Origin of the sequence: Mesorhizobium sp. J18 (assembly GCF_007829525.1) — a bacterium.
Lineage (GTDB): Bacteria > Pseudomonadota > Alphaproteobacteria > Rhizobiales > Rhizobiaceae > VLJP01.
On sequence record NZ_VLJP01000089.1, the window covers coordinates 68,324 to 117,105 of the forward strand.

The following is a 48,782-nucleotide window of genomic DNA, read 5'->3' on the forward strand; positions in this document are numbered from 1 at the left end:
GGTTTCGCGTGGTTATCCTCGGAGCTCCCAATGCCGGAAAGTCCAGCCTTCTGAATGCCCTCGCCCGGCGGGAGATCGCAATCGTGACCGAGGAGCCGGGCACCACCCGTGATGTGCTGGAAGTCGCCCTGGATGTTGCCGGGCAAAAGATCGTGCTTTTCGACACCGCGGGCATTCGGGATCGGCCGGGGCGGGTAGAGGCCATAGGCATCGAAAGAGCCAAGGCCTCAGCCAGCCAGGCCAACCTTATCATAGTGCTGGAAGATATGTCGGGCTCGGCATCTCCGATTGATCTGCCGGAGGGAGTGAAGGCGCTCCGCATCGGGAGCAAGTCGGATCTTGCGGCATCCAGACAACCGGACGGCGCCTATGACCATGTCGTCTCGGCCAGAACGGGCGAGGGGCTCGATGGTCTACTGAACATGCTCGAGGCAGAAGCGAAGGCAAGCATCGCCCATCGCGGCGAAGTCATGCCCTTCCGATTACGACACATCTCTCTGCTCCGCGAAGCCGGAAAGCATCTTGAGAAAGCGGTGCAGATCGAAAATCCCCTTTTGGAGCTCCGTGCGGAGGAACTCAGGCTTGCAGCAACCGCTCTGGGCCGGATTAGCGGGAAAATCGATGCGGAAGATCTTCTGGACACGATCTTTTCCCAATTCTGCATCGGGAAGTGATTCACGTGAAACACACAGACTCCAGTAGTGACCGTGATTCACGTGAAACACCGACAGGTTCGGCAAACATCTTTCTGGCAGGGATTGTTTCACGTGAAACAGCATAAGCCGCGCCTTGACGGCTTGAAGATTTGCGCCCATGGGTGACGGGCTCAGGAGAAGCAGGACATGAAGCAGTTCTACGATGTTGTTGTTGTCGGCGGCGGCCATGCCGGCTGCGAGGCTGCTGCTGCCGCTGCGCGAGCCGGCGCACATACGGCGCTGGTGACTTTACGATTCGATACGATTGGCGCGATGTCCTGCAATCCGGCGATTGGAGGACTGGGCAAGGGTCATCTTGTCCGTGAAATCGATGCTCTAGACGGCCTTATGGGACGTGTTGCGGATGCGGCGGGCATTCAGTTCCGTCTCCTCAACAGGAAGAAGGGCCCGGCCGTGCGAGGCCCCCGCACCCAGGCGGACCGCAAGCTCTACCGGCAGGCCATGCAGGCCGCAATCCGCGAGCAGACCGGTCTGGACGTTGTTGAGGGAGAAGCCTTGGAGCTGGGTGTCAACAATGGGCGGATTACTCATGTCGTCGTCTCCGGCGAGCGTCGATTGGATTGCGGTGCGGTCGTCCTGACCACGGGGACTTTCTTGCGAGGCCTTATTCATATCGGCGAAAAGAAGATTTCTGCCGGACGAATGAACGAGCAGGCCCCGACACGGCTTTCGGAATCGCTGATGCAGGCGGGCTTTGATCTCGGCCGGCTCAAGACAGGTACGCCACCACGCCTCGACGGCCGGACCATCGACTGGGGGGCGCTGGAAATGCAGAAGGCGGATGAGGATCCTGTTCCCTTCTCGCTGTTGACCGACCGAATCACCAATCCGCAGATCGAATGCGGCATAACGCGGACGACCGCTGCAACGCATGAGATCATTCGGCAAAATCTGCATCGGTCTGCGATGTATTCCGGTGCCATCGAAGGGATCGGACCACGCTATTGTCCTTCAATCGAGGATAAGATCGTCAAATTCGGTGACCGTGAAGGCCACCAGATTTTTCTTGAGCCGGAGGGTCTGGACGATAGTACCGTCTATCCAAACGGCATCTCGACATCCCTCCCCGAGGACGCGCAGCATGCTCTTGTGGCCACCATACCGGGCTTGGAAAAGGCAAGATTTTTGCAGCCTGGCTATGCCATCGAATATGATCATATCGATCCTCGCGAACTCGAAACCACGTTGGAGACGCGAAAGGTCAAAGGGCTTTTACTGGCTGGCCAGATCAATGGCACGACCGGCTATGAGGAAGCGGCCGCGCAAGGAATCCTTGCCGGCATTAATGCCGCACGCATCGCTTCGGGCCGGGATGGCGTGACGCTGGGGAGGGCTGATGCCTATATCGGCGTCATGGTGGATGACCTTATCACCCGTGGAGTGAGCGAACCCTATCGCATGTTCACGTCGCGGGCCGAATTCCGCCTTTCCTTGAGGGCGGACAATGCAGACGCACGGCTCACCCCCCTTGCTAAGGATCTGGGTATAACTTCCGCAGAGCGACGACGTCGTTTTGACCAAAGCGAAACAGATCTGTCCCAAGCGCGCGAATTGGCGCGGAGCCTGTCCCTGACACCCAAGGAGGCGGCACGCCATGGCCTGGCTCTCAATCAGGACGGTATCCGCAGGACGGCTTATGATCTGCTGGCCTATCCGGAGGCCGGTATTGAACGCCTATCAGCCATCTGGCCCCAGCTTTCATCTATCAGCCCCAAAACCGCTGAGCGGCTTGAAACCGAGGCGCGATATGCGGTTTATCTGGATCGGCAGAGGCATGACGCCGAAGTGCTGCGGCGGGAGGAGAGCCGAAGCATTCCGCATGGTTTGGATTTTTCCAGCCTGCCCGGACTGTCCAATGAGTTGAAGCAGAAGATAGCCCAGCAGCGGCCGCGGACGATCGCAGAGGCGCAGCGGATCGATGGCATGACGCCGGCCGCGATCGCGCTTATTCTGGCCGCAGTGCGATATTCCGAAACAGGGCGCGAAGTGGCGTGAAAGAAAGCCGCTATCAGGAATTATGCGCGCTGGCCGGGCCTGTTTCACGTGAAACATTTGCAAAACTGCTGGAATTCGAGCAGATATTCCTGAAATGGGCGCAGAAGATCAATCTTGTCGCGCCTTCCACGATCAGCACGCTTTGGGCGCGTCACATTCTGGACAGCGCTCAGCTGATGCGTCTCGCTCCTAATGCCTTGAAATGGCTCGATCTCGGTTCCGGTGGCGGTTTCCCCGGTGCGGTGGTCGCGATTCTTTTGCTGGACAGGCCCGGTGCGCGAATTCGCCTTGTCGAAAGCAATAGCAAGAAAGCCGGTTTTCTGCGCGCGGTTCTGGGTGAATTGCAGGTGCCTGCCGAGGTTGTAAACGCACGTATCGAGGCGATCGTCGGGCAATTTGAAGATACGGAAGTCGTCACGGCCCGCGCCCTGGCTCCGCTGTCAGTTCTGCTACAACTGGCTCTCCCATGGCTCTCCGGTACAGCCGCCGCGCTCTTTCACAAAGGGCGGGATTACCGTGTGGAGGTCGAAGAAAGCCGTGACGTCTGGCGATTCGATCTGGTAGAACACACCGATAAGGTTGATCCGGATGGAGTGATTCTCGGCATAAGCAAATTGCAACGCCGGAATTGATATACCATCACTGAACTGAGCGGCAGCAGGGGCTGGAGATGAACAGCCGGACACGTATCATAACGGTGGCGAACCAGAAAGGCGGCGTCGGCAAGACCACCACCGCCATCAATTTGGCCACGGCGCTGGCCGCAATTGGCGAGCGCGTATCGATCATGGATCTCGACCCGCAGGGCAATGCAAGCACGGGATTGGGGGTCGAGCGGCAGGAGCGGCTGGTTTCATCCTATGATGTCCTGACCGGAAGAGCCAATGTAGCGCAGGCTTCAATGCAAACGGCCGTTCCGGGCCTTTCAATCGTGCCTTCCACGCTCGATCTTCTCGGCATCGAGATGGAGATATCCGGGGCGCCCGATCGTGTGCTGAAATTGCGCAAGGCCTTGCGTGACGATGAAAGCAGCAATGGTCTCTACTCCTATGTACTGATCGACTGCCCCCCTTCCCTCAATCTGCTGACGCTGAACGCAATGGCGGCGGCAGATTCCGTTCTGGTGCCTCTTCAATGCGAGTTCTTTGCACTCGAGGGATTGAGCCAGCTTCTGGAGACGGTGGAGCAGATCAGGGGATCGATCAATCCGTCACTGGAGATCCAGGGCATCGTTCTCACCATGTTCGATCGCCGCAACAATCTGGCGAATCAGGTGGTTGCCGATGTGCGCAGCTACATGGGCGATACGGTCTATGAGACGATCATTCCCCGCAATGTGCGGGTTTCCGAGGCTCCGTCCTATGGCAAGCCGGCAATCCTGTATGATCTGAAGTGTTCCGGCAGTCAGGCCTATCTGCAGCTCGCCTCCGAGGTCATTCGACGGGAACGGCGCTTGCGGGCTGCTTGAATGGTCCGGCGAATAAGATGATGGGTATGAAATGAACGAAGATCCTTCCCGGAAACGCCTTGGACGAGGGCTGGCGGCTTTGATCGGCGAAATCGACAAAGCGCCGCCATCTGCCAACATGCCTGTTTCGGCGGACCGACGTGTCCCGATCGAACTGGTTTCGCCCAATCCGCGCAATCCCAGGCGCAATTTCGCCGAGGAAGATCTGGCGGACCTGGCGCAATCCGTTCGCGAACATGGCATTGTACAGCCTGTCATCGTTCGTCCGGCGCCGAAGCCGGGACATTATGAGATCATCGCCGGCGAGCGCCGTTGGCGTGCTGCACAGCGCGCCGGGCTAACGGAGTTGCCCGTCATCATCCGCGAGGTCGACGACCGCGCGGCGCTTGAGCTTGCGATCATCGAGAATGTGCAGCGCGCCGATCTCAATCCGGTGGAGGAGGCGAACGGTTATCAGCTGCTGATGGACGAGCACAATTATACTCAGGCCGATCTGGCCCAGGTAATCGGCAAGAGCCGAAGCCATGTGGCCAATACTCTGCGTCTCCTTAAGCTGCCGCGGCTTGTCCATGAGCTGATCGAGAACGGATCGCTGACAGCTGGCCATGCTCGTACGCTCGTCAATGCCGAAGATCCGATGGGACTGGCGGCCCAGATCATGGAAAAGGGACTTTCGGTGCGGCAGGCGGAGGCGCTGGCAAGCCAGCCGGCACGGCAATCACGGCAAGCCAGACCCAAGCCGGAAAAGGATGCCGATACTCAAGCCCTGGAGAAGCTGCTTGGCGATACGCTCGGGCTCAATGTGACAATCAACCACAAGGAAAAGGGCGGCGAAGTACGTATCGCCTACCAAACCCTTGAGCAGCTTGATGAACTTTGCCGGCGTCTAAAATCATAATAGCCGACAAAATAATATTATCCAGCGCGCGCTCTTTCAAGTGTCAGTCCAAGCAGGACCTGCCGAGCAAGCGAGCCCGCAACTTCCGGTCTCTGGCGGGTCCGTAGCACCGCCCTTTGCAGCCGCTCCAGAGCACCTGCCAGTGCATCGCTCGACCAGCGCTGCAGGGCTGTTTCCACGAACCTTTTTCGGGCAAAGAAGATCGGTGGCCGTGCGCCGTTGACAGCGGCTGAGGCCGACAGGCCTTTCTTCTCCATGCTTTGGCGCATGAGCTGAATTGCCTGGAACTGGCGCATTGCAGCGGAAAGGATCAGAAAGGGCTGGCTGCCGCCGGCCAAAAGCCGCGCATAAATCCGGTCAAACTCGGCTGGTTTGCCTGTCAATATGGCATCCACGGCCTCGTCGGCGCCAAGCCCGGAAACATCGCCGGTCAGCGTCTGCACATCTTCGACCTCGACCGAATTCTTGCCCATGCAATAAAGCGCGAGCTTCTCCAGCTCACCCCTGGTGGCAAGCCGGTCTCCACCGAGGCTGGTTTTGAGCATCTGGCGGGCTTCGAGAGTGATGCCAAGACCTGCCTTGCCCAATTCGTCATCTATGACGGCGTCTATGTCGCGTCCGTCATCGGCATAGCAGGGCAGGGCGATTGCTGCCCCGGCCTTCTCCACGGCGGAACGCAATGCCGAACCCTTGCGCAGGTCTCCGGCCTCGACAAGAATCAGTGCGTCGGCCGGGGGCTCGGCGGCAAGTATCGCAATTTCCGAGGCCACGGCCTTCTGGTTCGCCGCGCCGCGGACCCAGACGAGGCGGCGATCGGAAAACATCGGCACGGTCAGGGCTTCGTCCAGCAATCGCCCTGGCTGCTGCTCGCATTCGGAAGCGTCCAGACGCACGGTGCTGAAAGGGTCATCAAGGGAAACCCCCGCTTTTTCGGCAAAGCGGCGCGCGCGCTCACTGACGAGACCGCGGTCCGGTCCGTAGACGAGGACCACCCGCATGCGATCATCCGGCCTTTTCAACCAGGCTTCGACTTCGTGTGCTTTCTTCTGGGCCATAGGCAATCAGTCCCGCTATAACGGAGCGCCATCAGGTTCCATGGCTGAATATCACCGTCAATGAAATCGCCGCCATGGCTCCCACGGCCAGCTTCCAGAAATCGCTACGCTTCCGCAATCCGGGCAGGCCCAGCGGCTTGATGAGATGCAGGATCATCGCGGCAATGATGATAAGGGAAAGCGCCTTGGTCATTGAAGCCTGGAAGCTGCCATCCGGCAGTGAAGATTGCTTTCCTTTTGAAGGCTCGATCCCGTCTTGTCAAAGTCGCTGATCGCAGCCCCACTACCGCATGGACGCGGGGCGCCGGCATTGGCTAAGCTCGCCTGCAGGCAGCAAGGGAGGTGTTTGATGTCATCGCGCTATTCCGAAGTCTATGAAAGCTGGAAGAAGGATCCGGAGAGATTCTGGTCGGAAGCCGCGGCTGACATAGACTGGTTTTCATCCTGGACACAAATATTCGACAAGGATCGCGGCGTTTACGGGCGATGGTTCGTCGGCGCTACCTGCAATACCTGCTACAATTGCTTGGATCGCCATATCGAGAAAGGCAGGGCCGATCAGACGGCGCTGATCTATGACAGCCCGATCACTGGCCGCAAGAAGAGCTTCACCTATGCGGAACTGAAGGCCGAGGTCGTTGCGCTTGCGGCTGTAATGCAGGATCACGGGATAGGTAAGGGCGACCGCGTCATCATCTATATGCCGATGGTGCCGGAGGCGGTCTTTTCGATGCTCGCCTGTGCCCGCATAGGCGCGATCCATTCGGTGGTGTTCGGCGGCTTTGCGGCAAAGGAACTGGCGACCCGCATCGATGACTGCAAGCCGAAGCTGGTCCTCGCCGCTTCCTGCGGCATCGAGCCGGGCCGAATTGTCGGCTACAAGCCGCTGCTCGACCAGGCAATCGAGCTTTCTGCCGCAAAGCCGGAAAGCTGCATCATCCTCCAGCGGGAGGAACAGCCTTGCGAACTGGTCCCGCGCCGCGATTTCGACTACCGCGAAGCCGTCGGAGCGGCCATGTCGGCAGGGCGCGACGTTGCCTGTATCCCGGTCGCGGCGACCGATCCGCTCTATGTCCTCTATACCTCCGGAACCACCGGAAGGCCGAAAGGCGTGGTGCGCGACAATGGCGGCCACATGGTCATGCTCAAATGGACGATGTGGAACGAGTTTGGGGTGAAGCCGGGCGAAGCGTTCTGGGCCGCTTCGGATGTCGGGTGGGTCGTCGGGCATTCCTATATTGTCTTTGCGCCGCTTCTGCATGGCTGCACGAGCATATTGTTTGAAGGCAAGCCGGTCGGAACGCCGGATGCCAGCGTGTTCTGGCGCATCATAGCGGAGTATGGCGTGGTCGCGCTCTTCACCGCGCCAACGGCCTTCCGCGCCATCAAGAGGGATGATCCAGGCGGAGAGCAGATCCGGAATCACGACCTGTCGCGCTTCCGTACGCTGTTCCTTGCCGGCGAACGTGCCGATCCGGAGACGGTGAAATGGGCGGAGGAGAAGCTCGGCGTTCCGGTCATAGACCATTGGTGGCAGACCGAGACGGGCGCACCGATCAGCCAGAACCCCGTCGGTCTCGGGCAACTCCCCGTCAAATACGGCTCTCCCGGCGTGCCGATGCCAGGCTATGACGTGCGCATTGTCGATGACGCCGGACACGAAATCGAGAAAGGCACGTTTGGCAATGTGGTGATCAAGCTGCCCCTGCCTCCCGGCGCCCTGCCGACCCTCTGGCAGGCCGATCAGCGTTTCCGGGAAGCCTATCTCGAGGAGTTTCCGGGCTATTACAAGACCGCCGATGCGGGCTTCATCGACGAGGATGGCTATCTGTTCATCATGGCGCGGACCGATGACATCATCAATGTGGCCGGCCATCGCCTTTCGACGGGTGCCATGGAGGAGGTGATAGCGGAACATCCCGATGTCGCTGAATGCGCCGTGGTCGGCATAGCGGATGCGATGAAGGGCCAGGCTCCGTGCGGCTTTGTCGTGCTCAATGCCGGCGTGAAGCGGGACATGGCCGAAATCGAGCGTGAAGTGGTGGCAATGGTGCGTGAGAGGATCGGCCCCGTGGCCGCTTTCAGGCTGGTCGTGCCCGTCAAGCGCCTGCCCAAGACGCGGTCGGGGAAGATCCTGCGCGCCACCATGCAGAAGATCGCCGACAAGGAAGCATGGACCATGCCGGCAACCATCGACGATCCAGCCATTCTGAACGAAATTACCGTAGCGCTTAACGAGCGTGGTCTTGGGATTTGACAGTTTCAACAAGGAGACAGCGATGGCACTCGACGGAAAAACGGCGATCGTGACCGGCGGTGCCGGCGGTATCGGCTATGCAATTGCCGAGCGCTTCCTGCGCGAAGGCGCAAAGGTCGTGATCGCGGATATGGATGTCGAGAAGGGTGCGCGTGCGCTGGATGACCTGGAAAAGCTTGGCGATGCGCGCTTTGTGAAAACCGATGTCGGCAGGCGCCTCGACATACACAATCTCGTTGCGGCGACCCTCGATGCCTTCGGCGACATCGATATTCTTGTCTCGAATGCTGGCATCGTCCATGGGGCCGGTTTTCTCGACCTGAAGGAGGAAGATTTCGACCGTGTGCTGCGCGTGAACCTCAAGGGCGTCTTTCTGGCGGGCCAGGCGGTCGCCAAATTCATGGTCGAGAAAGTGGAGAAGGGCGGGCCGCCCGGCACCATCATCAATATGTCATCGATCAATGCCGTTCTGGCGATTCCCGACCAGGTTCCGTACACCATTTCCAAGGGCGGCGTGAACCAGCTTACCAAGGTGATGGCGCTTGCGCTTGCGCCCTATGGCATCCGGGTGAACGCGATCGGACCCGGCTCGATCATGACCGACATATTGAAGAGCGTGAACAATGACGAGGACGCGCGCGAACGCATTCTTTCGCGTACGCCGCTGGGTCGTATCGGCGATCCCGGCGAGATTGCCTCCATCGCGGCCTTTCTTGCATCCGCCGATGCCAGCTATGTGACGGGCCAGACCATCTATGCCGATGGCGGCCGGCTGCCGCTGAACTATACGGTGGCTGTGAAGCCCGAAGACTAAGCGGCAGGCGTTAACCTGACAAGATGCTGTCAGGAGGCCTGTGCGAGACTGTTCATGCATTCGAAATCGAGGAGTTTCGACCATGAACGGGATTCATCTGGGCCTCCGTGAAGCCGTCCTGCGTCTTGCAGTGCATTATCGCGATCATCGGCGGCGGGTTCGCACGGAGCGTATTCTCAATGATCTGCCCGTTTCGATCCGCAAGGATATAGGCTGGCCGAATCTTGCGGCCTGAAATGGAGGGCGCGGCGCTGTCGTGTGGAGCCGCCACACGTCGACTCCTGTCAAACATCCTGACAGAATGCTGTCAGGAGCCTTTTGGCATTGTAGCCGGGCATCGAGGGACGCGACATGAACAGCTTCATTCCTGCCAAGGCCGGCGAGACCAAGGCGTTGATGATGACGTCTCGGACCGGATGGAGCGGCACGGGGTTAGCCTTCGCCATCCTTTCGGCCACTTCCATGTGAGCTTGTTTCCGCATGCGCCGCGCCGACCGTCTTTTCCAGATCGTTCAGCATTTGCGTGGGGGCAGGCTCGTCACCGCCCGGATGCTCGGCGAGCGGCTCGAGGTTTCCGAGCGCACGATCTATCGCGATATCGCCGACCTGCAATCGACCGGCGTGCCGATCGACGGGGAGGCCGGTGTCGGCTACATCATGCGGGAGGGCTTCGAACTGCCGCCGCTGATGTTCACGCGTGACGAAATTGTGGCGCTCGTTGCCGGGGCGCGGATGGTGCGTGCATTCGGGGGCGCCGCCATGGCGCGGGCCGCTGAGGAGGCCCTGGTCAAGATCGGCACCGTCCTGCCGGAAAGCGAACGCGCCCGCATCTCCAGGACCGAAATCCATATGCCGGACTGGGTGGTGAGCGACTCGGATCGGATCACCATCGACGCCCTTGAGCGGGCGGTGGAAAACCGCGATGTCCTGAGGCTGGATTACCATGACGAAACCGGCCGCGGCACGGAGCGCGACATACGGCCACTCGGGCTCTGGTTCTGGGGCAAGGTCTGGACGCTGATCGCATGGTGCGAATTGCGTGAGGATTTCCGTGCCTTCCGCATCGACCGGATCGCGGCCGTGACCCCCACCGGCCGGACCTTCAAGCCGGAACGCGGCAAGCAGCTTGCCGACTTCTACCGCACGCTCGAAGTGAGGGACGGCGCGACCGGCAACGGCCGCGCCCACTGACGAGGGCCGAAACTACTCCTCGTCCTCGTTCTTTGACTTGAGCGAGGATAGCTTGGCGAAAACAGCCTCCGCGTCGAGTTCCTTTTCCTCGTCGGGAACTGCCTTCTCATTTTCGACCGGAAGCTGTTCGGTCTCGGAGGCCGGCAGGAGCGTATCGCCTGCGGGTACCTGAGGCTGCGTACCACGCGAAGCACGCTGGACCTCCATGTCGAGGTCGATCTGCGAGCAGAGGCCGAGCGTCACCGGGTCCATCGGTACCAGATTGGCCGAATTCCAGTGGGTGCGGTTGCGGATCTGCTCGATGGTCGATTTGGTCGTGCCGACCAGGCGCGAAATCTGGGCATCCTTCAATTCAGGATGGTTGCGCACCAGCCACAAAATAGCATTTGGCCTGTCCTGCCGCTTGGAAAGGGGCGTATAGCGCGGCCCCTTGCGCTTGGTCTCGGGCACCCGCACCTTCGGCTCCGAGAGCTTGAGGCGGTAATTGCTGTCCGCCTCGCCCTTGGCAATCTCCTCGCGGGTGAGCTGCCCCGTCATGACAGGGTCCATGCCCTTGATGCCCTGGGCCGCTTCGCCGTCGGCGATCGCCTTCACCTCGAGCGGGTGGAGTTTGCAGAACTGGGCGATCTGGTCGAAGGAAAGCGCAGTATTGTCCACCAGCCAGACGGCCGTCGCCTTCGGCATGAGAAGCGTGTTTGCCATCGCTAAAATTCCTCTTCTTCGCCCGCGTCCCTGGCGCGGGCGGTGGTCATAACCACCAATTTTCGTGGGAAATCATCCCGCATATAGCTTCATTCGCGCCATACCGCAATGAATTCTGCTGGCAATTGTCTTTGGGCATGTCAGGCGACGTCCAGGACGATCTTGCCTATGTGATTGCTCTCCTCCATGCGCTCATGGGCGCGCCAGGCATCCTTCAGCGGGAAGATCATATCCATGACCGGGGCTATCTTGCGTGCCGCCAGGAGCGGCCAGACCTTGGCTTCCAGCTCGCTCGCTATCTGTCCCTTGAAGGCGATGGGGCGCGGCCGCAACGTCGATCCGGTATGCGTCAGACGCTTGACCATGAGCCTGGAGAAATCCGCCATGCCCTTGGCGTCGTTCAATGTGGCGATCTGGACGATGCGCCCATCCTGCGCCGCTGCCGCATAATTCCGATCGACATAATCGCCGCCTACCATGTCTAGTATGACATCCGCTCCGTGCCCGTCGGTGGCTTTCTTCACGGCCTGGACGAAATCTTGCGAGCGATAATTGACGGCAAGATCAGCGCCGAGCTTGCGGCAAGCCTCACATTTCTCCTCCGAACCGGCCGTCGTCAGCACCTTGGCGCCAAAGGCGGAGGCAAGCTGGATGGCCGTCGTACCGATGCCGGAAGATCCGCCATGGACAAGAAAGACCTCGCCGGCTTTCAGGCCTCCGCGCTGGAAGACATTGTGCCAGACGGTGAAGAAGGTTTCGGGTATGGCCGCGGCTTCGGTAAAGGTAAAGCCATGCGGGATCGGCAGAGCGTTGGATTCGTGCACCACGCAATATTCCGCATAGCCGCCGCCGGGCGTGAGCGCCGTAACCGTCTCGCCGATATTCCAGCGCCTTGCCCCTTCGCCAAGCGCAGCCACCTCGCCGGAAACCTCCAGCCCCGGCAGATCCGAGGCACCGGGCGGCGGCGGATAGGCACCTTTTCGCTGCAGTACATCCGGCCGGTTCACACCCGCTGCCCGGACACGGATGAGAATCTCCCCATTCCCCGGTTTCGGGACCTCCCTTTTCTCGGGCTTCAGGACCATCGGTCCGCCAGGCTCACTGATTGCTATGGCAGTCATGCGATCCGGGATGGTTGTCATATGAATATCGTTCCCTCTGCTCGATCTGGCTATCCTTGTGCGCCCGAAACGGGTCCGGCAAATTTGCCTCCGCCCGCGACGCCTATGTATTCTGTTTGGGCAAACTGGCAACGGGAGGATGCTGCATGAGCATTTTCGACGAGGAAGGCCGGAAAATCATCCGCAATCACGAGATCGGCCAGGACATCTCGATGCTCTCGGTAGAGGAGCTGAATGCGCGAATCGTGCAGTTGCGGCAGGAGATCGAGCGCATCGAGCGCGAGCTTGCCGCGAAAGGATCAACAAAGGCCGCAGCCGAAGCATTGTTTCAGCGGAAATAGCGGCAAATCCATTCTAACGCCACGATTGCGGCCAAGAGGAAGCTGGCGAGGTTCCTGATTCCTCCTTGATTTTCGAAAGTTCCCTGATGCTTTCCGCCTTCGGTTCGATCCTAGCGCTCCTTTGCGGCACCGCCTTTCTTCTGGCTGCATCCGGTCTGCATTCGCTTCTCCTGCCCATCCGGGGTCAGGCGGAAGGATTTTCCACCTCCGCTCTCGGCCTTCTGGGCACCGCCTGGGCCGCCGGATTCGTCGCCGGCTGCTTTTTCGCACCCCGCCTGGTGCGCAGGGTCGGGCATGTGCGCGCCTTCGGCGCCTTCGCCGCGTCGGGCGCCATTATCGCGCTGCTTACCGGAATGTGGATCGACATGACGGCCTGGATCGTATTGCGGGCCTTTACGGGCTTCACAATGGCCGGCGCCTTCATGGTCATCGAAAGCTGGCTCAACGAGCGCGCCACCAACGAGAACCGCGGCACGGTGTTCGGGCTCTATATGATGGTCACCTATGCCTCGCTGATGGCAGGCCAGATGATGGTCGCGGTCGGGGACGTACAGACCACGGTCCTGTTCATGGTGACCGGCATCCTGTTCTGCCTGTCGCTCATCCCTACCGCTGTCTCCACCGCCGTAACGCCGCAGCCGCTCGCGGAAGTTTCGCTCGATCTGAAGGCTCTCTATCGCAATTCTCCGGTCGCCCTTGTCGGCTGCCTGCTGATCGGTATCGCCAACGGCGCCTGGGGGACGCTGGGAGCGGTCTATGGCGCCCAGATCGGCATCACAACGGCGCAGATCGCGTTGATGATGAGTCTTGTGGTGGTGGCCGGCGCCGTGATGCAGATTCCCGCGGGCCGCATTTCCGACATGACGGACCGCCGCTATGTGCTGGCTGGCGCCGCCCTCGGCTCGGCGCTGGTCGGCCTGCTGATCTTCCTGGCGTCACCGCGCAGCGCGGTGTTCGTCCTGCCGATGACGGCATGTTACGGCGCGCTGGCCTACACGCTCTATTCGATCGCCGTGGCCCATGCCAACGACCATGCATCGCCGGAAGATTTCGTTAAGGTTTCGGGCGGGCTGCTGCTGCTCTACGGTTTCGGCACCATGGTCGGCCCGCTTCTCGGAGGCTTCTTCATGCAATGGCTGAAACCTGAAAGCCTGTTTCTCGCCACCGCGCTTCCTCATCTCGGCCTCGCCTGTTACGCCGCTCTCCGCATCAGCCGCCGGGCGCCCGTGCCGATCGACGAGCGCGAAGCCTTCAACGTGTTGCCGGCCGAACGGGCCGTGACGCCGCAGGCCGTCATGCTGGACCCCCGCAGTGAAACCGAGGAGGAAACGACCCCTGAACCTGCCTGAATACCTGCAGTGATGCTGCGGCAAAAGGAAAGCCCGCGACCGGGATAGCCGCGGGCCGATATACATATAGGACTGGCGGTCCGGCTCAGCCGGTTCAATGCCGTACTTGACTGGTCCTCAGCTTCTCCATCTCGTCCTTGATGGCCAGCTTGCGTCGCTTGAGACTGGCGATTTCCAGATCGTCAATCGACGGGTGCATCATAGCCTCGTCGAGTTCGCGCTCCAGATCTCCATGTCTGCGCTTCAGCTCTGCAAGATGGGATTCAAGAGACATGACAGGCTCTCCCTTCGCTGGTTCCTCGTCGCCGTCTCCGAAAAAGGGGCGTCTGCTGTCCCGATTTCGTGACGGCACGATGACAGTCTGCCACTATCGGAAGCAGTTGTCGAACGGCTGGTGGTAGCATTTCCTGAAAGATCGAAATGTGATATGAGAGACGGCCCGGCGACGTGTAGCTGGGACCCTCCCTTGAGGCGCCCGGCGCCGGAGAATCTGCTGACGGAACAAGATGTCGGAACAGGAACAGGCTGATTTGCGTCTCGAATTTGCACGTTTGAAGCAGGATCATGCGGACTTCGACGCAGCCATCAACGCCATGATCGCGACGGGATGCGATCCTCTGCAAATCCAGCGCATGAAAAAGAAGAAACTCGCCGTCAAGGATCGCCTGACGCGCCTTGAGGATCGCATCATCCCCGACATCATAGCCTGATCAGCCGTCCTTGCGATAAGCGCAATAGTTGGCTAGGTCGGACAACGGTTTCTTCCGTTTTGAGGATTCGTATGGCCAAGGCACGCGCGGATGTCTGCATCATCATGGGCAGTCAGTCCGATTGGGCGACAATGCGGCATGCAGCCGAGACGCTGCAGGCGCTTGAAATTTCCCACGAAGCAAGGATCATCTCCGCTCACCGGACTCCGGACCGGCTCTACGAATTCGCCAAAGGCGCGAAGAAGGCCGGATTCAAGGTCGTCATTGCCGGTGCTGGGGGAGCGGCGCATCTGCCGGGAATGACGGCGGCCATGACACCGCTGCCCGTGTTCGGCGTGCCGGTGGAATCGAAGGCGCTGTCGGGCCAGGACTCGCTCCTCTCCATCGTGCAGATGCCGGGCGGCATACCGGTCGGCACGCTGGCGATCGGAAAGCCCGGCGCCATCAACGCGGCACTGCTGGCTGCTGCGGTGCTTGCCTTGTCGGATAATGCGCTGGCCGGGCGTCTGGATGCCTGGCGTGCCCGGCAAACCGACGCGGTCGCTGAAAAACCTTCGGATGGGGTTTGATGGCGCTGCCCTCAGGCGCAACCATCGGGATCATTGGCGGCGGGCAGCTTGGCCGCATGCTGGCCATGGCGGCGGCCCGGCTCGGCTACCGCACAGCTATCCTGGAGCCGCAGGCGGATTGTCCGGCGGCGCAGGTGGCGAATATCCATGTCGCCGCTGCCTATGACGACGCCGATGCTCTGGACCGGCTTGCCGACATGGTAGACATCGTCACCTACGAATTCGAGAATGTTCCCGTCGCGGCAGCCAAGAGGCTGGCCGCCAAGGCTGGTATTTTTCCGCCGCCGCGGGCGCTGGAAGTCGCGCAGGACCGTCTTGTCGAAAAGACCTTCCTCAATTCGATCGGCATCGCCACCGCGCCTTTCCTGGCGGTCGACAGCGACGAGGATCTGGCCGAGGGTCTTTCCGCCTTCGGCGGCAGCGGTATCTTGAAGACGCGCAGGCTTGGCTATGACGGCAAAGGGCAGCGGCTGTTCCGCGACGCGTCGGCTGCGGAAGCGGAAGGCGTCTTCGCGGCAATGGGCAGCGTGCCGCTTATCCTCGAAGGCTTCGTGCCCTTCGAAAGGGAGATATCCATCATCGCGGCGCGTGCCCAGGACGGTTCGATCATGGCCTATGATCCTGCCGAGAACGTCCACAGAAACGGAATCCTTCACCGATCCACCGTGCCGGCCGCCATATCGGACGAAGTGGCGCAGAAAGCGATGGATGCCGCCTCGGCCATCCTCTCCGCGCTGGACTATGTCGGCGTCATCGGGGTCGAATTCTTCGTCTTGGGCGACGGCATCCTGCTCGCTAATGAAATCGCGCCGCGAGTTCACAATTCCGGACACTGGACGGAGGCAGCTTGCGTCATCTCGCAGTTCGAGCAGCATATCCGCGCCATAGCAGGCCTGCCGCTGGGGGTGACCGCGCGGCATTCAGACTGTGTGATGGAGAACCTTGTCGGTGATGATGTCTCCCGTGCCCAGGCGCTTCTTTCCGAACCCGATCTGGTCCTCCATCTTTACGGCAAGGCAGAACCGCGTCCGGGCCGCAAGATGGGCCATTTCACGAGGATAGGCCGGAAATAACCGTTGCCGAGCTGAACGGGAGGCCCGGCTTCCGTCTCCGGACCGGAGACAGATACCCGTCTCTGTCCCGGAAGTCTGCCGGGGAGGTTGACAGGACGGAGCTCTCTCGTCTATGAGCCAGCGTCGAATTACAGCGCGCACGAGGGCGCGCCTTTCATTTAAGGCTCCAACGGGGCCGCAATGACGGATAAGAACAATGAAGATCAAGAATTCGCTCAAGGCGCTGAAGAGCCGCCATCGCGAGAATCGCATGGTTCGCCGCAAGGGCCGCATCTACATCATCAATAAGTCCAATCCGCGGTTCAAGGCGCGCCAGGGCTGATCGGCCGGATCCCCTTCACGCGAATTTTAGTTTGATCTCCGCATGGACGCGATTAGATTCGTGTCCATGCGGTTTCTGTTTGCATTCTGTTTTCTTGCCCTTCTGAGCATGCCGCCTGTCGCACGGGCGGCCGAAGACAGTGCTCAATCTCCCGTCCCTGCTGCATATGACAATGCTTCGCGCCTGGATCAGCTCTTCGGGGAGCTCAAGCGGGAGCGCAATGAAAAGGCTGCCGAACGCATCGCCGGCCGTATCTGGCATGCCTGGTTGAACTCCGGCAGCGCGACCGCCGATCTCCTTGTGCAATGGGCCATCGAGGCGACGAAGGAAAAGAAGTTCAATGTCGCGCTCGATTTCCTCGATCAGGTGGTCACGAAATATCCGGATTATGCCGAGGGATGGAATCGCAGGGCGACGGTCCATTTCATGATGAACAATTATTCCGAATCCATGACCGATATAGCCCGCACCCTGGAGCTTGAGCCCCGCCACTTCGGAGCCTTGACCGGGATGGCGAACATATTGGAAGCGACCGGCCGCAAGGAAGGCGCCCTTCAGGCGTACCAACGCGTCCTGGAAATCTATCCGATGATGCGTAGCGCGCAGGGATCGGTAACGAAACTTTCCGACGATCTCGCGGGCGAAGGCATTTGAATTCGCCATGGCGGCGCGGGCGGCCGCATCACATACGGTCAGATGCCGCCCATGCCGTCGGCGGATATATAGGCGATGCGGAGCATGTTGGTCGCCCCTGGCGTCCTTAGCGGCACGCCGGCGGTGATGATGATCCTGTCGCCAGCCTTGGCGAACTGTTCCTGATAGGCGATGCGGCAGGCGCGATTGACCATGTCGTCGAGGTCGTTGGCATCGGGGGTCACGACGCAATGGGTGCCCCATACAAGCGAAAGCCGGCGCGCCGTCTCCACGACCGGGGAAAGTGCGATGATCGGTACGCTGGGTCGCTCACGGGCCGCGCGCAGGCCGGTCGTGCCGGACGAGGTATAGGTGACGATGGCGGAAAGGTTGAGCGTTTCGGCGATTTGCCGGGCGGCGAGCGAAATGGCGTCGGCGCCGGTCGCTTCCGGCTCCGAGCGCTGCGCATTGATGATGCCGCCATAGGTCGGATCCAATTCGACTTGGCGCGCGATGGAATCCATGGTCGCGACCGCTTCGAAGGGATACTGCCCGGCCGCCGATTCCGCCGATAGCATGACGGCGTCAGCGCCTTCGAAGACAGCCGTCGCGACGTCCGAGACCTCGGCGCGCGTTGGAACCGGCGCCGATATCATGGATTCCAGCATCTGCGTCGCAACCACCACCGGTTTGCCGGCACGCCGGCAGGCACGGGTGATCTGCTTTTGGATGCCAGGAACCGTTTCCAGAGGCATTTCGACGCCGAGATCGCCGCGGGCGACCATCAGCGCATCCGAGAGCTCGATGATCTCCGGCAGACGCTTGACGGCTTGCGGCTTCTCGATCTTGGCCATGAGAGCGGCGCGCCCGCGCGCCACCTTGCGCACTTCCGCCAGATCCTCCGGCCGCTGGATGAAGGAGAGCGCAATCCAGTCGACCCCGGTCGCCAGCACCGCATCCAGGTCCTTGCGGTCCTTTTCGGTCAGCGCTCCCATCGGAAGCTCGGTATCCGGAAGGCTCACCCCCTTGCGGTCGGAAATCTTCGTGCCGGCCACGACCGTGCAGGTGATCGATTTCCCGTCGGCCTTCTCCGCCCTCAGATGCAGTCGCCCGTCATCGATCAGGAGCCTGTGGCCGGGCTCGACCGATTTCAGGATCTCGGGATGCGGAAGGTGGACCCGCGTGGCGTCGCCCGGCTCGGGATTGTCGTCGAGCGTGAATTTCTGACCGATCCCAAGCTGGACGCTGCCTTCGGCAAACTTGCCGACGCGCAGCTTCGGTCCTTGCAGATCGGCGAGAATGCCGATCGGTCGGTCGAGCTCGGCCTCGACATTGCGAATGCGCTCGACGAGCGTGCGCATCAGACTATGGTCGGTGTGACTCATATTGATGCGGAACGCGTCGGCTCCGACCTGGAGCAGCCTGCGGATGGAACTCTGTTCGGAGGAGGCCGGTCCGAGCGTGGCGAGGATCTTGACCTTGCGGCTGCGTCTCATTGCTGCGGCGTTCCCGTGACCGAAGCCGTTCCGTCCATTGCGGCGCCGTCGGTCAACTGAACCATCCAGTTCTCCTGCTCGCCGGTATCATATTCCTGAAAACCGGCGCGCTGGAAACCGCGCGCGAAACAGTCGTTGACGCCGGCTATCTTGAACTCCTTGTCGGCAACGCACATGTTGATTTTGCCCTCCCAGCGCCCGCCGCGCTCGGCATCCTCGGCATAAAGATAGTAGTAGCGCGACTGCAGCGGCCCTTCGATCAGGGTTTTGCAGGAGGAGCCTTCTATATGCCACCAGCCCTCGCTCACCCATCCGGTCTGGGCGCGGTAGCCGATGGCGACGCCGACGAGATTCTGCGTCGCATTGCAGACGCGAAAATCTGCGCGTGCCGGTGCCGCCGTTGCAAGAACGGCCAGGCTTGTTCCCGCTGCAACGGCGCAGAAGAGGATCGCGCGACGAAACATGTCCGATCCCGCAGAAACCATATTGAGACCCCGGGCCCGTGAAATCAGCATCACCTGTCTCTTTTCGGCAAACTCCATCCGCCTGTCAACGCGACCGGCCATCCTTGCTGCGATTTCATTCGGATGGTTGCGCCGAAACCGCTCCACATACCGCACGGGACCGTTTCGGCAAAAGCATGTCCAGATCGCGGCATTGCGCGAGCCGCCGCTTCATGGAAAGACGAAAACCGATATCTGAGATTCTCCCGGCATGAAGCATATGACCCGCATTTCCCAGTTCTCTCCGTTCGAGGTGGTCGAGGGCGACCGCGGCAAGGGATTGGTTCTCCTTGCCGACCATGCTGGCCGCGAGCTTCCGGAAGAGTATGGCAGCCTGGGCCTTCCGTCTGCGGAATTCGAGCGCCACATCGCCTATGACATCGGAGTGGAACAGGTGACGCGGCGGCTTGCGGCCTTGACGGGTGCGCCGGCCGTGATGGCTCGTTTTTCGAGGCTTCTGATTGATCCGAATCGCGGCGAGGACGATCCGACGCTGATCCGCCAGCTCTACGACGGCACGGTGGTGCCCGGAAATTATCCCATGAAGCCGGAGGAGCGGGCGCGCCGTATCGAGCTCTTTCACCAGCCCTATCATGATGCGGTCTCGGCGGTTATCGCCTCGGTCGCCGAAAAAACGGGCGCGCCTCCCTTCGTCCTTTCGGTGCATTCCTTCACCCCCTCTATGCAGGGTAGAAGCCGGCCCTGGCATGTCGGCATATTGTGGGATTCCGATCCGCGTGCGGCCGCTCCCTTGATCGAGGCGCTAGCAGCCGACGAAAGCCTGATCGTGGGCGACAACGAGCCCTATGACGGCGCCTTGCGCGGGGACACGATGTTCCGGCATTGCATCGTCAACGGCATCGCTCATGCGCTGGTCGAAATCCGCCAGGATCTGATCGCCGATGCGGCTGGTGCCGAGGCCTGGGCCCGGCGTCTTGCGCCTATCCTTGAAGAGATCAATGCGATGCCCGATATCCATGAGGTGAGAATGTTCGGTTCGCGCACCGGGCCGATCGAGGAGAAAGCAGCATGGTGAACTTGACGCAGGACCAGCAGCGTGATTTCGAGGCGGCGGCCTTTCGAAGGCTCCTGCAGCATTTGCGCGAGCGCACGGATGTCCAGAATATCGACCTGATGAATCTTGCCGGCTTTTGCCGCAACTGCCTGTCCAACTGGTATCGTGACGCCGCCCAGGAGACCGGCATCGAGCTTTCCAAGGAAGAGGCCCGCGAGATCGTCTACGGCATGCCCTATGCCGAATGGCAGGCGAAGTACCAGGCGGAGGCCTCTCCGGAGCAGAAGGCGGCCTTTGAACGCTCCCGCCCGGCCGATCATTGATCCGGCCGCTCCACAGGAGTTCCGTAACCGTCTTCAACGGCCTTGACCGCCGCTGCCTCGTGAGGCATCGAACCGCCTGTCTTCCGCCGCCCCGAGTCGCGGGCGCTTTCCAAGCAAGAGGTTGAGATGGACGAAGTGGCAACGCAGGACACCGTAGCAGCAGCCGAGCTCAGGCAGTTGATCGAACGTATCGAACGCCTGGAGGAGGAAAAGGCCACCCTGCAGGAAGACATCAAGGAAGTGATGGCGGAAGCAAAGGGTCGCGGATACGACACCAAGGCGATCCGCACCATCATCCGCTTGCGCAAGAAGGACCCGAACGAGCGCCAGGAGGAAGAGGCGATCGTCGAGCTCTACAAGAATGCGCTGGGAATGGTGTGACAGCATCCCCCGCATTCGCCGTTCTTGGATGACACCACATAGGCGCCAGGCTTTCCTGGCCCGGCGTCTTCACGCCAGGTGACGCATATTCACGAAAAAGTGCAATAGCTGCGGTTTTGTGGAACGAATCTGCTAAAATGGCCATATTGTCGCCGAACTGGCCGGCAACGGGCATTGCAGCAGGAGAAGCCGCAGCATGAAGCGAACCGCATTGCGCATGAAGACGCGATCGACGGTCCTTGGCCCGCTGGTATTGTCGACATTGCGGCAGGAGCGGAAATCCTTTCACGCGGCCCCTTACGAAAGCGAGCGGGACCATGCGCTGTTCGCTTCTTACAATGTCCATAAATGCGTGGGTATGGACGGCCAGTTCGATCCGGATCGTATATTGGATGTCATCGAGGAGATCGGGGCCGATGTGGTCGCCCTTCAGGAGGCCGACATGCGGTTTGGCGACCGCGCGGGCCTGCTCGACCTCCACGCCCTGAAGGGCAGAAGCGGGCTCGTCCCGGTACCACTGACCGGTACGCGCAAGGCCCATGGCTGGCATGGCAATGTCGTGCTTTTCCGTGAGGGTGTCGTCACCGGCGCCCGCCAGCTTTCGCTGCCCGGGGTCGAGCCGCGCGGTGCGCTGGTGGTGGATCTTTCCATGTCGAAAGGGCCGTTGCGCATTATCGCGGCCCATCTGGGACTGCTGCGCCGCTGTCGCACCCGTCAGGTCGCCGCCATCCTGTCCGCCGCCAAGGCCGATGACGAACGGCCTGTCCTTCTGATGGGCGATCTCAATGAATGGCGGCTCGGAAAACGGTCGGCGCTGCAGGCGCTGGAGCCGACATTTGGCCCGCTTCAGGCGACCGTCGCCAGCTTTCCGTCGCGCTTTCCGGTGTGGTCCCTTGACCGCATCCTCGCCAATCCGCACAGCCTGGTCTCGCGGATCGAGGTCCATGACACGCCGCTGGCGCGGGTCGCGTCGGACCATCTGCCGATCAAGGCACTGATCCGGCTGAGCGACCGCGCCGATCAGGATCCGCAAGTCGACGAGCTTGCACCGGCGGCCTGAATAGCGCATCCATCTCTCGGTTTTGGAAGCCTCCTCTACCGCCGCCGCGGCTCCGGTCGGATATTCGGAACGGCCTGTTCCGTCGCGCCATAGCGCCGCATGGCAGGGTGCCGCATTTGTCCCTTCGCTCAAAGGTGTTAGGCTTCGCTTGAGATTCATGCGGCTATGGATCGGAGACTGCGATGTTCGAAGGTTTCGATGCTCTCCTGCTGGCCCGTATCCAGTTTGCCTTTACGGTCTCTTTTCACTTCATCTTTCCGGCCTTCACGATCGGTCTGGCAAGCTATCTTGCCGTGCTGGAGGGCTTGTGGCTGTGGACGGGACGCGCGGTCTATCTGAACCTCTTCCGCTACTGGATTAAGATATTCGCGCTCAGCTTCGGCATGGGTGTCGTTTCCGGCATCGTGCTTTCCTATCAGTTCGGCACGAACTGGTCGGTGTTCTCCGATCGGGCGGGGCCGGTCATCGGTCCGCTGATGGCCTATGAGGTCCTGACAGCGTTTTTTCTAGAAGCCGGCTTCCTCGGAGTGATGCTGTTCGGGATGAGCCGTGTCGGCAAGGGGCTTCATTTCATCGCCACTCTCGCCGTCGCTGTCGGGACGCTCTTTTCCGCTTTCTGGATCCTGTCGGCCAATTCCTGGATGCAGACGCCGGTCGGCTATTCGACCAACGAGGCGGGGCAGTTCGTTCCAGAGGACTGGTGGCAGATCATCTTCAACCCGTCCTTCCCCTACCGTCTCGTCCACACGGTGCTCGGCGCCTATCTCACCACGGCTCTCGTGGTTGGCGCCGTGGGGGCCTGGCATCTCCTGCGCGACCGGAGCAATGAGGGCGCGCGGGTGATGTTTTCCATGGCCATGGGAATGGTGATCGTCACCGCCCCCATACAGATCGTCGCCGGCGATCTGCATGGGCTCAACACGCTCGAACATCAGCCGACCAAGATCATGGCTGTCGAAGGCCATTTCGAAAGCCATCCGGAAGGCGCGCCGCTCTATCTCTTCGGATTGCCCGACCGGGAGGCGGCGACTGTTCACTATCCGATCGCCATACCGCATGCCGGTTCGCTTATCCTGCGCCACAGCCTCACCGCCCCGATGGAGGGGCTGGAGACGGTTCCCAGGGAAGACTGGCCGCCGGTGGCGGTCGTGTTCTGGTCTTTCCGGATCATGGTCGGCCTTGGCCTGTTGATGCTGGCCCTCGGAGGCGTTGCCCTTCTCGCCCGCTGGCGGGGCAGGCTCTATGACTGGACGAACCTGCATCGTTTCGCGCTTGTCATGGGTCCGGCTGGCTTCGTCGCGGTTGTCGCCGGCTGGGTGACGACGGAGGTCGGCCGGCAACCATACACCGTCTACGGCCTCTTGCGGACGACGCAGTCCGCTTCGCCGCTCGACGCGCCGGCGGTCGCAACATCGCTGGTGGCCTTCATCATCGTCTATTTCGCCGTCTTTTCGGTGGGCGCCTGGTACATATTGCGGCTGATGTCCCATGCGCCGGCGGSCGCCGAATCGGAGCTTGACGGAGAAGGCGCACCSATCCGCACGGCCGGAATCACGCCGGCATCGGCCGTCGATCCGGATCGGACGCTCGGCACAAGCGCGGAAGGGAATTAGCCATGGATTTCCTTGACCTGCCGACCCTGTGGGCCTTCATTCTTGCTTTCGCCGTGTTCGCCTATGTCGTTCTTGACGGATTCGATCTCGGCATCGGCATACTGTTCCCCATGTTCGAAAGAGGCCTCGAGCGCGACAATGCGATGAATTCCGTGGCCCCCGTCTGGGACGGCAACGAGACCTGGCTGGTACTCGGTGGCGGCGGGCTGATGGCCGCCTTTCCTCTGGCTTATGCGATCGTCATGCCGGCGCTCTACGCGCCCATCATCGCCATGCTGCTGGCGCTCGTCTTCCGTGGCGTCGCCTTCGAATTCCGCTGGCGCGATCCCGGCCATCAGAGGTTCTGGGATCTGTCCTTTGCCGGCGGCTCGATTGTGGCCGCCCTCGCGCAGGGCATAACGCTCGGTGCGCTGCTGCAGGGTATCACCGTGGAGGGAAGGGAATATGCCGGCGGCTGGTGGGAATGGCTGTCGCCCTTCAGCTTGCTCACTGGCGTAAGCTTGGTGATCGGCTATGCTCTGCTCGGCGCAACCTGGCTGATCATGAAGACGGAGGGCTCCTTGCAGGATCATGCCTTCCGCTTTGCGCGGCTTGCCGGCATCGGCACCATCGCCTGCGTGGCGCTGGTCAGCGCCGTGACGCCGTGGCTGGAGGAGGCCTATTACCAGCGCTGGTTTGCCTGGCCGAGCGTCCTGTTCACGGCACAGGTGCCGCTGCTGGTGGCAATAGCGTCGGCAGCCTTCTTCTTCAGCCTGCAACGCCGCTACGAAAGACTGCCTTTCCTGCTGGCCCTTGGCCTTTTCGCTCTCAGCATGGTTGGCCTCGGCATCAGCATCTTTCCGGATATCGTGCCAGGAGCGGTCACCATACACGACGCGGCTGCACCTGAAGCCAGCCTGATCTTCATGCTGGTCGGCGCCGGAGTCCTGGTCCCGATCATTCTTGCCTATACCAGCTATTCCTACTGGATCTTCCGCGGCAAGGTCGGTCACGAAGGATATCATTGATGCCCGACGCGCCGGGGCCTTTGTGGCTGCGGATCCTGTGGTTCGTGGCCCTTTGGGCGGCGGGCGTAGGTGCGGTTGCCCTGGTCGGACTCGTTATCCGCTGGTTCCTGCTGTGACAGAGAACGCCGCTCCGGTGCACGGGGCGGCAGTTCTCGCTATTCGGCAGGTTCCTGGACCACTGCCGCGGCCGGTTTCTCCGTCGTCGCCGCCTTGTCTTTGCCGAAGAGCCTCATGACGACGACGAAAAAGACCGGGACGAAGAAGATCGCCAGGACCGTCGCCGAGATCATGCCGCCGAGGACGCCGGTACCGATGGCATTCTGACTGGCCGCACTGGCGCCCGTGGCGATCGCCAGAGGGACGACACCGAGCGTGAAGGCCAGCGACGTCATGAGGATCGGCCGGAAGCGCAGTCTCGCCGCCTCTATCGTGGCTTCGAGCAGGGATTTGCCCTCCGCCCGCAGGTCTTTCGCGAATTCGATGATCAGGATCGCGTTCTTGGCCGAAAGTCCGATGATCGTGATGAGCCCCACCTTGAAATAGACATCGTTCGGCATGTCCCGCAGCATGACGGCAAGCACCGCGCCGATAACGCCGAGAGGGACCACCAGCATGACCGCAAGGGGAATGGACCAGCTTTCATAAAGTGCTGCCAGGAGCAGGAACACGAAGATGACGGTCAGGCCTATCAGGAAAGGCGCCTGAGAGCCGGACTGGATCTCCTGCAGGGATTGGCCGGTCCATTCATAACCGAAGCCGTCGGCGAGTTCCGAGGCCAGCCGCTGCATTTCCTGGATGGCTGCGCCGGATGAATAGCCGGGTGCCGCGTTGCCGCTTATGCGCAGCGACGGGTAGCCGTTATAGCCGACGACCTGCGCCGAACCCTTCGTCCATTCGACGCTCGCCAGGGCCGACAGCGGCACCATGCCGCCATTGCTGTTGCGCACATTGAGGCTCAGCAGATCCTCCGCCTGCATTCTGTGGCCCTGATCCGCCTGCACGGTGACGCGCTGCATGCGGCCAGCATTGGGGAAGTCGTTGATGTAGCTGGAGCCGAGATTGGCCGAGATCGTGGAATTGATCTCGGCGAAAGTGACTCCGAACGTGTTCGCCTTTTCGCGGTCGATCAGCAGATTGAGCTGCGCCGCTTCCGGCATGCCTTCGACGCGCAGGCCGGTGAGTACCGGGCTTTGTGCGGCGGCCGCGAGCAGCGCGGCCTGGCCAAGAGCCGCGCGGTCCTGGAGCCGGAAGGTGAAGCCATTGGTCGTGCCGAGGCCCTGGATCGGCGGCGGCGAAAGCGCGAAGGNCGACGCGCAGGCCGGTGAGTACCGGGCTTTGTGCGCCGGCTTCCTTCATCGCGGCCTGGCCAAGAGCCGCGCGGTCCTGGAGCCGGAAGGTGAAGCCATTGGTCGTGCCGAGGCCCTGGATCGGCGGCGGCGAAAGCGCGAAGGCAATCGCATCCCTGATCTGCGAAAGCGCTCCATTGGCACGCTGGGCGATAGCCTCGGCCGAATTTTCGGCATCGCGTTCGTCCCAGTCATCGAGGGTTATGAAGGCCAGACCGGCATTGTCGCCCGCTCCCGCGAAGCTGAAACCTCGGATCATGACCGTCTGGTCGACGGCCTCTTCACTGGAAAAGAAGGCCTCGGCCTGCTTGATGACCTCCAGGGTACGGTTGCTGCTGGCTTCGGACGGCGTCTGCATGTCGACGATGATGAAGCCTTGGTCCTCGTTTGGAAGGAACGATGTCGGCAACTGGAGAAATGCCCAGCCGAGGCCGACCAGCAAGGCAAGATAGATAACCATCCAGCGGCCGGTGCGCTTCAGGATCCAGTTCACGCCGGACGAATAGCTACGGGTGGTCTTGTCAAAATTCCGGTTGAACCAGCCGAAAAAGCCCTTTTTCTCGTGGTGCCCTTGCCTGACCGGCTTCAGGAAGGTTGCGCACAGGGCCGGTGTCAGCGAAAGCGCAAGCATGCCCGAAAAGAGGATCGAAACGACCATCGTCAGCGAGAACTGCTGGTAAATGACGCCGACCGCACCCGGGAAGAAGGCCATCGGCACGAACACCGCCGTCAGCACCAAGGTGATGCCGATGATGGCGCCGCTGATCTGCTTCATGGCCTTGCGTGTCGCCTCGGCCGGCGGCAGGCCTTCCTCGGCCATGATGCGCTCGACATTCTCCACCACCACGATCGCGTCATCGACGAGAATGCCGATGGCGAGGACCATGGCGAACATGGTGAGCACATTGATGGAAAAGCCCGTCGCCAGCATAACCGCGCAGGTCCCGAGCAGCGCCACCGGCACGACCAGAGTCGGTATGACCGTGTAGCGGAAGCTCTGCAGGAACAGGAACATGACAAGAAAGACGAGCACCATCGCCTCAAGCAGCGTATGGATCACCTTCTCGATGGAGACCGCCACGAAAGGAGAGGTGTCATAGGGGATGACATATTCCACCCCTTCGGGGAAGTACCGGGCAAGTTCCGCCACCTTGTCCCGCACGGCCTGCGATGTCGCCATGGCGTTGCCGGAGGAGGCAAGCTGGACGCCGATGGCCGCGCCGGGCTGGCCATTGATGCGGGTGGAGAAGTTGTAGCTTTCCGCACCAAGTTCCACGCGCGCCACGTCACGCAAGCGAACCGAGGAGCCATCCGGGTTGGCGCGAAGCACGATCGCTCCGAATTCTTCGGGCGTCGTCAATTGCCCCTTGACGAGCACCGTCGCTGAAATCTGCTGCGTTATCGGGTTGGGCTGCGCGCCGATGCGGCCCGCCGCCACCTGTGCGTTCTGCGAGCCGATGGCGGCAGTGATGTCGGCGGTTGTCAGATTGAACCCGACCATCTTGTCGGGATCGACCCAGACGCGCATGGCCCGCTGGCTGGCGAAGATCTGCGCCCGCCCGACGCCGTTGATGCGCCGGATCTCCCCGGCAATATTGCGGTTGATGTAATCGCCGAGCTCGACCACGCCCATTCTGCCGTCGGTCGAGATGAGGGCAACGACCATGAGGAAGCTGCTGCTTGAATCCTCGATCTGCAGGCCCTGCTGGGCCACCACCTGCGGCAGSCGTGCCTCGACGCGGCGGATTGCGTTCTGCACGTCGATTGCAGCCTGGCTCGAATCCGTGCCCGGCTCGAAGGTCGCGGTGATCGAAACCCGTCCCGAAGTATCCGAGGTTGATTCGAAATAGAGCAGGTTTTCGACGCTGTTCAGTTCGTCCTCGATGGGCCGCGTGACGCTGCGATAGATATCCTCGGGTGCGGCGCCCGGATAGTTGGTGGAGATCGAGATCTGCGGCGGCGCGACATTCGGATATTGCGACACGGGCAATTGCGGGATGGCGAGCAGGCCCGCAAGAACGATGAAGATGGCGACCACCCACGCAAAAACGGGGCGGCCAATGAAGAACTGGGCCATCGGGGCGCCTCTTATCTTACGGTTTCGGCCTTTGCGAGCTTCCGGTTTTCAGGCTCGTTGGTGCCAGCCGATGAAAGCTGCCGGTTCTGGGGCTTCCATTCTTCCGCGATCACCTGTGCTCCCGGCCGGATCTTCTGGAAACCTTCGACGACGATCTTCTGTCCAGGCTCCAGGCCGTTTTCGATCAGCCAACGGTCGCCTATCGCTCTGCCAACGGTTACCACGGTCATCTCGGCAATGCCCTCTCCATTGACCGTATAGACCTGCGCCTGTCCGGTGGCGTCACGCTGGATGGCCTGCTTGGGCACGGCAATGGCCTGCTGCTGCACGCCCTGCTCGATCAGGACACGCATATACATGCCCGGCAGGAGATCGCCGTCAGGATTGGGGAACTCAGCCCGCAAGGTCACCTGGCCTGTCGTGGCGTCAACGGCAGCTTCCTGGAAGAGCAGCTTGCCCGCATGTTCATATTCGCTGCCGTCGTCATATTTCAGACGTACGCGCGCGGCACCTTCGCCGGCCTGCGCAAGCTTTCCCGATTCCAGCGCCTTTTTCAGGCGCAGCATTTCATTCACCGGCTGGGTGAAGTCGACATAGATCGGGTCGAGCTGCTGGATGGTCGCCAGGCTCTCGGCATTGTTGGGATTGACCAGCGCTCCTTCGGTAATCAATGCGCGGCCGATTCTGCCGGAGATCGGCGCCTTTACATTCGCGTAGTCGAGATCGAGCCGCGCGGCGGCGAGACCGGCTTCGGCAATGGCCACATCGGCATTTGCCTGGGCGAGCGCAGCGATGGCGTCGTCCCTCTGCTGCTGGCTGACAATGTTGCGGTCGCTCAGCTTCTCCTGCCGTTCGGCAAGCTGCCGCGCCTGGAGCTGCGAAGCCTTGGCCCGCTCGAGGGTGGCCTCGGCGCTCTCCACCTGGACGCGGAAGGGCTGCGGATCGATGCGATAGAGCACATCGCCCTCTTCGACGAGGCTGCCTTGCTCGAAGACGCGCTCCACTACGATGCCGGAAATGCGCGGTCGCACCTCGGCGATGCGCGTGGGAGCGACGCGCCCGGGAAGCTCGTTGAGGATGGGTATGCGTTCCGCCTTCAGCTCTACGACGCTGACGGCCGGCGGGGGCATCTGGGCCGGTGCTTCGGCGGCGCTGTCGGCTTCGCTGCAGGCGGAGGCGATGGCCAGAAGGGCTATTGCGAAGGCAAATTTGATCGATGCAGATATCGGGCGCATGAGAAATCCGTGAAAATCAGGAAAGTATCGGGCTAAATTCCATCCGGTCGGTTAATATTGCAGCGCACAATAAGACTGCCAAGCCTCTATTGCACTGCAACAGTATGTGAACTCTGTCCCAAAGGCTGATTGCCGCCCGGGCGTCAGATGGGCGCGCCGTCCGGCCGATACAACTTCATGGGATGCTGTTTCTCTCCACGAAGGGTTCAAATCCCTGTGAAATCCGTTGCCCGGCTGGTCGTCATGCAGTCGGTCGGCCAGGTCGAAGCAGGGAAGCGCGGGACGAGATCATATGGAAGGCGGCGACTTGGTGGAGCTGAGGGGAATCGAACCCCTGACCTCATCATTGCGAACGATGCGCTCTCCCAACTGAGCTACAGCCCCGTTTCGCCGGATCGGGCCGCATTTAGGTCTCGGGTCCGCGGACTGTCAAGCCGCGAGTTGCATGCCGCGCCGCCAGTGGCTACATGTCGCGAAACCTATTTGGAGAACGGCATGCTAGCGCTTATCCAGACCATCGTCCTTGCGCTCGACATCTTCTGGTGGATCATCATCCTCTCGGCGATCTTTTCCTGGCTCTATGCCTTCAATGTCGTCAATCCGCGCAATCAGTTCGTAGGAATGATCGGAAACGCGCTGTTCCGCATAACCGAGCCAGCGTTGAGACCGATCCGCAACCTCCTTCCCGATCTTGGCGGCATCGACATCTCGCCCATCATCCTGCTTCTCATCATCTTCTTCATCCGGCAGTTCCTGATCACCACCGTGGCGCCTGCGATCCTTTGAAGGCAAAGCCGCCTGCCTATCTGCGTGTCGAGGGAGACGGCGTCGCCGTCTTCATTCGCCTGACGCCAAAATCCTCGAAGGATGCGTTGGACGGCGTTGGCGAAACCGGCGACGGTCGGCTGCATCTGAAGGCGCGGGTGCGTGCCATTCCCGAAGATGGCAAGGCCAATAAGGCGCTGACAAGTCTTCTTGCCGACAGGATCGGCGTGCCTGCCAGCAGCCTGTCGGTCGTTTCAGGCCATACGTCACGCCTCAAGACGGTCTTTGTCCAGGGAGATCCCGAGCAGCTCCTTCGCATGATGGCTGACTTAGCATCACGGTGATTCGGCTCACTGCCAAGCCGATAGGCCGGAAGACAAAAAGCCGCTATCCTCTTCTGATCGGGAGGAGATCATTCATGCGCACTGCTCTTGCCTTGCTTGCCTTTCTGCCGGCCGCGGCCGTGGCCGCGGATATCACCAGCGAATATACCGAGCTCGACACCGAGCGCGATTGTGCCGTCCTCGAAGCAGCACCCGAAGGCGAGGGAGACTGGCGGACGATGAGCTGCACCGGCTGGCGCGGCTATCCTATTGTTCTGCAATATAATGACGTGCGGGAATCGATCTTCTACGGTTTTCCGCCCGCCGGCGACGGCGCATTGGTATGGGAGAGCTTCGATGCGTTCAATCATGCCGGCACCCGCATAGAGTGGCGCATTCTTGCGGACGGGGTGGCTCGTCTGCCGCTCGCGACAATCCATCGCTGGCTCGTTTCCGATGCCGACGATCCGCAAAAGGAGACCGAGGTGCTCGTCGTGGAGAAGGTTGCGGGCATGGCAGAGCGGGACGGCTGCGCCATTGGCTATGTCGTGGCTACAGGAAACACGGATGCCAATGAAAAAGCGCGCAGGATCGCCGACGGGCAGACGGTGGATTTCGTCTGCGGCGCCGACCAGCCCGTCTTGGACAGCGGGGAGGTTCCCGTCCCCTCCTTCAACCGCGTCGAGAGCGAATAGACCTCAGGCTGCCTGTTTCCCGGCGCGGTCTATCGCATCCGAAATCATCTTGCGTGCCGCCGCGGCATCCATCCAGTCGCCGATCTTGACCCATTTTCCCGGCTCGAGATCCTTGTAGTGCTCGAAGAAATGCTGGATCTGCTGCAGCGTGATTTCGGGCAGGTCGGTGTAATTGTTCACCATCTCGTAGCGGCGCGTCAGATGCGGTGAGGGTACCGCGATGACCTTTTCATCCTGGCCGGAATTGTCTTCCATGATGAGCACCCCGATCGGCCGCACATTGATGACGCAGCCGGGGATAAGCTGGCGGGTATTGCACACCAACACGTCGATGGGGTCGCCGTCGTCCGACAGCGTGTGCGGGACGAAGCCGTAATTACCGGGATAGGTCATTGGTGTATAGAGAAACCGGTCGACGATCAGCGTGCCGGCCTGCTTGTCCATCTCGTATTTGATGGGCTGCCCGCCATAGGGTACTTCGATGATCACATTGACGTCTTCGGGCGGGTTCGTGCCAATGGAAATAGCGTCGATACGCATCAACAATCCGTTCCTTGTTTGGTTCGGCTCCCGATAACCGACAATTGTGCGCCGCACAAGGCGACCTTTTGGCTCGCTGGGGCAGCGCCGGTAAAAAAGCTTTGCAGAAGATTTCGGGCGCCTAATCCCAGGCGAAAGCGATCTTGCGCAGCGCCTTCTGATCGAAAACCTCGACGCCTTCCGCAATGTCGCGGCCACCGGCTCCGGCATAGAAGGAAAGCGCGCCGGCATTCTCTTCCAGCGCCCACACAATGAGCCCCTTGAAGCCATGCCCGGCGAGCATTTCCCTTGCGGCGGCGAAAAGGCGGCGGCCGAGGCCGATGCCCTGATATTCCGGGCTCAGATAAAGCTCGTAAATCTCGCCCTGCTGGGGAAGCTGTCGCGCACGATTGCGGCCGAGCGTAGCATAGCCCACAATCTCGCCGCTGATCTCCAGCACGAGCACGGTCGCCGAACGGCGTATGGCATGGGCCCACCATTTCGGCCCTCTGCGCCCGATCATGGCATTGAGTGCCCTGTGGGGGATCATTCCGGCATAGGCACCGCGCCAAGCACGATCATGGACATAGGCGATGGCATCTGCATCTTGCGGTTCGGCCTGGCGTATGTCGATCGAGAGCGTCTTCATGGCTCCTTAACCATAGACGTGGCGGGCCAGCGAGCGCAAGTGAAACAGATGTGATCCACCGACAAGTCGCGCGGGATCGGAGTTCAGATCTCTGCCAGATGGTCGTCGAGCTCGTTGGGGTTTTCGGCGCCGGGAGGAAAATGCTCGGCAAGGACGGTCCCCACCCTGCCGATTGCCTCGACAAAGCCGTCGGCTAGCCTCGCCGCCGCGGCGTGGCGGATAAGCGCCGCCACCGTATCGTTCCACGTCGATTGATCAACCAGGCTGTTGATGCCGGCGTCGGCAACCACTTCGGCATAGCGTTCCGCGAGAGATACGAAGATCAGGACGCCGGTGCGCGATTCGGTGACATGGATGTTGTGGGCGAGAAACTGGCGCAGGGCATTGCCGTGGGCGCGGCGATAGCGGATACGCCTTGGCACCAGCCTGACGCGCAGGCGAGGGAATGTCGCGATCACGAGGACGGCAGTCGCCAGCGCGGCGAGCTGCGCGGCGACGAAAACAATCGGCCTTATGTCGATCCACCAATAGTGGAAGACAGCCGCGACGATGGCGCTGAGCAGCAATATGGCGCTCGTGGCGATGAAGGCCGCCGGAAAGAAGTAGCTGTCGCTTGTGCCGGCAAGCGCGCAGAAGATTTCGCCAGAGGTGCGACTTTCAGCGTCCCGGATGGCGGCCGTGATGCGGGCATGCTCGTCGGGGGAAAGAATGTTTTCGGATATCTCGCCCATCACCAGCTTCCCGAAGCTCCGCCGCCGCCGGACGAACCTCCTCCGCCCGAGAAACCGCCGCCGCGGGAAAAGCCGCCCCCACCGGAAAAGCCGCCATGACGCGACCAGCCGGAGTTTCGACGGCGCGGCCGGCCTGATCCGCCAACGACGATGGTCATGCCAAGCCATTCGTAGCGTCCGGGCCCGATCTTCCGGCCGAAGATGGGAGCAAGCAGGCTCATTGCCATGCCTCCGAAGAAGAAGGTGCCCCACAGGATCAGGAACAGGATTACCGGCAGCGGCAGGGCGCTCTCGCTTTCCTGGTTGCGCTTGGCACGGGCCTCGAGTTCGGCCGCATTTCCTTCGAGGACCATGATGATATCGTCGACCGCTTCGCTGATGCCGCCCGCAAAATCGCCGGCGCGAAAGGCCGGCACCATGGTGTTTTCAATGATCAGCTTCGAATGCAGATCGGTCAAAGTGCCTTCCAGGCCGTAGCCCACCTCGATGCGCATCCGGCGATCCGCCACGGTCACCAGGAGCAGAATGCCATTGTCCTCGCCAGCCTGCCCCAACCCCCAGGCGCGGAAGAGGCGGTTGGCATAGGATTCGATCGCCTCGCCCTCCAGGCTGTCGATGGTGGCAATGACGATCTGATCCGACGACCTGGTTTCGAAAGCTTCGAGCTTTGCTGTCAGGGCGCGCTCGGTTTCGGTGTCGATGATGCCGGCATTATCGACCACCCTGCCGGTCAGGGCGGGCAGTTCGGCGGCAATGGAGTGCGCCGCCAGCAGGACCAGCATATGCAGGCAAAGCAGGAGGAGGATGCCTCCGGCGCGGCTGCCAAGCGCCTTCATGCGGTTGTGCGGCATAGAGCGTACGGCTCGATGGGGTTAGCCGAAGTCGACTTTTGGCGTGTCCATCTTCTCGGCAGGAATGGTGAAGGTCTCGAAAGGCTTCGCATCGGTGAACCAGAATTTCGCCCACAACATGGTCGGGAAGGTTCTCAGCGAGGTGTTATAGACCCGTACGGCCTCGATATAGTCGCGCCGTGCCACCGCGATGCGGTTTTCCGTGCCCTCGAGCTGCGCTTGCAGCGCCAGGAAGTTCTGGCTCGACTTCAGATCCGGATAGTTTTCCACCACCGCCAGCAGACGACCCAGGGCCCCCGACAATTCGGCCTGGCTTTCCTGGAAAGCACGGAATTTCTCCGGATCGGCTAGCGAGTCGACCGAAACCTGCACCTGGGTCGCCTTTGCGCGGGCTTCAACGACGGATTGCAGCACCTCGCGCTCCTGTTGGGCGTATCCTTTCACGGTCTCCACCAGGTTCGGGATCAGGTCGGCGCGGCGCTGATACTGGTTCAGGACCTCGCTCCAGGCGGCCTTCGCCTGTTCCTCCTGGGTAGGTATGGTGTTGAAGCCGCAGCCGGAAAGAAACGGCAGGACAAGGAGGAGAAACAGCAAGGCAGCCGGCGCGCGGGAATGGCGTGCCGGGGCGCGACAAAGGCTTTGCATGGAAATCCCTCGCGAATATTCGACCGCGCGGGAGAATAGTAGTATTCGGTAAGCAAGCAAACAATTATCCGAGTTGTTCGCGGATGCACGACGATCCGGGAATCGGGGCTGACGGATGAAGGAAGATGACGATCGGCGGCGTGCGGAAGCGAGGCGCATCCTCGAGGATGTGGCCGGCGAAGGCGATATCGGGTCCTCCTTTGCCGCCCGCTCGGCCGACCGGGCGCGCCGGCATTTCTCGGCGGAGGATGCCGATCAGGCCGATCGCATCGAGGTGTGGGGGATGCGCATCGGCCGCGGATTGGCCCTGATTGCCGCCATGATCCTCATCGTCTGGCTCGTCGGCTTCCTGATGCGATAGCAGCAGCATGCAGATGGATCGGAACGCATCGAAGGCAGTCATCGTCGTCTCGAGCCATGTCGCGCGTGGATCGGTAGGCAATCGCGCCGCGGTATTCGCGCTCGAGACCCTCGGCTTCCCGGTCTGGGCGGTGCCCACCGTGATCTTGCCCTGGCATCCCGGTCATGGGCGCGCCACCCGGATCGTTCCCGAGAGCGGACAGTTTGCCGATTTCCTCAGGGACCTCGAAAACGCTCCCTGGATCGGCGAGGTCGCCGCAGTGCTATCCGGCTATTTGGGCCACGCCGGTCAGGTGGACGCTGTCGCCTCTCTTGTCGGCAAGGTGAAAGCCCGCAACCCGCATGCGCTCTATCTTTGCGACCCGGTGATGGGCGACACCGGCGGCCTCTACATTCCCGAGGCAACGGCGATTGCGATCCGCGATCGTCTGATTCCCATCGCCGACATCGCCACGCCCAACCGCTACGAGCTGGAATGGCTCACCGGAAGAGCCGTTGCGGATATCGGGCAAGTGACCGAAGCGGCGCTCGCAGCCGGTCCGGCAACCGTGATCGTGACGTCTGCTCCCGTCGCGCATGCGGGCGGCACCGGCAATCTGCTCGTGACGGAAAGCGAGGTCCTTCTCGCCGAGCACCGGACGATCGAAAATCCGCCCAACGGCCTGGGGGACCTCACGGGGGCCCTTTTCCTGGCGCGCCGGCTGGGCGGTTCCGACATGGCGGAAGCCCTGCAATCGACGACGGCTGCCGTCTTCGAGATCCTCGCCCGCGCGGCCAAGCGAGGCGCTGACGAACTTATGCTCGAAACCGATGCGGCCGGCCTGTCCAATCCCATGGCGCTGGTGCATCTCAAACGGCTCGCCCATCCGGGGCGGAACCTGACTGCATGAGCGAACTTGCCGCTCCGGTGGCGATTGCGGGCGCCGACGGCTGCAAGGCCGGCTGGGTCGCCGTCATGGTCCGGCGTGGCTGCGGGCCGCAAGTGGCTGTATTCGACAATTCCCAGAACTGGTCGAATGTCTGCCTGAGGATGCCGTGCTGGCCGTAGACATGCCGATCGGCCTGCCGGAGCGCACCGGCAAGGGAGGCCGAGGGCCTGAAAACCTCGTGCGGCTTCATCTCGACGAGCGCCAGTCGAGCGTCTTCTCGATCCGTCGCGCAGCGCCGTCTATGCCATCTGGACATGATCCATCTGGACATGACATCGAAGAAGTTGCTCCCCGCTGCAATTGGAGTTAAGCGCAAGGCATGAGCCATCTGCCCGAACGTCTTCTCGCCGGTTATCGCAATTTCATGCAGGGCCGCTATGCGGCGGAGAGCGGCCGGTACCGCTCGCTCGCCAGGGAAGGCCAGTCGCCGGAAACCATGGTGATCGCCTGCTGCGATTCGAGAGCGGCGCCGGAAACCGTATTCGACGCCGGTCCGGGCGAGCTTTTCGTGGTGCGCAATGTCGCCAATATCGTGCCGCCCTACCAGCCGGACGAGCAATTCCACGGCACGTCCGCGGCGCTCGAATTTGCCGTGCAGAGCCTGAAGGTGAAGCATATCGTCGTCATGGGGCATGGTCGCTGCGGCGGTATCAATGCGGTGCTGAACCCCGCAGCCGAACCGCTTTCACCGGGTGATTTCATAGGCAAATGGATGGGGCTCGTCGCGCCCGCCGCCGAAACCGTCGCCGGCAGCACCATGATGACCGCGGCGGAACGCCAGACGGCGCTCGAACGCATCTCGATCCGCTTCCAGATCGCCAATCTGCGCACATTTCCCTGCGTCAGAATCCTGGAGGAAAAGGGCAGGCTCACCCTGCACGGTGCGTGGTTCGACATTTCCACCGGTGAATTATGGGTGATGAACCGCCAGACCGGCGACTTCGAACGGCCGGACTCCGACTGAAGGCTGCTGCTCAGGAAGGAGCAGCCGGGGTCGGCTGGATCGCCGTCGCAAGAGCCGGTTCGGGAAGCCGTCTCCAGATCAGCCAAGCGACGATGGCCGTGACGCCCATGGCGGGAATCACCGTTGACATGGCGAAGACCGGATCTCCGAGGGCGGCGCATATGGTTCCGCCCACGAGTCCGGCTCCCATTTGCAGGAAGCTCGACATTGATGAGGCAGACCCGGCGATGCGGGGAAACGGCGCCATTGATGCAGTCATCATGGCCGGCATGACGAAGGCAATACCGAAGGCATAGACCGCGATCGGACCCATCACCGACAGGAAGGATAGCGGAAGCAGATGAGGCAGTGTGGCGACCAGCATGCTGCCGAAGCCGACAAAGACGAGGCCGAGCGGAACCAGCCGATAGGCGCCGTAACGTCTCAGCAGCATGCGCACGGTGACCGAGCCGAGAAAAAAGAAGCCGGTCTGCATAAGCATGCCGAAACCGAACTGCGACGGCGAGAGGCCGACTCTTTCCATCAATATGAAGGGAAGGACGGTGGCCAGCGTATAAATCGCTCCCGTCGTGCCGGCGATGACAAGGCTCGACATCATGAAATAGCCGCTGGACAGCAGGGACCCGTAGGAGCGGATGAGCGCGGACGGGCGGATGCGCCTGAGATCGCGTGTCACGGTTTCACGGAGGGCGAAATGAACGACGAGGATCACGACTATGCCTGCCAGCAGCATCAGGCCGAAGATCGCATGCCAGCCGGCGATTTCCATGGTCAGACCGCCCAGGGTCGGCGCCACCGCCGGACCGACGGCAAGGATGATGCCGATTAGGTTCATGATGCGCGCGGAGCGTTCGTGGGTGAAGAGGTCGCGCACGATGGCCCGCGACATGCCAACGCCGACGGATGCACCCACTCCCTGCAGGAAGCGGGCGGCGATCAGTACTTCTATGGAGGGTGCGAACAGGGCCAGCAGGCTTGCCGCCAGATAGATAGTCATGAAGGAGAAGATGACGGGTTTGCGGCCGAAGCCGTCCGACAGGGGACCGCAAAAGAGCTGCGCCGAAGCAAAGCCGGCGAAATACAGTGACAATGTCATCTTGACGGCGCTTTCGGTGGTCCCGAAGGCGCGGACGATTTCCGGCATTGCCGGCGTGAAGAGCGCAAGCGAAATCGGGCCGATAGCGACGATCAGCGCGCCGATCAGGCTGACGCGCCGCTCGCTCATCAAGGGCTCTGCGGCGACTGCTTCGGCTTGAGGCTCGTTGCTTTCAGGCCGGATATTCATGCGACCGCTCCCTTCTCGGAAGCGGCGATCTCGCGGCCGGCGCTCAGATTGGAGCGGACCAGCTTCATCATATGAAGAAGCTTTTCCCATTCCGCACGGTTCAGGCCTGCGGCCGCCTGCTTGCGCACTTCGGCTGAAATCCGTGATGTGACGGCAAGCACTTCGTCCGCTTCCGTCGTCAGCGCCACCAATTTGGCCCGCCGATCTGAAGGGTCCGGAAGGCGCGAAACGAGGCCGCGCGCCTCGAGACGGTCGAGATAGGCGCTGACGGTCATGGCCTCAAGGCCCATGCGCTCGGCAAGGACATTCTGCCGTACCGTGCCGGCGCGGCCGGCGTGGGCAAGCGTCCGCGCTTCGCCGGCGGTAAGGCCGATGCCGGCTTCCGCTATGCGGCGGTCCACCTCGGCGCGAACCATGCGCGAGAGATCGCCGACGAGGAAACCAAAGGAATCCGGGTCGATGTGTCTGTGCATATTGTAAGTAAACCTTATTATCAGCACGACGTAGTATTGCGATGCCGCAGAGTCAAGATGCCGCCGAAACTGCGGTTGCGGGAAAGGCTGAGGCGGCCTACATCGGTCTGGCCGGTCCGGCATCCCGCCGCGCTCCAGGATCTCCGAGGCACCTCAATGCTGCAGACATCTTCGTCCGAAACACGTGATTCCAATCCTCTGACACATTGGAACGGTCCTCTCGGACTGCCGGATTTCGATAGAATAAAGGACGAGGATTTCGCAGCCGCATTCGACGCGGCATTCGCCTCACACAACAAGGAGATCGCCAGCATCGCCGGCAATCCGGAAGCGCCCACGGTGGAGAACACGCTGGCGGCACTGGAGCTTTCGGGCGATGCGCCGTCGCGCGTTTCAGCCATCTTCTGGTGCAAGGCCGGGGCGCATACGAATGATGCCATACAGGCGCTCGAGCGCGAGATCGCGCCGAAGATGGCGCGGCATTTTTCGGCGATACACATGAACGAGACGCTCTTCGCCCGCATAGATGCGCTCTATGGCAAAAGAGACGATCTCGGTCTGGACGGAGAGACGGGTCGGGTACTCGAAAAGACATGGAAGCGTTTTGTGCGCGCCGGCGCCAGGCTCGATCCTGAGAAGAAGCAGCGGCTGGCCGCGATCAACGAAGAACTCGCGACGCTTGGTGCTCGGTTTGGGCAGAATGTCCTCGCCGACGAGCGGGATTGGGTCCATTTTCTCGATGAAGGCGACGATCTTGCCGGCCTGCCGGATTTCCTGGTGAGCGCCATGGCCGAGGCGGCGGAATCGCGCGGGAAATCCGGCAAATATGCCATCACCCTGTCCCGGTCCATCATCGAGCCGTTCCTGGCCCTGTCGCACCGCCGCGACCTGCGCGAAATTGCGTTCAACGCATTTGTCAAGCGCGGCGAGAATGGCGGCGCCAGCGACAATGGCGAGATCGTCAAGAGAACGCTGGAACTGCGTGCCGAAAAGGCGAAGCTTCTCGGCTATCCGAACTTCGCCGCCTTCAAGCTGGACGATACCATGGCCAAGACGCCGGATGCGGTCATGGAATTGCTCGAGCCGGTCTGGGACAAGGCGCGGGAGAAGGTGGCTGAGGATGATCGCGAATTGCAGAGGTTGGCCGCCATCGACGGCCAGAACCAGCCGATCGCGCCCTGGGACTGGCGCTACTATGCCGAACGCCTGCGCGCCGAACGCTTCGCCTTCGATGAGGCGGAGTTGAAGCCATATCTCCAACTGGAGAAGGTCATAGCCGCCTGCTTCGACGTTGCCGGCAGGCTTTTCGGACTCACCTTCGAGGAGAAGGCAGGAGTCGCGGCCTGGCATCCCGACGTCCGGGTGTTCGAAGTCAGAGATGGGGATGGCAGCGAGCGTGCGGTTTTCCTTGCCGACTATTTTAACCGCCCCTCGAAGCGGTCCGGCGCCTGGATGAGCTCGCTGCAGTCCGGCTACAAGCTGGGCGGCGGGTCGAAACCGATCGTCTACAACATCATGAATTTCGCAAAGCCGCCGAAGGGACAGCCGGCGCTGCTCTCCATGGACGAAGCGAGGACGCTCTTCCACGAATTCGGCCATGCGCTGCACGGCATGCTGACCGATGTCACCTGGCCGTCGGTCTCAGGCACTTCCGTGTCGCGCGATTTCGTAGAATTGCCGTCGCAGCTTTATGAGCACTGGCTGACCGTGCCGGAAATCCTGAAGAAATATGCCGTGCATCACCGCACGGGCGAGCCGATGCCGGCCGATCTGCTGGAGAAGATGCTGGCCGCCCGGACCTTCGACGCCGGTTTTACCACCGTCGAATTCACCGCCTCGGCTCTTGTCGACATGGCCTATCATTCACAATCGGAAGCGCCGTCGGACCCGCTCCGCTTCGAGGCTGAAACGCTCGAAAGGCTGCAGATGCCGTCGGCAATCGCCATGCGGCACCGGACGCCGCATTTCCTGCACGTATTCTCGGGAGATGGATATTCAGCCGGCTACTATTCCTATATGTGGTCGGAAGTGCTGGACGCGGACGCCTTCAAGGCCTTCGAGGAAACCGGAAATCCCTTCGATCCCGAACTTGCTGCAAAGCTGCATCGGTATGTCTACGCAGCCGGCGGTTCGGCCGATCCGGAAAAGCTTTATACCGCCTTCAGCGGACGCATGCCGTCGCCCGAAGCGATGATGGAGAAGCGCGGACTGGTTTAGGTTTCTGTGGACGGAAACAATGTCCCGGCAAAGGTTCAAGCAAGTGTCACAAAGCCGATAAGCGGCTGAAACAAATTTCTCCGACAGTGCCGCCCTCTTCAACCGAGGGAGACTGTCATGAGAAAACTAGCAGTGAGTACCCGCCGCGGATTCCTGGCTTCGGCCGGCGCCATGACCCTGGTCGGCGCATCCGGTCTTGCGCGTCCCTACATTTCCCGCGCGGCTTCGCGTCCCGTCTTCAGTCATGGCGTGCAGTCGGGCGACGTGGACGCCACTTCCGGCATGATCTGGACCCGCACGGATCGCCCTGCTCGCGTCATGTTCGAGGTCTCCACGACGGAGAGTTTCGCCAATCCGATCAAGCTGCCGCCGCTCGATGCGCTGTCGGAGAGCGATTTCGCCGTGAAGCGTCTGCTGACCGGGCTTACCCCGGACCAGGACATCTTCTACCGCATGACGGCTATGGACCTTAATGACGTCAATGCCCTGTCCGAGCCCACTACTGGCCGGTTCCGCACAGCACCGATGTCCAATCGCAACATTCGCTTCGCATGGTCGGGGGACACTGCCGGTCAGGGCTGGGGGATCGACGAGACCGGCATGCTCACCTACGCGACCATGATGAAGCATGAACCCGATTTCTTTCTGCATTCGGGCGACACCATCTATGCCGACGGTCCCATTGAAGAAGAGGTCGAGCTTTCCGATGGCACCAAATGGGTCAACAAGGTCGTGATCGACGAGAAGCGCAAGGTTGCCGAGACGCTGGCGGAATATCGCGGCCAATGGAAATACAATCTGATGGACGAGCATGTCCGCGCCCTGAATGCGGTCTGCCCAACCTTCATGCAGTGGGACGACCACGAAGTGACCAATAATTGGTCCTCTTCAAAGGAGCTTGACGACCGCTATTCGGAAAAGTCCATCGCGCTCCTGCAGGCGCGCGCCACTCGCGCCTTCCATGAGATGACTCCGATCCGCTACACGCCGGAGGAGCCAAGTCGCGTCTACCGCAAGATCGCTTATGGCCCCTTGCTCGAAGTATTCTTTCTCGATCTGCGGTCCTATCGCGGGCCCAATGGCCCTTCCATGGAAACCGAGTTGACGGATGCTGCGCGCATCTTGGGTGCCGAGCAGGTTCGCTGGCTGAAGCGCGAACTGGCCATGTCGAAAGCCACCTGGAAGGTCATCGCGTCCGATATGCCGATCGGCGTCATTGTCTGGGACGACGGCGCCAACAAGACCGGCGCCGAGGCGATCGCCAATGGCGACAACGGCCCGGCCAAGGGCCGCGAGCTCGAACTGGCGGATCTTCTGCGCTACATCAAGAATGCCGGCATCGAGAACACGGTCTGGCTCACTGCGGACGTGCATTATACCGCCGCCCATTACTACAATCCGGACAAGGCGGCCTTCCAGGATTTCAACCCCTTCTGGGAATTCGTTTCCGGACCGCTGCATGCCGGCACCTTCGGCCCCAACGATCTCGACACGACTTTCGGGCCGGAGCTGAAATTCGTTAAAGCCCCAACGGCGGGGCAGGGCGCGAACCTGCCGCCCTCGGCCGGCCTCCAGTTCTTCGGTCTGGTGGACATCGACAGCGCCACGCGGCAGATGACGGTGCGGCTTATGGATCGCGACGACAACGAACTCTACAAGGTAGTGCTGGACCCCGTCCAGTCTGCCTGACCATACCACCATTGCATGATCCCCGGCGGCATTGTGCCGCCGGGTCCGTCGCATTGCGGTCCCTTACGATTGTACCTATGAAAGGGACAAGCACCGGAACGGGAACCGCAGATTGCAGCAGGTCAATGAAAAGCTCTGGATCGCTCCGCAATTGACGGGCGAGGACTTCGCGGATGCCGGGTCGAAGGGCATTGTCGGGATCGTCAACAACCGCCCCGACGACGAGGAGCCGGGTCAGCTCACCGCGGGAGAATCGGCCAGGATAGCAGCCGGGCTGGGCCTGAGTTACGTTCATATTCCCGTAGTGTCCGGTCAAATCACCGAAGAGCAGGTCCGCGCCTTCCGGAACGCTCTCGCCGGCGCGGACGGACCGGTGCTCGCCTACTGCAAGTCCGGTACCCGCTCGCTCTCGCTTTGGGCCATCGGCGAGGTTCTGGACGGACGGATGACCATCGACGAGCTGGATGAACTCGGGGCCTGTTTCGGCAAGGACCTTGCCGGCGCGAAGAAATGGCTGGCGGCGCGGTCCTGAGGCTTGTGAAGGAGAGGGATACAGCATGAGCGTTGTTGCGGCCAGGCCGGAGGTCACCGGCTTCTTCGACAAGCGCACATTTTCCATCCAGTATGTCGTGGCCGATCCCGCGACGCGGAAATGCGCCATCATCGATCCGGTGCTCGACTATGACGAGAAATCCGGATCGCTCGCGACCCGCAATGCCGACCGGATTCTCGATTTCATCGCCGAGCAAGATCTTTCCGTCGAGTGGGTCCTAGACACCCATCCCCATGCGGATCATTTTTCGGCCGCTCCCTATCTGAAGGAGAAGACGGGCGCTCCGACCGCGATCGGGGACAGGATCGTCGAGGTCCAGGAGCTCTGGAAGGAAATCTATAACTGGCCCGATTTCCTCGCCGACGGTTCGCAATGGGACAAGCTCTTCGCGGAAGGCGAGACTTTCGCGGTGGGAGAGCTGCCCGGCCGCATCCTGTTCTCGCCCGGCCACACACTGGCCTCCATCACCTATGTGATCGGCGATGCCGCTTTCGTGCATGATACGCTTTTCATGCCCGACAGCGGGACGGCGCGGGCCGATTTTCCCGGAGGCAGCGCAAGGCGACTCTGGGCCTCGATCCAGGAAATCCTTGCGCTTCCCGACGAAACGCGCGTCTTCACCGGCCACGACTATCAGCCTGCCGGACGCTGCCGATGCCGAAGCTGATCCTCCATGCGCTGCAAGTGAACATCAATGGCGGGCGGCTGCCGGAGGCCGAGCGCAACGGACGGCGCTATCTGAAGATCCCGATCGGCGTCTTCCCGACGGCCACCTGGGAATAAGGATCCACGCCGCGCAGCTTCCTGCCCTTTCGCATCTGCGAAAAAACCTGTATGAGCCGCGCAACCGAAGTGTGGCGCGGCATGGCTGCGCCCGGAATCATTCCCGAGAGACCATTTATGAAACTCCGCAATATCGCGATCATCGCGCATGTCGATCATGGCAAGACCACGCTTGTCGACGCGCTCCTTAAACAATCCGGCTCCGTGCGCGAGAACCAGCGCGTGGCCGAGCGCGCCATGGATTCGAACGACCTCGAAAAGGAGCGGGGCATCACCATCCTTGCCAAGGCCACCTCGGTCGAGTGGAAGGACACGCGCATCAATATCGTCGATACGCCCGGCCATGCCGATTTCGGCGGCGAAGTCGAGCGCATCCTTTCCATGGTTGATTCCGCCATTGTCCTGGTGGATGCCGCCGAGGGGCCGATGCCGCAGACCAAATTCGTCGTCGGCAAGGCGCTGAAGGTCGGCCTGCGGCCCATCGTGGTCATCAACAAGATCGATCGTCCCGATGCCCGCGCCAACGAGGTCATCAACGAAGTCTTCGACCTCTTTGCTGCCCTCGACGCCACCGACGAGCAGCTTGATTTTCCGATCCTCTACGGTTCCGGCCGCGACGGCTGGGTCGCCGAGGATCCGGAGGGTCCGAAGGATCAGGGTCTCGCCCCTCTGTTCGATCTGGTGCTCAAGCACGTGCCGGAGCCGGCCGTCGAGCCCGGCCCGTTCCGCATGATCGGCACGATCCTCGAAGCCAATCCGTTCCTCGGGCGCATCATCACCGGCCGCATCGCTTCCGGCACGCTGAAGCCGAACCAGGCCGTCAAGGTACTGCATCACGACGGCACGCTGCTCGAAAACGGCCGCGTGTCCAAGATACTCGCCTTCCGCGGATTGGAGCGCCAGCCGATCGAGGAAGCGCAGGCCGGCGACATCGTTGCCATAGCGGGCCTCTCCAAGGGCACCGTCGCCGACACCTTCTGCGACCCTTCGGTGAACGAGCCGATGGCCGCCCAGCCCATCGACCCGCCGACCGTCACCATGTCCTTCCTGGTCAACGATTCGCCGCTGGCCGGCACCGAGGGCGACAAGGTGACCAGCCGCGTCATCCGCGACCGTCTCCTGAAGGAGGCGGAGGGCAATGTGGCGCTGCGGATCGAGGAATCGGCCGACAAGGATTCCTTTTACGTTTCCGGCCGCGGCGAATTGCAGCTCGCCGTGCTCATCGAGACCATGCGCCGCGAAGGCTTCGAACTTGCCGTTTCGCGCCCCCGCGTCGTCATGCAGAGGGACGAGAGTGGGCAGCTTCTCGAACCGGTCGAGGAAGTGGTCATCGACGTTGACGAGGAGCATTCGGGCGTGGTCGTGCAGAAGATGTCGGAGCGCAAGGCCGAGATGGTCGAATTGCGTCCCTCCGGCGGCGACCGCCAGCGCCTCGTTTTCCACGCGCCGACGCGCGGCCTGATCGGTTATCAGTCCGAGCTTCTGACCGACACCCGCGGCACGGCGGTAATGAACCGGCTGTTCCATTCCTATCAGCCCTACAAGGGCGAAATCGGCGGCCGGATCAACGGCGTGCTCATCTCCAACGACAATGGAGAGGCTTCGGCCTATGCGCTGTTCAACCTGGAAGATCGCGGCCCGATGATCATCGATGCCGGCGTGAAGGTCTATCAGGGCATGATCATCGGCATTCACAGCCGTGACAACGATCTCGAGGTCAATGTCCTGAAGGGCAAGAAGCTGACCAATATACGCGCCGCCGGCAAGGACGAGGCCGTCAAGCTGACGCCTCCGATCCGCATGACGCTGGAGCGCGCTCTGGCCTGGATACAGGACGACGAACTGGTCGAGGTGACGCCGAAATCCATCCGCCTGCGCAAGCTTCATCTGGACCCGCATGAGCGCAAGCGTTTCGAGAAGCAGAAGGTGAGCGGCGCTGCCTGATCGGACGGGCCGGAACCTGACTGACTCGGCTCCGTTCTGTGCGAAAGGAGCAACGGCATATGGCAAGCGCGACTTACAGGCTGGTCGAGCGGGCGATGCGGGACAGGAAGCCAATCGCCTGCATGTATAGTGGTTATCCACGGGCGATCTGCCCGATCATCCTCGGCCGTTCGGATGGAGCCGAAAAGGCCCTGGTGTATCAGTTCGACGGCAGCAGTTCCGACGGACCGGTGCGCGGCGACTGGAAATGCTTCTACCTCTCCAAACTTCGCGGCGCCGAGATTGTAGATGGTCCCTGGCGTTCCGGAGACAGCCACAGGACTTCGCAGACCTGTGTCAAGGATGTCGATCTCGACGTAAATCCGAACAGCCCGTTCAATCCGAAACGCAAGCTTTAGCTGACGCTGTCGCAAACCGTTCACCGGGCCGTGCAATCGGATGACCGGCCGTGCCGTCATTGACAGATCGTTCCGCTTGCGCGCTTGATGGGCCGAGAGTCGTCGATGACGGGGACCCCGCATGGAAATCGTGATACCCGGTGCCGCCAATCTGGGGCTGTTCGCAAGCGCCGCACTGATGCTGCTGATCGTGCCCGGTCCTGCCGTGCTCTATATCTTCGCCCGTTCGGTCGAGCAGGGACGCGGCGCAGGTCTTGTCTCGATATTGGGCATTCACGCGGCCACACTCATCCATGTCGCCGCCGCAGCGCTCGGCCTGTCGGCGCTGCTTGCCACTTCCGCGCTCGCCTTCGGCATCGTCAAATATGCCGGGGCCGTCTATCTGATCTGGCTCGGCCTCAGAAAGATCTTCGGCCGCAGCGAAATTCCTGCTGCCGGCATCACCGTGCACAGGCATGGCTATATGCGTCTCTTCCGTGATGGTTTTGTCGTCAATCTACTCAATCCCAAGACAGCGCTGTTTTTCCTCGCCTTCCTGCCGCAATTCGTGGAGGTGAGCCTCGGTCATGTGGCGCTGCAGATCGCGTTTCTGGGCCTGCTTTTCACCCTGCTCGGTTTGGTGACGGACGGTTGCTACGCCCTGGCCGCCGGCAGCATGGGCAACCGGCTGAAGCAGAGCCGCAGCTATCTGAAGGTCGAGCGCTATGTCAGCGGCGGTCTGTTCATCGGGCTCGGGCTGATGGCGGCCTTCGCCGGTAATCAGAAGAAGTAGGTAAGCTCATGGATCCGGCATTTCTTCTCACCGCGCTCGTCGTTGTCCTCATCCCAGGAACCGGCGTCATCTACACGCTTGCGATTGCTCTCGGGCGCGGCGGGCCGGCCTCGGTATCGGCGGCCTTCGGCTGCACGCTCGGAATCCTGCCGCATATCGCCGCCGCCATTCTCGGCCTGGCGGCGCTCCTGCATGCCAGCGCCGTGCTGTTCCAGGCGGTGAAGTTCGCCGGCGTGCTCTATCTTTTATGGATGGCCTGCCAGGCCCTCGACGAAAAGGGACTGCTCAATGCGGAGCCGGAGCGTTCGCGGGTCTCGCATTGGGCCATCATCCGGCGAGGCTTCGTGATCAACATTCTGAATCCGAAGCTTTCGATCTTCTTTCTCGCCTTCCTGCCGCAATTCATACCGCTCGATGCGCCGTCGCCCGCCATCACCATGGCATGGCTCGGCTTGGTCTTCATGGTGATGACCTTCGTGATCTTCGTCATCTACGGACAGTTCGCGGCGCTGGTACGTGGCAGGGTCCTGAAGAGCCCGGCCGTGATGAAATGGCTTCGCCGGTCCTTTGCGGCGGCCTTTGCGCTTCTGGGCATAAGGCTCGCTTTCTCGGCAAGATAGAGCGGGAGCCGGCGGAACCTGCCAGGGAGGAGGAAAATGGATATCTCTTCGCTTCTCGTTTTCGGCAGCGTGCTTTTCATAGCCGCCGGCTCGCCCGGCCCGAGCATAGCCGCCCTCGTGGGGCGCGTTCTGGCAAAGGGCATGCGCGGGGTCTTCCCCTTCCTTGCCGCCATGTGGATCGGCGAGGCGATCTGGCTCGGCTGTGCCGTCTTCGGTCTTGCTTTCGTTGCCGAGACCTTCCACCTCGCCTTTCTTGTCATCAAATATGCCGGGGTCGTCTATCTTCTCTATCTCGCCTGGAAGATGTGGACCGCTCCGACGGATGCGCAGGAAAGCGAGCTGCCGAAGGCCGATTCGCCGCTCCGCCTGTTCCTGACCGGCCTCGCGGTCACGCTCGGCAATCCGAAGATCATGATGTTCTATCTGGCGCTTCTGCCGTCAATCATTGATCTCGCTTCGGTCACAATACTCGGCTGGGCGGAACTGACGCTTGCCATGGTCATCGTGCTGGTCATCGTCGATTTCGCCTGGATCGCGGCGGCTGCGCAGACGCGCAGGCTTCTGAAGAACAGCCGGGCCATGCGCATCGCCAACCGCGCTTCGGCCTCGATCATGGCAGGTGCGGCCGCCGCGATCGCCACGCGCTGATGATCCCGAAGTCTATCCAGCCAGCCATTCGATCGAGCGTCCGTGATAGTCGCAAAGGGCGAGATCACGGGTTGAGCCGCCTGGCCAGCAGGTGAGCCGCAGCGTTGCATAGGGATCTGTCGTCGCGATCGGCTCCATGCGCAGCCATGCGATGGGATCGGTACCTTCGACATTGCCGGCCGCATCGAGGCTGTCCTCGATGCGCAGTCGTGTGGCCTCCGGCATGTATTGCCACATGATCGAATGGAAAAGCACAAAGACCTGGCCGCGCTCGCGCGCGGCAAGCTCGCGATCGACGAAATCGGCGGCATCGCTTCTTTCAAGCATGAAAGGTTGCTGTTCGGCGATTGAGATGGCCGCTTCGAGCCTTTGCAGCCGCGCAGTCTGGTCCGGCCAGACATAGGATTTCAGGCGCAGCCGCTGCTGCGGGKCGGAAATTTCGACAGGCGCGATGTCGCATCCCTTGCGTGAGGCCACATCCAGGAAACCGCCAAGCGGAGGCGGTTCGCCCCGTAGCTCCGGCTTCAGGCGCACGGGCGATGCCTCGTCGCCCCAGCCGATTTCGCCGTAATCATAACGGAAGCGGTCGAAAAGCAGGTTGAGGCCGGCGCTGGAGCCGATCTCGCGTATGGCGAGCGGCAGGCCTGTTTCGCGGCCGATGGTGATGAAGCCCGGCAGGAGCATGCCGGCCCGCGCGAT

The 48,782-nt window shown here is 61.5% G+C and carries 55 protein-coding genes, 1 tRNA gene and 3 pseudogenes (1 of these 59 cut by a window edge); 40 read left to right on the forward strand and 19 right to left on the reverse strand.

Annotation, left to right across the window (positions count from 1 at the left end; translation table 11 throughout):
* The 5 genes from mnmE to L598_RS21010 all read left to right on the forward strand — a co-directional run.
* Positions 1–674: the 3' portion of a tRNA uridine-5-carboxymethylaminomethyl(34) synthesis GTPase MnmE gene (mnmE, locus tag L598_RS20990; RefSeq protein WP_144865958.1), read on the forward strand. 661 nt of this gene lie to the left of the window's left edge; the window shows 674 of its 1,335 coding nt (coding positions 662–1,335); its start codon lies off the left edge, out of view; the stop codon is at positions 672–674.
* Between the two features lie 168 nt (positions 675–842).
* Positions 843–2,711, forward strand: coding sequence for a tRNA uridine-5-carboxymethylaminomethyl(34) synthesis enzyme MnmG (gene mnmG, locus L598_RS20995; RefSeq protein WP_144865962.1), 1,869 nt, complete (start codon positions 843–845; stop codon positions 2,709–2,711).
* On the forward strand, positions 2,708–3,343 hold the full coding sequence (rsmG, locus tag L598_RS21000; RefSeq protein WP_144865965.1) for a 16S rRNA (guanine(527)-N(7))-methyltransferase RsmG: 636 nt from the start codon (positions 2,708–2,710) through the stop codon (positions 3,341–3,343). The genes mnmG and rsmG overlap by 4 nt, the downstream gene beginning before the upstream one ends.
* Positions 3,344–3,381: 38 nt before the next feature.
* Positions 3,382–4,179: a ParA family protein gene (locus tag L598_RS21005; RefSeq protein WP_144865968.1), complete on the forward strand. Its 798-nt coding sequence runs from the start codon at positions 3,382–3,384 to the stop codon at positions 4,177–4,179.
* A 31-nt stretch (positions 4,180–4,210) separates the two neighbouring features.
* A complete protein-coding gene (locus L598_RS21010; protein WP_144865971.1) occupies positions 4,211–5,077 on the forward strand; it encodes a ParB/RepB/Spo0J family partition protein in 867 nt (288 codons plus the stop codon).
* Between the two features lie 17 nt (positions 5,078–5,094).
* On the opposite strand, the gene holA is transcribed toward L598_RS21010, so the two are convergent.
* Both holA and L598_RS21565 read right to left on the reverse strand, forming a co-directional pair.
* On the reverse strand, positions 5,095–6,132 hold the full coding sequence (gene holA, locus L598_RS21015; RefSeq protein WP_144865973.1) for a DNA polymerase III subunit delta: 1,038 nt from the start codon (positions 6,130–6,132) through the stop codon (positions 5,095–5,097).
* 31 nt (positions 6,133–6,163) lie between these two features.
* Positions 6,164–6,325 carry a hypothetical protein gene (locus tag L598_RS21565; protein WP_186445137.1) on the reverse strand — a complete coding sequence of 54 codons (162 nt, stop codon included), beginning with the start codon at positions 6,323–6,325 and terminating at the stop codon, positions 6,164–6,166.
* A 156-nt stretch (positions 6,326–6,481) separates the two neighbouring features.
* Here L598_RS21565 and L598_RS21020 point away from each other — a divergent pair, with 156 nt between their 5' ends.
* The 4 genes from L598_RS21020 to L598_RS21030 all read left to right on the forward strand — a co-directional run bounded on the left by L598_RS21020 (position 6,482) and on the right by L598_RS21030 (position 10,394).
* Complete coding sequence (locus tag L598_RS21020) at positions 6,482–8,389, forward strand: propionyl-CoA synthetase (protein WP_144865976.1); 1,908 nt, start codon at positions 6,482–6,484, stop codon at positions 8,387–8,389.
* A 22-nt stretch (positions 8,390–8,411) separates the two neighbouring features.
* Positions 8,412–9,203: an SDR family oxidoreductase gene (locus L598_RS21025; RefSeq protein WP_144865979.1), complete on the forward strand. Its 792-nt coding sequence runs from the start codon at positions 8,412–8,414 to the stop codon at positions 9,201–9,203.
* 82 nt (positions 9,204–9,285) lie between these two features.
* On the forward strand, positions 9,286–9,438 hold the full coding sequence (locus tag L598_RS21570) for a hypothetical protein (RefSeq protein WP_186445138.1): 153 nt from the start codon (positions 9,286–9,288) through the stop codon (positions 9,436–9,438).
* Positions 9,439–9,683: 245 nt separating this feature from the next.
* Positions 9,684–10,394 (forward strand): YafY family protein, encoded by a 711-nt coding sequence (locus L598_RS21030; protein ID WP_144865982.1) that lies wholly within the window; start codon positions 9,684–9,686, stop codon positions 10,392–10,394.
* A 12-nt stretch (positions 10,395–10,406) separates the two neighbouring features.
* Here L598_RS21030 and L598_RS21035 read toward each other — a convergent pair whose 3' ends face one another.
* Both L598_RS21035 and L598_RS21040 read right to left on the reverse strand, forming a co-directional pair.
* Entirely contained in the window at positions 10,407–11,096 is a 690-nt protein-coding gene (locus L598_RS21035; protein WP_144865985.1) for a DUF1013 domain-containing protein, read from the reverse strand.
* Positions 11,097–11,236: 140 nt separating this feature from the next.
* Positions 11,237–12,238 (reverse strand): NAD(P)H-quinone oxidoreductase, encoded by a 1,002-nt coding sequence (locus L598_RS21040; RefSeq protein ID WP_144865988.1) that lies wholly within the window; start codon positions 12,236–12,238, stop codon positions 11,237–11,239.
* Between the two features lie 125 nt (positions 12,239–12,363).
* On the opposite strand from L598_RS21040, the gene L598_RS21045 reads away from it, so the two are divergent.
* Together L598_RS21045 and L598_RS21050 are read left to right on the forward strand one after the other, a co-directional pair.
* Positions 12,364–12,558, forward strand: a complete 195-nt coding sequence (locus L598_RS21045; protein ID WP_144865991.1) for a DUF1192 domain-containing protein — start codon at positions 12,364–12,366, stop codon at positions 12,556–12,558.
* Positions 12,559–12,644: 86 nt separating this feature from the next.
* A complete protein-coding gene (locus L598_RS21050) occupies positions 12,645–13,907 on the forward strand; it encodes an MFS transporter (protein WP_144865996.1) in 1,263 nt (420 codons plus the stop codon).
* A 94-nt stretch (positions 13,908–14,001) separates the two neighbouring features.
* Here the strand turns inward: L598_RS21050 and L598_RS21055 are convergent, their stop codons facing one another.
* Positions 14,002–14,181 (reverse strand): DUF465 domain-containing protein, encoded by a 180-nt coding sequence (locus L598_RS21055; RefSeq protein WP_144865999.1) that lies wholly within the window; start codon positions 14,179–14,181, stop codon positions 14,002–14,004.
* 232 nt (positions 14,182–14,413) lie between these two features.
* Here L598_RS21055 and L598_RS21060 point away from each other — a divergent pair, with 232 nt between their 5' ends.
* The 5 genes from L598_RS21060 to L598_RS21080 all read left to right on the forward strand — a co-directional run bounded on the left by L598_RS21060 (position 14,414) and on the right by L598_RS21080 (position 17,235).
* Entirely contained in the window at positions 14,414–14,617 is a 204-nt protein-coding gene (locus L598_RS21060; protein WP_144866002.1) for a YdcH family protein, read from the forward strand.
* 71 nt (positions 14,618–14,688) lie between these two features.
* Positions 14,689–15,186, forward strand: a complete 498-nt coding sequence (gene purE / locus L598_RS21065; protein WP_144866005.1) for a 5-(carboxyamino)imidazole ribonucleotide mutase — start codon at positions 14,689–14,691, stop codon at positions 15,184–15,186.
* On the forward strand, positions 15,186–16,259 hold the full coding sequence (locus L598_RS21070) for a 5-(carboxyamino)imidazole ribonucleotide synthase (protein WP_144866008.1): 1,074 nt from the start codon (positions 15,186–15,188) through the stop codon (positions 16,257–16,259). The genes purE and L598_RS21070 overlap by 1 nt, the downstream gene beginning before the upstream one ends.
* A gap of 196 nt (positions 16,260–16,455) precedes the next feature.
* Positions 16,456–16,581 (forward strand): type B 50S ribosomal protein L36, encoded by a 126-nt coding sequence (gene ykgO / locus L598_RS21075; RefSeq protein WP_008596917.1) that lies wholly within the window; start codon positions 16,456–16,458, stop codon positions 16,579–16,581.
* Positions 16,582–16,647: 66 nt separating this feature from the next.
* The gene (locus L598_RS21080; protein WP_144866011.1) at positions 16,648–17,235 is read left to right on the forward strand and encodes a tetratricopeptide repeat protein; all 588 of its coding nucleotides are present in this window, start codon (positions 16,648–16,650) and stop codon (positions 17,233–17,235) included.
* A 38-nt stretch (positions 17,236–17,273) separates the two neighbouring features.
* Here the strand turns inward: L598_RS21080 and pyk are convergent, their stop codons facing one another.
* Positions 17,274–18,710: a pyruvate kinase gene (gene pyk, locus L598_RS21085; RefSeq protein WP_144866014.1), complete on the reverse strand. Its 1,437-nt coding sequence runs from the start codon at positions 18,708–18,710 to the stop codon at positions 17,274–17,276.
* Positions 18,707–19,174: a DUF1036 domain-containing protein gene (locus L598_RS21090; protein ID WP_348642782.1), complete on the reverse strand. Its 468-nt coding sequence runs from the start codon at positions 19,172–19,174 to the stop codon at positions 18,707–18,709. The genes pyk and L598_RS21090 overlap by 4 nt, the downstream gene beginning before the upstream one ends.
* 259 nt (positions 19,175–19,433) lie before the next feature.
* Here L598_RS21090 and L598_RS21095 point away from each other — a divergent pair, with 259 nt between their 5' ends.
* From L598_RS21095 to L598_RS21675, 7 genes are all read left to right on the forward strand, one after another.
* Positions 19,434–20,249: an N-formylglutamate amidohydrolase gene (locus tag L598_RS21095; protein ID WP_144866131.1), complete on the forward strand. Its 816-nt coding sequence runs from the start codon at positions 19,434–19,436 to the stop codon at positions 20,247–20,249.
* Positions 20,243–20,551 (forward strand): DUF1244 domain-containing protein, encoded by a 309-nt coding sequence (locus L598_RS21100; RefSeq protein ID WP_144866017.1) that lies wholly within the window; start codon positions 20,243–20,245, stop codon positions 20,549–20,551. Before L598_RS21095 ends, L598_RS21100 begins: the two co-directional genes overlap by 7 nt.
* A 126-nt stretch (positions 20,552–20,677) precedes the next feature.
* Positions 20,678–20,932 carry a DUF2312 domain-containing protein gene (locus tag L598_RS21105; RefSeq protein ID WP_144866020.1) on the forward strand — a complete coding sequence of 85 codons (255 nt, stop codon included), beginning with the start codon at positions 20,678–20,680 and terminating at the stop codon, positions 20,930–20,932.
* Between the two features lie 196 nt (positions 20,933–21,128).
* The gene (locus tag L598_RS21110; RefSeq protein WP_246658870.1) at positions 21,129–21,992 is read left to right on the forward strand and encodes an endonuclease/exonuclease/phosphatase family protein; all 864 of its coding nucleotides are present in this window, start codon (positions 21,129–21,131) and stop codon (positions 21,990–21,992) included.
* Between the two features lie 182 nt (positions 21,993–22,174).
* A complete protein-coding gene (locus tag L598_RS21115; protein ID WP_144866023.1) occupies positions 22,175–23,605 on the forward strand; it encodes a cytochrome ubiquinol oxidase subunit I in 1,431 nt (476 codons plus the stop codon).
* 2 nt (positions 23,606–23,607) lie between these two features.
* Entirely contained in the window at positions 23,608–24,612 is a 1,005-nt protein-coding gene (cydB, locus tag L598_RS21120; RefSeq protein WP_144866026.1) for a cytochrome d ubiquinol oxidase subunit II, read from the forward strand.
* Positions 24,612–24,728, forward strand: coding sequence for a DUF2474 domain-containing protein (locus L598_RS21675; RefSeq protein ID WP_144866029.1), 117 nt, complete (start codon positions 24,612–24,614; stop codon positions 24,726–24,728). Before cydB ends, L598_RS21675 begins: the two co-directional genes overlap by 1 nt.
* 39 nt (positions 24,729–24,767) lie before the next feature.
* Here L598_RS21675 and L598_RS21130 read toward each other — a convergent pair.
* From L598_RS21130 to L598_RS21145, 4 genes and pseudogenes are all read right to left on the reverse strand, one after another.
* Positions 24,768–25,883, reverse strand: a pseudogene (locus L598_RS21130) (efflux RND transporter permease subunit); the annotation flags it as partial.
* A gap of 40 nt (positions 25,884–25,923) precedes the next feature.
* A pseudogene (locus L598_RS21135) lies at positions 25,924–28,035 on the reverse strand (efflux RND transporter permease subunit); the annotation flags it as partial.
* Positions 28,036–28,046: 11 nt separating this feature from the next.
* Positions 28,047–29,165: an efflux RND transporter periplasmic adaptor subunit gene (locus L598_RS21140; RefSeq protein WP_246658875.1), complete on the reverse strand. Its 1,119-nt coding sequence runs from the start codon at positions 29,163–29,165 to the stop codon at positions 28,047–28,049.
* A gap of 413 nt (positions 29,166–29,578) precedes the next feature.
* Positions 29,579–29,654 (reverse strand) — tRNA-Ala (locus L598_RS21145).
* 111 nt (positions 29,655–29,765) lie between these two features.
* On the opposite strand from L598_RS21145, the gene L598_RS21150 reads away from it, so the two are divergent.
* From L598_RS21150 to L598_RS21160, 3 genes are all read left to right on the forward strand, one after another.
* Positions 29,766–30,056, forward strand: a complete 291-nt coding sequence (locus tag L598_RS21150) for a YggT family protein (RefSeq protein WP_144866035.1) — start codon at positions 29,766–29,768, stop codon at positions 30,054–30,056.
* Positions 30,053–30,379: a DUF167 family protein gene (locus tag L598_RS21155; protein WP_144866038.1), complete on the forward strand. Its 327-nt coding sequence runs from the start codon at positions 30,053–30,055 to the stop codon at positions 30,377–30,379. Before L598_RS21150 ends, L598_RS21155 begins: the two co-directional genes overlap by 4 nt.
* A 74-nt stretch (positions 30,380–30,453) precedes the next feature.
* A complete protein-coding gene (locus L598_RS21160; protein ID WP_144866042.1) occupies positions 30,454–31,053 on the forward strand; it encodes a hypothetical protein in 600 nt (199 codons plus the stop codon).
* A 3-nt stretch (positions 31,054–31,056) separates the two neighbouring features.
* On the opposite strand, the gene ppa is transcribed toward L598_RS21160, so the two are convergent.
* The 5 genes from ppa to L598_RS21185 form a co-directional block, all read right to left on the reverse strand.
* On the reverse strand, positions 31,057–31,593 hold the full coding sequence (gene ppa / locus L598_RS21165; protein WP_186445139.1) for an inorganic diphosphatase: 537 nt from the start codon (positions 31,591–31,593) through the stop codon (positions 31,057–31,059).
* 121 nt (positions 31,594–31,714) lie between these two features.
* Positions 31,715–32,221: a GNAT family N-acetyltransferase gene (locus L598_RS21170; protein ID WP_144866048.1), complete on the reverse strand. Its 507-nt coding sequence runs from the start codon at positions 32,219–32,221 to the stop codon at positions 31,715–31,717.
* An 83-nt stretch (positions 32,222–32,304) separates the two neighbouring features.
* Entirely contained in the window at positions 32,305–32,952 is a 648-nt protein-coding gene (locus L598_RS21175) for a TPM domain-containing protein (protein ID WP_144866051.1), read from the reverse strand.
* Positions 32,952–33,788 (reverse strand): YgcG family protein, encoded by an 837-nt coding sequence (locus L598_RS21180; protein ID WP_246658871.1) that lies wholly within the window; start codon positions 33,786–33,788, stop codon positions 32,952–32,954. Before L598_RS21180 ends, L598_RS21175 begins: the two co-directional genes overlap by 1 nt.
* Before the next feature lie 36 nt (positions 33,789–33,824).
* Complete coding sequence (locus L598_RS21185; protein WP_144866057.1) at positions 33,825–34,448, reverse strand: LemA family protein; 624 nt, start codon at positions 34,446–34,448, stop codon at positions 33,825–33,827.
* Between the two features lie 115 nt (positions 34,449–34,563).
* Between L598_RS21185 and L598_RS21190 the strand changes: the two genes are divergently transcribed.
* Genes L598_RS21190 through L598_RS21205 form a run of 5 tightly spaced genes read left to right on the forward strand, consistent with a single transcriptional unit; the run spans position 34,564 to position 36,701 of the window.
* Positions 34,564–34,809: a hypothetical protein gene (locus L598_RS21190; RefSeq protein WP_144866060.1), complete on the forward strand. Its 246-nt coding sequence runs from the start codon at positions 34,564–34,566 to the stop codon at positions 34,807–34,809.
* A 7-nt stretch (positions 34,810–34,816) separates the two neighbouring features.
* Entirely contained in the window at positions 34,817–35,698 is an 882-nt protein-coding gene (gene pdxY / locus L598_RS21195) for a pyridoxal kinase PdxY (protein WP_144866063.1), read from the forward strand.
* Complete coding sequence (locus L598_RS21890; protein WP_246658872.1) at positions 35,695–35,856, forward strand: hypothetical protein; 162 nt, start codon at positions 35,695–35,697, stop codon at positions 35,854–35,856. The genes pdxY and L598_RS21890 overlap by 4 nt, the downstream gene beginning before the upstream one ends.
* Positions 35,844–36,047, forward strand: coding sequence for a DUF429 domain-containing protein (locus tag L598_RS21895; RefSeq protein WP_246658873.1), 204 nt, complete (start codon positions 35,844–35,846; stop codon positions 36,045–36,047). The genes L598_RS21890 and L598_RS21895 overlap by 13 nt, the downstream gene beginning before the upstream one ends.
* A 9-nt stretch (positions 36,048–36,056) precedes the next feature.
* The gene (locus L598_RS21205) at positions 36,057–36,701 is read left to right on the forward strand and encodes a carbonic anhydrase (protein WP_144866070.1); all 645 of its coding nucleotides are present in this window, start codon (positions 36,057–36,059) and stop codon (positions 36,699–36,701) included.
* 10 nt (positions 36,702–36,711) lie between these two features.
* On the opposite strand, the gene L598_RS21210 is transcribed toward L598_RS21205, so the two are convergent.
* Positions 36,712–37,986: a multidrug effflux MFS transporter gene (locus tag L598_RS21210; RefSeq protein ID WP_144866073.1), complete on the reverse strand. Its 1,275-nt coding sequence runs from the start codon at positions 37,984–37,986 to the stop codon at positions 36,712–36,714.
* A complete protein-coding gene (locus L598_RS21215; protein WP_144866076.1) occupies positions 37,983–38,459 on the reverse strand; it encodes a MarR family winged helix-turn-helix transcriptional regulator in 477 nt (158 codons plus the stop codon). Before L598_RS21215 ends, L598_RS21210 begins: the two co-directional genes overlap by 4 nt.
* A gap of 156 nt (positions 38,460–38,615) precedes the next feature.
* Between L598_RS21215 and L598_RS21220 the strand changes: the two genes are divergently transcribed.
* From L598_RS21220 to L598_RS21260, 9 genes and pseudogenes are all read left to right on the forward strand, one after another.
* Positions 38,616–40,676 carry a M3 family metallopeptidase gene (locus L598_RS21220; RefSeq protein WP_144866082.1) on the forward strand — a complete coding sequence of 687 codons (2,061 nt, stop codon included), beginning with the start codon at positions 38,616–38,618 and terminating at the stop codon, positions 40,674–40,676.
* A gap of 117 nt (positions 40,677–40,793) precedes the next feature.
* Positions 40,794–42,365 carry an alkaline phosphatase gene (locus L598_RS21225; protein ID WP_144866085.1) on the forward strand — a complete coding sequence of 524 codons (1,572 nt, stop codon included), beginning with the start codon at positions 40,794–40,796 and terminating at the stop codon, positions 42,363–42,365.
* 112 nt (positions 42,366–42,477) lie between these two features.
* A complete protein-coding gene (locus L598_RS21230) occupies positions 42,478–42,897 on the forward strand; it encodes a TIGR01244 family sulfur transferase (RefSeq protein WP_144866088.1) in 420 nt (139 codons plus the stop codon).
* 25 nt (positions 42,898–42,922) lie between these two features.
* Positions 42,923–43,701, forward strand: a pseudogene (locus L598_RS21235) (MBL fold metallo-hydrolase).
* A gap of 117 nt (positions 43,702–43,818) precedes the next feature.
* Positions 43,819–45,645, forward strand: a complete 1,827-nt coding sequence (gene typA / locus L598_RS21240) for a translational GTPase TypA (RefSeq protein WP_144866091.1) — start codon at positions 43,819–43,821, stop codon at positions 45,643–45,645.
* 59 nt (positions 45,646–45,704) lie between these two features.
* Positions 45,705–46,043 carry a hypothetical protein gene (locus L598_RS21245; protein ID WP_144866094.1) on the forward strand — a complete coding sequence of 113 codons (339 nt, stop codon included), beginning with the start codon at positions 45,705–45,707 and terminating at the stop codon, positions 46,041–46,043.
* 121 nt (positions 46,044–46,164) lie between these two features.
* Positions 46,165–46,815, forward strand: coding sequence for a LysE family translocator (locus L598_RS21250; protein WP_144866097.1), 651 nt, complete (start codon positions 46,165–46,167; stop codon positions 46,813–46,815).
* An 8-nt stretch (positions 46,816–46,823) separates the two neighbouring features.
* Positions 46,824–47,435 (forward strand): LysE family translocator, encoded by a 612-nt coding sequence (locus L598_RS21255; protein WP_144866100.1) that lies wholly within the window; start codon positions 46,824–46,826, stop codon positions 47,433–47,435.
* A 36-nt stretch (positions 47,436–47,471) separates the two neighbouring features.
* A complete protein-coding gene (locus L598_RS21260; RefSeq protein WP_144866103.1) occupies positions 47,472–48,083 on the forward strand; it encodes a LysE family translocator in 612 nt (203 codons plus the stop codon).
* A gap of 12 nt (positions 48,084–48,095) precedes the next feature.
* Here L598_RS21260 and L598_RS21265 read toward each other — a convergent pair.
* Positions 48,096–48,782 (reverse strand): DUF2332 domain-containing protein (locus L598_RS21265; protein ID WP_144866107.1); only part of this gene is annotated, 687 nt, incomplete at its 5' end.

Excerpts from the sequence above, each read along its gene's own strand:
- L598_RS21005 (WP_144865968.1), top strand. The coding sequence starts at position 3,382 with ATGAACAGCCGGACACGTATCATAACGGTGGCGAACCAGAAAGGCGGC.
- L598_RS21150 (WP_144866035.1), top strand. The coding sequence starts at position 29,766 with ATGCTAGCGCTTATCCAGACCATCGTCCTTGCGCTCGACATCTTCTGG.
- L598_RS21105 (WP_144866020.1), top strand. The coding sequence starts at position 20,678 with ATGGACGAAGTGGCAACGCAGGACACCGTAGCAGCAGCCGAGCTCAGG.
- L598_RS21070 (WP_144866008.1), top strand. The coding sequence starts at position 15,186 with ATGGCGCTGCCCTCAGGCGCAACCATCGGGATCATTGGCGGCGGGCAG.
- L598_RS21060 (WP_144866002.1), top strand. The coding sequence starts at position 14,414 with ATGTCGGAACAGGAACAGGCTGATTTGCGTCTCGAATTTGCACGTTTG.
- L598_RS21225 (WP_144866085.1), top strand. The coding sequence starts at position 40,794 with ATGAGAAAACTAGCAGTGAGTACCCGCCGCGGATTCCTGGCTTCGGCC.
- pdxY (WP_144866063.1), top strand. The coding sequence starts at position 34,817 with ATGCAGATGGATCGGAACGCATCGAAGGCAGTCATCGTCGTCTCGAGC.
- L598_RS21565 (WP_186445137.1), bottom strand. The coding sequence starts at position 6,325 with ATGACCAAGGCGCTTTCCCTTATCATCATTGCCGCGATGATCCTGCAT.
- ykgO (WP_008596917.1), top strand. The coding sequence starts at position 16,456 with ATGAAGATCAAGAATTCGCTCAAGGCGCTGAAGAGCCGCCATCGCGAG.
- L598_RS21185 (WP_144866057.1), bottom strand. The coding sequence starts at position 34,448 with ATGCAAAGCCTTTGTCGCGCCCCGGCACGCCATTCCCGCGCGCCGGCT.
- typA (WP_144866091.1), top strand. The coding sequence starts at position 43,819 with ATGAAACTCCGCAATATCGCGATCATCGCGCATGTCGATCATGGCAAG.
- L598_RS21040 (WP_144865988.1), bottom strand. The coding sequence starts at position 12,238 with ATGACAACCATCCCGGATCGCATGACTGCCATAGCAATCAGTGAGCCT.
- holA (WP_144865973.1), bottom strand. The coding sequence starts at position 6,132 with ATGGCCCAGAAGAAAGCACACGAAGTCGAAGCCTGGTTGAAAAGGCCG.
- cydB (WP_144866026.1), top strand. The coding sequence starts at position 23,608 with ATGGATTTCCTTGACCTGCCGACCCTGTGGGCCTTCATTCTTGCTTTC.
- L598_RS21020 (WP_144865976.1), top strand. The coding sequence starts at position 6,482 with ATGTCATCGCGCTATTCCGAAGTCTATGAAAGCTGGAAGAAGGATCCG.
- L598_RS21035 (WP_144865985.1), bottom strand. The coding sequence starts at position 11,096 with ATGGCAAACACGCTTCTCATGCCGAAGGCGACGGCCGTCTGGCTGGTG.
- L598_RS21215 (WP_144866076.1), bottom strand. The coding sequence starts at position 38,459 with ATGCACAGACACATCGACCCGGATTCCTTTGGTTTCCTCGTCGGCGAT.
- L598_RS21570 (WP_186445138.1), top strand. The coding sequence starts at position 9,286 with ATGAACGGGATTCATCTGGGCCTCCGTGAAGCCGTCCTGCGTCTTGCA.
- L598_RS21220 (WP_144866082.1), top strand. The coding sequence starts at position 38,616 with ATGCTGCAGACATCTTCGTCCGAAACACGTGATTCCAATCCTCTGACA.
- L598_RS21175 (WP_144866051.1), bottom strand. The coding sequence starts at position 32,952 with ATGGGCGAGATATCCGAAAACATTCTTTCCCCCGACGAGCATGCCCGC.
- L598_RS21170 (WP_144866048.1), bottom strand. The coding sequence starts at position 32,221 with ATGAAGACGCTCTCGATCGACATACGCCAGGCCGAACCGCAAGATGCA.
- L598_RS21055 (WP_144865999.1), bottom strand. The coding sequence starts at position 14,181 with ATGTCTCTTGAATCCCATCTTGCAGAGCTGAAGCGCAGACATGGAGAT.
- L598_RS21245 (WP_144866094.1), top strand. The coding sequence starts at position 45,705 with ATGGCAAGCGCGACTTACAGGCTGGTCGAGCGGGCGATGCGGGACAGG.
- L598_RS21260 (WP_144866103.1), top strand. The coding sequence starts at position 47,472 with ATGGATATCTCTTCGCTTCTCGTTTTCGGCAGCGTGCTTTTCATAGCC.
- L598_RS21110 (WP_246658870.1), top strand. The coding sequence starts at position 21,129 with ATGAAGCGAACCGCATTGCGCATGAAGACGCGATCGACGGTCCTTGGC.
- purE (WP_144866005.1), top strand. The coding sequence starts at position 14,689 with ATGGCCAAGGCACGCGCGGATGTCTGCATCATCATGGGCAGTCAGTCC.
- L598_RS21095 (WP_144866131.1), top strand. The coding sequence starts at position 19,434 with ATGACCCGCATTTCCCAGTTCTCTCCGTTCGAGGTGGTCGAGGGCGAC.
- L598_RS21045 (WP_144865991.1), top strand. The coding sequence starts at position 12,364 with ATGAGCATTTTCGACGAGGAAGGCCGGAAAATCATCCGCAATCACGAG.
- pyk (WP_144866014.1), bottom strand. The coding sequence starts at position 18,710 with ATGAGACGCAGCCGCAAGGTCAAGATCCTCGCCACGCTCGGACCGGCC.
- ppa (WP_186445139.1), bottom strand. The coding sequence starts at position 31,593 with ATGCGTATCGACGCTATTTCCATTGGCACGAACCCGCCCGAAGACGTC.
- L598_RS21140 (WP_246658875.1), bottom strand. The coding sequence starts at position 29,165 with ATGCCCCCGCCGGCCGTCAGCGTCGTAGAGCTGAAGGCGGAACGCATA.
- L598_RS21090 (WP_348642782.1), bottom strand. The coding sequence starts at position 19,174 with ATGTTTCGTCGCGCGATCCTCTTCTGCGCCGTTGCAGCGGGAACAAGC.
- L598_RS21160 (WP_144866042.1), top strand. The coding sequence starts at position 30,454 with ATGCGCACTGCTCTTGCCTTGCTTGCCTTTCTGCCGGCCGCGGCCGTG.
- mnmG (WP_144865962.1), top strand. The coding sequence starts at position 843 with ATGAAGCAGTTCTACGATGTTGTTGTTGTCGGCGGCGGCCATGCCGGC.
- L598_RS21250 (WP_144866097.1), top strand. The coding sequence starts at position 46,165 with ATGGAAATCGTGATACCCGGTGCCGCCAATCTGGGGCTGTTCGCAAGC.
- L598_RS21050 (WP_144865996.1), top strand. The coding sequence starts at position 12,645 with ATGCTTTCCGCCTTCGGTTCGATCCTAGCGCTCCTTTGCGGCACCGCC.
- L598_RS21010 (WP_144865971.1), top strand. The coding sequence starts at position 4,211 with ATGAACGAAGATCCTTCCCGGAAACGCCTTGGACGAGGGCTGGCGGCT.
- L598_RS21210 (WP_144866073.1), bottom strand. The coding sequence starts at position 37,986 with ATGAATATCCGGCCTGAAAGCAACGAGCCTCAAGCCGAAGCAGTCGCC.
- L598_RS21100 (WP_144866017.1), top strand. The coding sequence starts at position 20,243 with ATGGTGAACTTGACGCAGGACCAGCAGCGTGATTTCGAGGCGGCGGCC.
- L598_RS21180 (WP_246658871.1), bottom strand. The coding sequence starts at position 33,788 with ATGAAGGCGCTTGGCAGCCGCGCCGGAGGCATCCTCCTCCTGCTTTGC.
- L598_RS21030 (WP_144865982.1), top strand. The coding sequence starts at position 9,684 with ATGCGCCGCGCCGACCGTCTTTTCCAGATCGTTCAGCATTTGCGTGGG.
- L598_RS21675 (WP_144866029.1), top strand. The coding sequence starts at position 24,612 with ATGCCCGACGCGCCGGGGCCTTTGTGGCTGCGGATCCTGTGGTTCGTG.
- L598_RS21025 (WP_144865979.1), top strand. The coding sequence starts at position 8,412 with ATGGCACTCGACGGAAAAACGGCGATCGTGACCGGCGGTGCCGGCGGT.
- L598_RS21890 (WP_246658872.1), top strand. The coding sequence starts at position 35,695 with ATGAGCGAACTTGCCGCTCCGGTGGCGATTGCGGGCGCCGACGGCTGC.
- L598_RS21205 (WP_144866070.1), top strand. The coding sequence starts at position 36,057 with ATGAGCCATCTGCCCGAACGTCTTCTCGCCGGTTATCGCAATTTCATG.
- L598_RS21255 (WP_144866100.1), top strand. The coding sequence starts at position 46,824 with ATGGATCCGGCATTTCTTCTCACCGCGCTCGTCGTTGTCCTCATCCCA.
- L598_RS21080 (WP_144866011.1), top strand. The coding sequence starts at position 16,648 with ATGCGGTTTCTGTTTGCATTCTGTTTTCTTGCCCTTCTGAGCATGCCG.
- L598_RS21190 (WP_144866060.1), top strand. The coding sequence starts at position 34,564 with ATGAAGGAAGATGACGATCGGCGGCGTGCGGAAGCGAGGCGCATCCTC.